Annotated in this window: 53 protein-coding genes and 1 tRNA gene (2 of these 54 cut by a window edge); 36 read left to right on the forward strand and 18 right to left on the reverse strand. The window is 59.7% G+C overall.

Translation table 11 applies throughout. The features are described from left to right. Positions 1-771 carry the 5' portion of a methionine ABC transporter ATP-binding protein gene (locus ISP19_RS18945; RefSeq protein WP_204683979.1) on the reverse strand. It extends 240 nt beyond the left edge of the window, so the window shows 771 of its 1,011 coding nt (coding positions 1-771); the start codon lies at positions 769-771; its stop codon lies off the left edge, out of view. A gap of 98 nt (positions 772-869) precedes the next feature. Here ISP19_RS18945 and ISP19_RS18950 point away from each other — a divergent pair, with 98 nt between their 5' ends. Further along, positions 870-1,349, forward strand: coding sequence for a glutathione peroxidase (locus tag ISP19_RS18950; RefSeq protein WP_204683980.1), 480 nt, complete (start codon positions 870-872; stop codon positions 1,347-1,349). A gap of 99 nt (positions 1,350-1,448) precedes the next feature. Here the strand turns inward: ISP19_RS18950 and dacB are convergent, their stop codons facing one another. Together dacB and ISP19_RS18960 are read right to left on the reverse strand one after the other, a co-directional pair. Beyond that, positions 1,449-2,999 (reverse strand): D-alanyl-D-alanine carboxypeptidase/D-alanyl-D-alanine endopeptidase, encoded by a 1,551-nt coding sequence (gene dacB / locus ISP19_RS18955; protein WP_204683981.1) that lies wholly within the window; start codon positions 2,997-2,999, stop codon positions 1,449-1,451. Positions 3,000-3,037: 38 nt separating this feature from the next. Then, complete coding sequence (locus ISP19_RS18960) at positions 3,038-4,375, reverse strand: MATE family efflux transporter (protein WP_204683982.1); 1,338 nt, start codon at positions 4,373-4,375, stop codon at positions 3,038-3,040. A 122-nt stretch (positions 4,376-4,497) separates the two neighbouring features. Here ISP19_RS18960 and ISP19_RS18965 point away from each other — a divergent pair, with 122 nt between their 5' ends. Both ISP19_RS18965 and ISP19_RS18970 read left to right on the forward strand, forming a co-directional pair. Then, positions 4,498-4,980, forward strand: a complete 483-nt coding sequence (locus ISP19_RS18965; RefSeq protein WP_204683983.1) for an FKBP-type peptidyl-prolyl cis-trans isomerase — start codon at positions 4,498-4,500, stop codon at positions 4,978-4,980. A gap of 80 nt (positions 4,981-5,060) precedes the next feature. Further along, a complete protein-coding gene (locus tag ISP19_RS18970) occupies positions 5,061-6,233 on the forward strand; it encodes an FAD-dependent oxidoreductase (RefSeq protein ID WP_204683984.1) in 1,173 nt (390 codons plus the stop codon). A gap of 86 nt (positions 6,234-6,319) precedes the next feature. On the opposite strand, the gene ISP19_RS18975 is transcribed toward ISP19_RS18970, so the two are convergent. Next, positions 6,320-7,411: a phospholipase A gene (locus ISP19_RS18975; RefSeq protein ID WP_204683985.1), complete on the reverse strand. Its 1,092-nt coding sequence runs from the start codon at positions 7,409-7,411 to the stop codon at positions 6,320-6,322. 140 nt (positions 7,412-7,551) lie between these two features. Beyond that, positions 7,552-7,908, reverse strand: a complete 357-nt coding sequence (locus ISP19_RS18980; protein ID WP_204683986.1) for a hypothetical protein — start codon at positions 7,906-7,908, stop codon at positions 7,552-7,554. 217 nt (positions 7,909-8,125) lie between these two features. Here ISP19_RS18980 and ISP19_RS18985 point away from each other — a divergent pair, with 217 nt between their 5' ends. Further along, a complete protein-coding gene (locus ISP19_RS18985) occupies positions 8,126-9,334 on the forward strand; it encodes a winged helix-turn-helix domain-containing protein (RefSeq protein WP_204683987.1) in 1,209 nt (402 codons plus the stop codon). On the opposite strand, the gene ISP19_RS18990 is transcribed toward ISP19_RS18985, so the two are convergent. Further along, the gene (locus ISP19_RS18990) at positions 9,305-9,742 is read right to left on the reverse strand and encodes a hypothetical protein (protein ID WP_204683988.1); all 438 of its coding nucleotides are present in this window, start codon (positions 9,740-9,742) and stop codon (positions 9,305-9,307) included. The two genes, ISP19_RS18985 and ISP19_RS18990, sit on opposite strands and share 30 nt — an antisense overlap. 278 nt (positions 9,743-10,020) lie before the next feature. Between ISP19_RS18990 and ISP19_RS18995 the strand changes: the two genes are divergently transcribed. The 7 genes from ISP19_RS18995 (at position 10,021) to ISP19_RS19025 (ending at position 15,954) form a co-directional block, all read left to right on the forward strand. Continuing rightward, the gene (locus tag ISP19_RS18995; RefSeq protein ID WP_204683989.1) at positions 10,021-10,230 is read left to right on the forward strand and encodes a cold-shock protein; all 210 of its coding nucleotides are present in this window, start codon (positions 10,021-10,023) and stop codon (positions 10,228-10,230) included. Between the two features lie 287 nt (positions 10,231-10,517). Further along, positions 10,518-10,730, forward strand: a complete 213-nt coding sequence (locus ISP19_RS19000) for a cold-shock protein (protein WP_204683990.1) — start codon at positions 10,518-10,520, stop codon at positions 10,728-10,730. A 127-nt stretch (positions 10,731-10,857) separates the two neighbouring features. Further along, positions 10,858-11,727 (forward strand): alpha/beta hydrolase family protein, encoded by an 870-nt coding sequence (locus ISP19_RS19005; protein ID WP_239556945.1) that lies wholly within the window; start codon positions 10,858-10,860, stop codon positions 11,725-11,727. 52 nt (positions 11,728-11,779) lie between these two features. After that, the gene (locus ISP19_RS19010; RefSeq protein WP_204683992.1) at positions 11,780-12,838 is read left to right on the forward strand and encodes an NADH:flavin oxidoreductase/NADH oxidase; all 1,059 of its coding nucleotides are present in this window, start codon (positions 11,780-11,782) and stop codon (positions 12,836-12,838) included. Further along, complete coding sequence (locus ISP19_RS19015) at positions 12,839-13,732, forward strand: pirin family protein (RefSeq protein WP_379945764.1); 894 nt, start codon at positions 12,839-12,841, stop codon at positions 13,730-13,732. It begins immediately after the preceding gene. Between the two features lie 88 nt (positions 13,733-13,820). Next, on the forward strand, positions 13,821-14,123 hold the full coding sequence (locus ISP19_RS19020; protein WP_204683994.1) for an Mpo1-like protein: 303 nt from the start codon (positions 13,821-13,823) through the stop codon (positions 14,121-14,123). Between the two features lie 286 nt (positions 14,124-14,409). Further along, positions 14,410-15,954 carry a glycosyltransferase family 39 protein gene (locus ISP19_RS19025; protein ID WP_204683995.1) on the forward strand — a complete coding sequence of 515 codons (1,545 nt, stop codon included), beginning with the start codon at positions 14,410-14,412 and terminating at the stop codon, positions 15,952-15,954. A 19-nt stretch (positions 15,955-15,973) separates the two neighbouring features. Here ISP19_RS19025 and ISP19_RS19030 read toward each other — a convergent pair whose 3' ends face one another. Continuing rightward, positions 15,974-16,363 (reverse strand): cytochrome c, encoded by a 390-nt coding sequence (locus ISP19_RS19030; protein ID WP_204683996.1) that lies wholly within the window; start codon positions 16,361-16,363, stop codon positions 15,974-15,976. Positions 16,364-16,509: 146 nt separating this feature from the next. Here ISP19_RS19030 and ISP19_RS19035 point away from each other — a divergent pair, with 146 nt between their 5' ends. Next, positions 16,510-17,295, forward strand: a complete 786-nt coding sequence (locus ISP19_RS19035) for a tRNA threonylcarbamoyladenosine dehydratase (RefSeq protein ID WP_204683997.1) — start codon at positions 16,510-16,512, stop codon at positions 17,293-17,295. 49 nt (positions 17,296-17,344) lie between these two features. Here ISP19_RS19035 and phbB read toward each other — a convergent pair whose 3' ends face one another. Both phbB and gluQRS read right to left on the reverse strand, forming a co-directional pair. Further along, positions 17,345-18,085, reverse strand: a complete 741-nt coding sequence (phbB, locus tag ISP19_RS19040) for an acetoacetyl-CoA reductase (RefSeq protein ID WP_204683998.1) — start codon at positions 18,083-18,085, stop codon at positions 17,345-17,347. A 143-nt stretch (positions 18,086-18,228) separates the two neighbouring features. After that, the gene (gene gluQRS / locus ISP19_RS19045; RefSeq protein ID WP_204683999.1) at positions 18,229-19,095 is read right to left on the reverse strand and encodes a tRNA glutamyl-Q(34) synthetase GluQRS; all 867 of its coding nucleotides are present in this window, start codon (positions 19,093-19,095) and stop codon (positions 18,229-18,231) included. Between the two features lie 142 nt (positions 19,096-19,237). Here gluQRS and htpX point away from each other — a divergent pair, with 142 nt between their 5' ends. The 3 genes from htpX (at position 19,238) to ISP19_RS19060 (ending at position 23,166) form a co-directional block, all read left to right on the forward strand. Beyond that, positions 19,238-20,131 carry a protease HtpX gene (gene htpX, locus ISP19_RS19050; RefSeq protein ID WP_204684000.1) on the forward strand — a complete coding sequence of 298 codons (894 nt, stop codon included), beginning with the start codon at positions 19,238-19,240 and terminating at the stop codon, positions 20,129-20,131. A gap of 190 nt (positions 20,132-20,321) precedes the next feature. Beyond that, positions 20,322-22,193, forward strand: a complete 1,872-nt coding sequence (htpG, locus tag ISP19_RS19055; protein WP_204684001.1) for a molecular chaperone HtpG — start codon at positions 20,322-20,324, stop codon at positions 22,191-22,193. A gap of 67 nt (positions 22,194-22,260) precedes the next feature. After that, positions 22,261-23,166, forward strand: a complete 906-nt coding sequence (locus ISP19_RS19060) for an AEC family transporter (protein ID WP_204684002.1) — start codon at positions 22,261-22,263, stop codon at positions 23,164-23,166. Between the two features lie 3 nt (positions 23,167-23,169). Here ISP19_RS19060 and ISP19_RS19065 read toward each other — a convergent pair whose 3' ends face one another. Beyond that, on the reverse strand, positions 23,170-23,781 hold the full coding sequence (locus ISP19_RS19065; RefSeq protein ID WP_204684003.1) for a trimeric intracellular cation channel family protein: 612 nt from the start codon (positions 23,779-23,781) through the stop codon (positions 23,170-23,172). A 59-nt stretch (positions 23,782-23,840) separates the two neighbouring features. Between ISP19_RS19065 and ISP19_RS19070 the strand changes: the two genes are divergently transcribed. Beyond that, positions 23,841-24,245, forward strand: a complete 405-nt coding sequence (locus ISP19_RS19070; RefSeq protein ID WP_204684004.1) for an RNA-binding S4 domain-containing protein — start codon at positions 23,841-23,843, stop codon at positions 24,243-24,245. A 110-nt stretch (positions 24,246-24,355) separates the two neighbouring features. Next, positions 24,356-24,916 (forward strand): response regulator, encoded by a 561-nt coding sequence (locus ISP19_RS19075; protein WP_204684005.1) that lies wholly within the window; start codon positions 24,356-24,358, stop codon positions 24,914-24,916. 193 nt (positions 24,917-25,109) lie between these two features. Here the strand turns inward: ISP19_RS19075 and katG are convergent, their stop codons facing one another. The 3 genes from katG to ISP19_RS19090 all read right to left on the reverse strand — a co-directional run bounded on the left by katG (position 25,110) and on the right by ISP19_RS19090 (position 31,214). After that, the gene (katG, locus tag ISP19_RS19080; protein WP_204684006.1) at positions 25,110-27,287 is read right to left on the reverse strand and encodes a catalase/peroxidase HPI; all 2,178 of its coding nucleotides are present in this window, start codon (positions 27,285-27,287) and stop codon (positions 25,110-25,112) included. A 631-nt stretch (positions 27,288-27,918) separates the two neighbouring features. Then, complete coding sequence (gene mutS / locus ISP19_RS19085) at positions 27,919-30,489, reverse strand: DNA mismatch repair protein MutS (RefSeq protein ID WP_204684007.1); 2,571 nt, start codon at positions 30,487-30,489, stop codon at positions 27,919-27,921. Positions 30,490-30,530: 41 nt separating this feature from the next. Further along, positions 30,531-31,214, reverse strand: coding sequence for a class I SAM-dependent methyltransferase (locus ISP19_RS19090; RefSeq protein ID WP_204684008.1), 684 nt, complete (start codon positions 31,212-31,214; stop codon positions 30,531-30,533). A gap of 667 nt (positions 31,215-31,881) precedes the next feature. Between ISP19_RS19090 and ISP19_RS19095 the strand changes: the two genes are divergently transcribed. Continuing rightward, complete coding sequence (locus ISP19_RS19095; RefSeq protein WP_204684009.1) at positions 31,882-34,353, forward strand: N,N-dimethylformamidase beta subunit family domain-containing protein; 2,472 nt, start codon at positions 31,882-31,884, stop codon at positions 34,351-34,353. A 53-nt stretch (positions 34,354-34,406) separates the two neighbouring features. Here the strand turns inward: ISP19_RS19095 and ISP19_RS19100 are convergent, their stop codons facing one another. Both ISP19_RS19100 and ISP19_RS19105 read right to left on the reverse strand, forming a co-directional pair. Next, positions 34,407-34,763, reverse strand: a complete 357-nt coding sequence (locus ISP19_RS19100) for an EamA family transporter (RefSeq protein WP_204684010.1) — start codon at positions 34,761-34,763, stop codon at positions 34,407-34,409. A 6-nt stretch (positions 34,764-34,769) separates the two neighbouring features. After that, positions 34,770-35,774: a glycosyltransferase family 2 protein gene (locus ISP19_RS19105; RefSeq protein ID WP_204684011.1), complete on the reverse strand. Its 1,005-nt coding sequence runs from the start codon at positions 35,772-35,774 to the stop codon at positions 34,770-34,772. 313 nt (positions 35,775-36,087) lie between these two features. On the opposite strand from ISP19_RS19105, the gene ISP19_RS19110 reads away from it, so the two are divergent. From ISP19_RS19110 to ISP19_RS19140, 7 genes are all read left to right on the forward strand, one after another. Next, on the forward strand, positions 36,088-36,597 hold the full coding sequence (locus ISP19_RS19110) for a CinA family protein (protein ID WP_204684012.1): 510 nt from the start codon (positions 36,088-36,090) through the stop codon (positions 36,595-36,597). Positions 36,598-36,722: 125 nt separating this feature from the next. After that, the gene (gene recA / locus ISP19_RS19115; RefSeq protein WP_204684384.1) at positions 36,723-37,757 is read left to right on the forward strand and encodes a recombinase RecA; all 1,035 of its coding nucleotides are present in this window, start codon (positions 36,723-36,725) and stop codon (positions 37,755-37,757) included. Positions 37,758-37,774: 17 nt separating this feature from the next. Beyond that, entirely contained in the window at positions 37,775-38,389 is a 615-nt protein-coding gene (locus tag ISP19_RS19120) for a short chain dehydrogenase (protein ID WP_204684385.1), read from the forward strand. Positions 38,390-38,471: 82 nt separating this feature from the next. Continuing rightward, a complete protein-coding gene (locus ISP19_RS19125; protein WP_239556946.1) occupies positions 38,472-38,969 on the forward strand; it encodes a regulatory protein RecX in 498 nt (165 codons plus the stop codon). 83 nt (positions 38,970-39,052) lie between these two features. Then, positions 39,053-41,689, forward strand: coding sequence for an alanine--tRNA ligase (gene alaS / locus ISP19_RS19130; RefSeq protein ID WP_204684013.1), 2,637 nt, complete (start codon positions 39,053-39,055; stop codon positions 41,687-41,689). 270 nt (positions 41,690-41,959) lie between these two features. Then, a complete protein-coding gene (csrA, locus tag ISP19_RS19135) occupies positions 41,960-42,166 on the forward strand; it encodes a carbon storage regulator CsrA (RefSeq protein ID WP_204684014.1) in 207 nt (68 codons plus the stop codon). Positions 42,167-42,235: 69 nt separating this feature from the next. Then, a tRNA-Ser gene (locus ISP19_RS19140) sits at positions 42,236-42,328 on the forward strand. A 513-nt stretch (positions 42,329-42,841) separates the two neighbouring features. Here the strand turns inward: ISP19_RS19140 and ISP19_RS19145 are convergent. Then, complete coding sequence (locus ISP19_RS19145) at positions 42,842-44,059, reverse strand: citrate synthase family protein (RefSeq protein ID WP_204684015.1); 1,218 nt, start codon at positions 44,057-44,059, stop codon at positions 42,842-42,844. Between the two features lie 87 nt (positions 44,060-44,146). Between ISP19_RS19145 and ISP19_RS19150 the strand changes: the two genes are divergently transcribed. The 9 genes from ISP19_RS19150 to ISP19_RS19190 all read left to right on the forward strand — a co-directional run bounded on the left by ISP19_RS19150 (position 44,147) and on the right by ISP19_RS19190 (position 52,171). Next, complete coding sequence (locus tag ISP19_RS19150; RefSeq protein WP_204684016.1) at positions 44,147-45,283, forward strand: DUF2332 domain-containing protein; 1,137 nt, start codon at positions 44,147-44,149, stop codon at positions 45,281-45,283. Beyond that, positions 45,280-46,167, forward strand: a complete 888-nt coding sequence (prpB, locus tag ISP19_RS19155) for a methylisocitrate lyase (protein WP_204684017.1) — start codon at positions 45,280-45,282, stop codon at positions 46,165-46,167. The genes ISP19_RS19150 and prpB overlap by 4 nt, the downstream gene beginning before the upstream one ends. A 45-nt stretch (positions 46,168-46,212) precedes the next feature. Next, positions 46,213-47,361 (forward strand): bifunctional 2-methylcitrate synthase/citrate synthase, encoded by a 1,149-nt coding sequence (gene prpC, locus ISP19_RS19160; protein WP_204684018.1) that lies wholly within the window; start codon positions 46,213-46,215, stop codon positions 47,359-47,361. A gap of 407 nt (positions 47,362-47,768) precedes the next feature. Further along, entirely contained in the window at positions 47,769-48,746 is a 978-nt protein-coding gene (locus ISP19_RS19165; RefSeq protein ID WP_204684019.1) for a hypothetical protein, read from the forward strand. Positions 48,747-48,873: 127 nt separating this feature from the next. Continuing rightward, positions 48,874-49,278 carry a hypothetical protein gene (locus ISP19_RS21370; RefSeq protein WP_239556947.1) on the forward strand — a complete coding sequence of 135 codons (405 nt, stop codon included), beginning with the start codon at positions 48,874-48,876 and terminating at the stop codon, positions 49,276-49,278. Position 49,279: 1 nt separating this feature from the next. Beyond that, positions 49,280-49,975: a C39 family peptidase gene (locus ISP19_RS19175; RefSeq protein ID WP_239556948.1), complete on the forward strand. Its 696-nt coding sequence runs from the start codon at positions 49,280-49,282 to the stop codon at positions 49,973-49,975. Next, complete coding sequence (locus ISP19_RS19180; protein WP_204684020.1) at positions 49,972-50,502, forward strand: hypothetical protein; 531 nt, start codon at positions 49,972-49,974, stop codon at positions 50,500-50,502. Before ISP19_RS19175 ends, ISP19_RS19180 begins: the two co-directional genes overlap by 4 nt. Positions 50,503-50,629: 127 nt before the next feature. After that, positions 50,630-51,937 carry an acetate kinase gene (locus ISP19_RS19185; RefSeq protein ID WP_284384962.1) on the forward strand — a complete coding sequence of 436 codons (1,308 nt, stop codon included), beginning with the start codon at positions 50,630-50,632 and terminating at the stop codon, positions 51,935-51,937. A gap of 42 nt (positions 51,938-51,979) precedes the next feature. Next, entirely contained in the window at positions 51,980-52,171 is a 192-nt protein-coding gene (locus tag ISP19_RS19190; RefSeq protein WP_204684022.1) for a hypothetical protein, read from the forward strand. A gap of 112 nt (positions 52,172-52,283) precedes the next feature. Here the strand turns inward: ISP19_RS19190 and ISP19_RS19195 are convergent, their stop codons facing one another. Both ISP19_RS19195 and ISP19_RS19200 read right to left on the reverse strand, forming a co-directional pair. Further along, positions 52,284-52,895: a glutathione S-transferase N-terminal domain-containing protein gene (locus ISP19_RS19195; RefSeq protein ID WP_204684023.1), complete on the reverse strand. Its 612-nt coding sequence runs from the start codon at positions 52,893-52,895 to the stop codon at positions 52,284-52,286. A 58-nt stretch (positions 52,896-52,953) separates the two neighbouring features. Continuing rightward, on the reverse strand, positions 52,954-53,640 hold the full coding sequence (locus ISP19_RS19200; RefSeq protein ID WP_204684024.1) for a TerC family protein: 687 nt from the start codon (positions 53,638-53,640) through the stop codon (positions 52,954-52,956). A gap of 296 nt (positions 53,641-53,936) precedes the next feature. Here ISP19_RS19200 and ISP19_RS19205 point away from each other — a divergent pair, with 296 nt between their 5' ends. Next, positions 53,937-55,388 carry a bifunctional 2-methylcitrate dehydratase/aconitate hydratase gene (locus ISP19_RS19205; protein WP_204684025.1) on the forward strand — a complete coding sequence of 484 codons (1,452 nt, stop codon included), beginning with the start codon at positions 53,937-53,939 and terminating at the stop codon, positions 55,386-55,388. 320 nt (positions 55,389-55,708) lie between these two features. Continuing rightward, positions 55,709-56,711: the 5' portion of an OmpA family protein gene (locus ISP19_RS19210; protein WP_204684026.1), read on the forward strand. The gene runs 140 nt beyond the window's last position; only the first 1,003 of its 1,143 coding nucleotides appear in the window; its start codon is at positions 55,709-55,711; its stop codon lies beyond the right edge, outside the window.

The following is a 56,711-nucleotide window of genomic DNA, read 5'->3' on the forward strand; positions in this document are numbered from 1 at the left end:
GTAAGGCACGTGCTCACCCGCGGCTTCCTCCGGCAATGCCTCGTTGACGAAGCGGCGCGTGGTGGCGTGTTGTGGATGCAGGAATACGTCGGCGACGGCGCCGTGTTCCACGATGCGGCCCGCGTCCAGCACCGCTACCCGATCGCAAACCCGGCGCACTACATCCATCTCATGAGTGATCAGCACGATGGTGAGTTTCAGCTCGCGGTTGATCTCGGCCAGCAGTTCCAGCACGGAGGCGGTGGTTTGCGGATCCAGCGCACTGGTGGCTTCATCGCAAAGCAGGATGGAAGGCTGATTGGCCAGCGCGCGTGCAATACCGACGCGTTGTTTCTGACCGCCAGAGAGCTGTGACGGGAATTTGTTGGCGTGGTCGGCAAGGCCCACCCGTTGCAGCAATTCCTCTACGCGCTGTCGAATCGCTGTCGAATCCTTGCCGCCAGCAATGCGCATTGGAAAGGCAATGTTTTCGGCCACGGTCTGCGACGAGAGCAGGTTGAAGTGCTGGAAGATCATGCCGATTCGTTGCCGCGCAGCACGCAAGGCGGGATCGGGCAGGGCGGTGATGTCCGTGTCCTCGATCAGGATGCGTCCGCCGCTGGGGCGTTCCAGCAGATTGATCAGACGGATAAGCGTCGACTTGCCAGCCCCGGAATGCCCGATGATGCCGAACACTTCGCCGTCGGCGATCTCGAGGTTGAACGGCTCGAGCGCGGGGATATCCCTGCCGGCAACGCGGTAGGACTTGTGGACATCGACAAATCGGATCACGGCCAAGCCTGAAAAGGGATCGGAACCGGCATTCTATGCCACCGGGCGTCATGAGAGCTGGAGTAGACTTCCATATCGATATGACCGGAGCGACCACCATGACCACTGTCTACGACTTCAACGCGCGTGACATCGACGGCCACGACCAGTCGCTGGCCTCCTGGCGCGGCAAGACCATGTTGATCGTCAACGTCGCCTCCAAATGCGGGTTCACTCCGCAGTACAAGGGGCTGGAAGAGTTGTGGCGCAGCCAGCGGGACAAGGGGCTGGTAGTGCTGGGTTTCCCTTGTGACCAGTTCGGCCATCAGGAGCCGGGCGACGAGGCCGAGATCAAGAATTTCTGCTCTACCAGCTACGACGTGACCTTTCCGATGTTCGCCAAGATCGACGTGAACGGCGATAACACGCATCCGCTGTATCAGTGGATGAAGAAGCAGGCTAAGGGTTTGCTGGGCAGCGAGTCGATCAAGTGGAACTTCACCAAGTTCCTGATTGATGCCGATGGCAATATGGTGAAGCGTTACGCGCCCAACGATACGCCGGAGAAGATCGGGAAGGATTTGCAGAAACGAGCGTGATTCGTCGTGCCTGCTGGTTCGTGATAGCTGATCGGGCCGCACGTCATGCCGGTGCGGCCGGTTGCACGTCGGCAAGAGCTGCGGGTGCTTGCACCTGTTTCAGCTATGCCCCTGAAACGCCGCCAGCAGCTCGACGATCGCATCGAGGTTGCGGCTGGGGCTGGGATCATCGCCTTCTTGAACAAAGTTGTTGAGCATGATGGCAAAAGCCAGCCGCTCGCCGGATGCCGTCGTTACATAGCCGACCAGGCAGCGCACATAGTTCATGCTGCCGGTCTTGGCACGCACATTATCCATGGCGGGCGTATTGCGCATGCGCCATTCCAACGTGCCATCCACGCCCGCGTCGGGTAGCGCTTGGCGCAGCTGGGCGCCATAAGGCTGGCTGGCGAGATAGGTGAGCAGGCGGACCATCGCATTGGGTGTGGTCAGGTCCTGGCGCGACAGTCCGCTGCCTTCCTCGATCTGACTGTCGCTCGGCGTTATGCCGATACGGTCCAGCAGTTCGCGCATGGCGCGGATGCCCCATGCTTCGGAACTGAGGAAGCCCGACGCCGGATCGCCATTCTGCTCGGCGGTTGATTGCGCTTTCACACCGGCGATCTGCAGCAGGTTTTGCAGGTAGAGATTCTGTGAACGCTTCAGTCCGCGGGTCAGCACTTCCATTAAGGGCGGTGACAGCACCTGCGCAACGACGATGGCTTTGTCGAGCCCGATGTTGTTTTGTTCCGGCCAGTGCAGCGTGCGCAGCTGACCCTCGATGCGAATGCCATGCCGCATCAGGGCCTCGCGCAGCAGGTTGCCGGCAAACCATGCCGGATCGGCCATGGCGAGTTTGAAGGTTTGCGGCTCGCTTCGCGCGGCGACATTGCCGAACGCGTGAAGCGTGCTATCGCCGGGCGCGCGATAGAGGTTGATGTCACTGCGCGTATGCGGCGCGCTGGTGGTCATGGTGTTGATGACGCGTGTGATCGCTCCGGGTGGATCGAGCATCAGCGACACCGGACCGTCGGCTGACGCCGAGGGTGTCAGCGTGAGATCGACCACGTTTTCCTGCACGCTCAGTGCCGACGAGGGCACCGCGAACCAGCTTTGCAGGTCACGTGCTTCCCAGCCGGAACCTATCGCCGGACCGCTGAAATAACTGTCATCCGCGATCAGGTCGCCTCGCACTTCGCGTACGCCGTTGGCGGCCAACTGTGTGGCGAGCTGATCGGCCCAGTCGCCGTTGGTGTCGGGTGTGCCGAGTGTAGGATCGCCCATGCCATGCAGAATCAGCGGGCCTTCCAGCTGACCATTCGCGATCGGATGGGTGGCGAGCAACTGAGTAGGAATGCGGTAATCGGTGCCGAGCGTGTCCAGCACCAGCGCCGCGGTATACAGCTTGGCGGTCGATGCGGGTTGCAGCAGGCGGTCGGCATCGTGCGCATACAGCGTGTGGCCGGTGTCAAGCGAAGTGACGGCGATGCCCCAGCTCGACGACGCGAAACGCGGCGCATCGATTTGCGCATCGATCGCTGCGCCGAGTTGCTCCAAGGTAGTGGTGCCGGCGGGCGTGCTGGATGAGCCCGCCTGTGCATGGGCGAGCGCACCCCACAGCATGCATGCCGTGCCGATCCATCGCAGATATCGCTTTGAGACAACGTTCATGGGCTTAGTATTGCCGAAGCCGCGTTCGCCTCGGTAGGTCACATCACCCATGCACGGCGTTGGCGGATACGCAGGCCGAGCCACGCCAGGCTCAGGCCGCGCATCGCCATGAACGCGATGAATGCCAGCCACAAGCCGTGATTACCCAGGCCGCGGGTGAGCCAGAGCAGCAGTCCATAGAACATCACCGACACCAGCATGCCGTCACGCATCTCGCGCGCCCGCGTGGCGCCGATAAAGAGGCCATCCAGTAGATAGCTCCACACGCCGATGACCGGCAGCGCGGTGAGCCAGGGCAGGTAGCTATAGGCCACTTCGCGTACTTCGGGCAGGTTGGTCTGCAGGTTGATGAAAAGGTGGCCGCCCAGTCCGAATAGCAGCGCATAGGCCAGGCTGCCGATCAGCGCCCATCCGCCGGCAACCACCAGTGCGCGACGCAGTGCCTGCTGATCGCCGGCACCGATGGCGTGTCCGCACAGGGCCTCCACCGCGTTGGCAAAGCCATCCAGGCAGAAGGCGGTGAGCATCAGGCCGTTGAACAGCAAGGCGTTGGCCGAAACGGTCGCGTCACCGAGCCGTGCACCGAGCAGCGACAGGCTGAAGAAAACCGCCTCCAGCGCGATCGTTCGCAAAAAAATATCGCGATTGACCATCAATAGCGGACGCCAGTGATCCCAGCCGCGCATCGCTTGCCAGTCGATATGTCCATCCAGATGGCGCACGACCTGCTGTGTGCGCCAAAGTCCGTAGATCGCGCCGCACCATTCACCCGCCACCGATGCCAGCGCAATGCCGGGCACGCCCCAGCCGAAGCCCAGTACGAACAGCAGATTGAGCGTGATGTTCACGATGTTCGTGACCAGCAGCAAGGTCAGGGTAGTGCGCGCACGCTGGGCACCAATAAACCAGCCGGCCAGTGCATAGTTGAGCAGGGCGGCGGGCAGTCCGAGCAGGCGCAGGTGCAGATAATCCAATGCGCGGCCAGTCATCAGCGGGGTCGAATGCATCTGGCCGACCAGCCATGGCAGAACCGGCACCATCAGCGCACCGATCAGCACACCGAGCACGGCCGCTAGCAGCAATGCCTGCGCCTGCACGGTACGCAGGGCCGAGTTGTCGCCCGACCCCATGGCTTGTGCAGCAAAACCCGTCGTGCCCATGCGCAGGAAGCCCAGGCTCCATACCGGCAAGGCATACACGGCGCTGCCGACGGTCACGGCGCCCAGGTCCTGGGTCTGTGGCAGATGGCCAGCCACGGTGCTGTCCACCAAGGCCACCAAGGGCACGGTGAGGTTGGACAGCATCATCGGCATGGCCAGCGACCACACTTGCCGATGCGTCGGGCGATGGCGCCAGGCTTCGAGAAAGCTTGTCATCGTCATGAGATGGGGTGGGTTTGGCAGGCGATTCTGACAGGTCCCCGGCGCGAGGCATGTGCGGGTGGTAATCTTGCGCATCCGTCGGCTGAGGTCGACGCTTTCCCCTTAGCGAGACCCCCATGCAGATTGCCGATAACAGCGTTGTTTCCTTCCACTACACCCTGACCGACGACCAGGGGCAGACGATTGACAGCTCCGAAGGCCGCGAGCCGCTCACCTACATGCATGGCACTGGCCAGATCGTGCCAGGCCTGGAAAAGGTGATGACCGGCCGTGTGGCTGGCGATCAGTTCAAGGTGGATGTGGCGCCTGAGGAAGGTTACGGCGTGCATTATCCGGAACTGGTGCAGGAACTGCCGCGCGAAGCCTTCCAGGGCGTGCAGGATATCCAGCCCGGCATGCAGTTCCAGGGCCAGGGGCCGCAGGGGGTGATCAACGTGACGGTGACCAAGGTCGATGGCAGCACCGTGCATATCGACGGTAACCATCCGCTGGCCGGCCAGACCCTGCATTTCGATATTGAAGTGACCGAAGTGCGCGCTGCCACTGCGGAAGAGATTTCGCACGGCCACGTGCATGGTGCGGGCGGTCATCACCATTGATCTTTCCGCCGCGAACGCATGCGTTCGCGGCCTGATCGCTGGCCAGCGTACAGGGGCAATGGCCATAGATGCAGGGACGCTTGCGCATTGCGATTGTGGGCTACGGCACTGCCGGTCAGGCAGCTGCCGTCTTCCTGCATGCACAAGGGCACATGTTGAGTGTGTTTGAGCAAGCGCCCGAGCCGGGCCCGGTGGGTGCGGGTTTCCTTCTGCAGCCTACAGGACTTGGCGTACTGAGCGAATTGGGTGTGCGCGAACAGGTACTTGCGCATGGGCAACGCATCGAGCGTCTGCATGGCTGCAATCTGCGCGGACGTCGCGTGATGGACATGCGATATGTCGATCATGCGCCGGACTGTTTTGGTCTGGGCCTTACGCGTGGCAGCCTTTTCAAGGTATTGCGTGATGCCTATCCGGCGGCTACCGAGATTCGCACGGGCACCTGTATCGATCAGGTTATTGGGGATGGCCGGCATCTGATCGATCGAGCCGGAAACTCGTATGGACCTTTCGACCTCATCATTGCCGCAGACGGCGCCCATTCGCGCTTGCGCCGGGCCGCGCCACAGCAGATCAAGCGCGAGCGCCTCTATCCATGGGGTGCATTGTGGTGTCTGGTACCGGCTCACGAGTGGCCCCACGCTGATGAGTTGCGGCAACGCTATGCAGGCACGCGCGAGATGATCGGCATGTTGCCGGTCGGCCACCGCGCGGGGCATCCAGGGCGATGGCTGACATTCTATTTCAGTCTGCCGGGCGACCAGGTCGATCGTTTCGATACCGACGCTTTTGAGCGCATGCGCCAACGAGTTGCCGTGCTGTGGCCGGAAGTATCGTTACCACTGGCGTATATCGAATCGGCACAGCACATGAATCGGGCTCGCTATCGCGACGTGGTGATGCGCAGCCCGGTCGAGGGCCGCGTGGTTTTCCTCGGCGATGCGGCCCACGCGATGAGTCCGCAACTGGGGCAGGGCGTCAACATGGCTTTGCTGGATGCGCAGGCCTTGGCGGACGCCTTGGCCGCGAATGCCGATGTTGATGCTGCGCTGGACCTCTATCGCCGTAGTCGCCACGGACACCTCGCGGTGTATCAACGCTTGAGTCGCTGGCTGACACCATTATTCCAGTCCGAGCGCACGCTGCTCGCCGGTATGCGTGATCTTGCCTTCGGTCCGCTTGGACGCATGCCGGTAGCGCGCGGGCAGATGTTGAAAATACTTACAGGTACCAAGCGCGGATGGTTTTCTTGAAATTCACGTAGCTTTGATTCGAGTGTTTACATATTCCACGCGCTGCGGGCGGCAAAGGTCATCTGCGCATGTAAACGAAGAACACCCTAGTACCAATCCAGCAGCGAGATACCTATGCCGAGATAGGTCGCGTTGTGGTTGTAGTCGATGATGCTTTCACCGTATCCCTTGAACAGTTCCATGTAGCCGCGCAGGTTGCCGACTAGCGGGAAGCTCCAGGTCAGGCGTCCGGCGCCATGCTGCTCACTACCGCCGCGTAGCGAGTCGCGCAGCATCAGGCCGAATTCCTGCCCGTTCCATTCGTGAATGATCTGCATGTCGGCCCGGCCCATGTAATTGCTGATATCCGGATTGTTGTCGTCCACCGCCTGCTCCGGGATACGCCACCAGGGGCGGAACATCACGGTCCAGTCGTCGCGTTCGAACCCGATCTGCCCCATCACTCGATTCCAGCTACGTGACAGTGGATCGGACTGGCCATTGGATTGATGGTCGACGCCGATGCTGAGCAGGCGTCCATCCCAGCCGAAGAGCTGATAATTGGTGTTGAACACCAGCAACGCTTCGGGCTCGTAATCGGTTTCGCGAAATGGCCGCGACAGTTTCGCGTTGTAGACCTGCCAATACGAATCTTGGGTATAGCCGACCCATAGATCCCCCGCATCGCCAAACACGCCCTGCCAGATCTTGGTTTTCAGGCTGAGCTGGAACTTACCTTCGACATCCTGCATGCCCAATGGCGTGTGCTCGGCATTGACCGGATTCGGGCTGTAGGGAAGGTTGTTCTGGTTGCTGGTAGCGAATACCGGCAGCACATAGATCGGTTTATAGCCGCGTAGGTTGAAGGTGCCCAGCTTGCTTTCCGGCGACAGCTCCCAGCGACTGTCGAGCAGTGAAAGCGGTGCCGGTGTGTTGCTGTTGCTGGGTGCGTTGGCCGTTGCGCTTTGCTCGTGAGAGAACACGTTGGAGCTCGGGGCGGCCACGGGCTCGGTGCGCTTTTGCGCCGCCGGTAGCTGGTTGCGCCCGGTGGCCTTGTCATAGCAGGCCAGCCGTTGCGAATCGCTTTCGATCGCAGTACAGGCCCGGATATCCGCGGGATTCACGTTCTGGGCACGGACGGGCGACAGGGCCAGACAAGCCCCGGCGCAGGCCATTGCATAACCAAGGCTGGGTTTCATGGCGAATCCCCCAAGGCGCCGCTCCTCGGCGCATTTGCCGCCAAGTCTAGCTATGTTGCGTGTAGGAAATAAAAAAGCCGGCCGTCAAACGGTGACGGCCGGCGTGAATGACGCCTTTGAGAACGCGTCCTTGCTGTCGCTCAGTTCAGATTTTGCAGCCAGCGCTCGTACTGCGCCTTGGAGATGCTGTTGCCGCCATTGGCGGCGTATTCAAAGTCATTGGCCAGCGGCGGATAGGCGCTCGCTTCGTCTTTGCTGATGACTTTCTGGCCACCGGAAAGTTGTTCAAACGACGGTGGCGATGCAGTGGAAGGTGTCTGGCCCATCGTAGAGTTGATGGTGACCTGGCCTTTGGCGGAGTTGAAGGTGGTGCTGGTAGTCGTGCTGGTGCTCTCGGTGCCCGTGGGGGACGGCATCGACTGCTGTGCGAAGGCTGCGCCGGTAACAAGCAAGCTGGCGCTGATCAGGGAAGCAAAGAGTGGGGTTCGATATTTCATCTTCGTAGCTCCATGCAAAAATGCTCGATATGTGAGACTGCTTCCAATGCCAGGAGTTCGTGGCCGAAAATAGTCTCGGCATGTCAAGCTCGTGAATCACGTTAGCAATAGTGTGGTAAATGCAGGCCCAACAAGGCAGTAATGATTTCGTAAAGGCGATCATCCGTTGAGCGTATCTTCATCTGATGCAAAACCCATCGCGCTCGCGCAGGCGCGTATGTTGCACCTTGCAGCACAAGGTCTGCTGCAGCCACCGCGACGACGCGCACAGCGCGACGACATGTTGGCAACCATTCAGCGCATGCGCCTTTTGCAGATAGATAGCATTCATGTCGTGGCGCGCAGCCCTTACCTGGTGTTACACGCCCGCCTTGGTGAATATCCGCAGATATGGCTGGAAGAGGCGTTGGAAGCCGGCCGCATTGCGGAGTGCTGGGCGCACGAAGCCTGTTTCGTGACAGCATCCGATATAAGCCTGCATCGCGCATGGCGTGCACAATACGAAAGCAATCATTGGGCGGACAGGCACGCCGCGCGCGCCAGGGATGCCAACCTCAAGGAAATGCATGCGCTGCTGGAACGCGTGCGCGCCTCGGGCCCAGTGCGCGCGTCGGATTTCGAGCGTACCGACCGCGGCGTTTCCGGCTGGTGGGAATGGAAACCTGAAAAGCGCTGGCTGGAAGCGTGGTTTGCATCCGGCGAGCTGATGGTCACCAGACGTGAGCGTTTCCAGCGCGTCTACGATCTTGCCGAAAGAGTGCTGGCCAAGCTTGATCCACCGTTCGATGAAGCAGTCATGGCATGGCCGCAAGCGGATCTGCGCAAGCGATTCATTCTTGATAGCGTCCGTGCGCTCGGTATTACACAGGCACGCTGGATCGCCGACTACTTTCGCTTGAAGCCCTCGGTGGATGAGCGCGAGCTGGCGCCGTTGCTTGCCGATGGCGATTTGCTGCGCGTGCAGGTTGTTGGCTGGGATCAACCCGCCTATGTCCATCGCGATCACCAGGCACTGATTGATAAAGCGCGTGAAGGCCGTTTGCGGGCCACGCGTACCACCTTGCTGTCACCGTTCGATCCGTTGGTCTGGGATCGAGCACGCCTACGCGAGATGTTTGGTTTCGATTACAGCATCGAGTGTTATGTGCCCGCAGCGAAGCGCAAGTTTGGTTACTACGTGTTGCCCATCCTGCATCGAGGACGATTGATCGGGCGGCTCGATGCCAAGGCGCATCGCGCAGAAGGCGTGTTTGAAGTGAAGGCGCTTTTTCTGGAAGAGGATGTAAAAACCTCTGAGCGCATGCTCGCAGAATTGGCGGCGGCGGTAGCCGCTACCGCCGCGTGGCACGGCACGCCCAAGGTCCGGCTGGGGCGTTGCCGGCCGGCAACGATTGCGTCAGTGTTGCGTGCGTATTGGCGTGGTTGATGCCGGAGCAGGTTGGGATGTTGCATCAGCATTCGTGGCCGGTGCTGTGCAGGAGCGGCCTTGCAGCGCGGCGTTGAGCTGTTGCCTCAGGTCGACGCAGCGGCCGGCCAGATAAGGGCGTACCCGCGGATCGGCGGCACTTTGCTGCAAGCTCAACAGCATGGCCTGGTAGTGGCTCTCCAGCGTATCGGCCGGAAAGATGTGCGCGGCCCGGTGGCAGGCCAGATAGCTGTATAGGTAGGCATTGCAGGCAGGGATGCCTATATCGACGGTCTGAGGACTAGGCGTACTGGGGGGTGTTGGCTTGCGGGTAGCATGGCTGCAGCCGCCCAGCAGGGCTAAAGCTAGCCAAAAGACTGGCCGCACGTCAGTCCGGCGAAAGAAATCCGCCTTGTTGCCCGGTTCCATGGATGCATTCTCGTTCACGGATTGATGCCATCAAGCATACCGCGTTGAGCAAATCGTCCTTCCAAGCTGAACGACTGTTCGCCTTGACTGCACATTTGCGGTTATGATGGTCGGACTGTGTTTGCCGGGGTCACCAGAGTCACGTGACCCGATGCAGCCGATTACGATCTGCCTCATCGCTCACCCCCTAGGGTCTTCCTTAGCACACCAGTAAGCCGGCCCCCTCGGAGGGGTCGAGTCTCTTTGTTATTGAAAAACCTAGTTTTGGAGTGTGTTTCATGTCTGATCGTCAGATCGGTACCGTCAAGTGGTTCAACGATGCCAAGGGTTTCGGCTTCATCAGCCGCGACAATGGCCCGGATGTTTTCGTGCATTTCCGCGCGATCCAGGGCAATGGCTTCAAGAGCCTGCAGGAAGGCCAGAAGGTCAGCTTCAAGGTGGTGCAGGGCCAGAAGGGTCTGCAGGCCGATGAAGTAATGCCGGCCTAATCGGCAAATAAGATCGATTTAAAAAGCCGGGCTTAATGCCCGGCTTTTTTTATTTCCCGAGTATTTTGTCGCCGGTTTTCATAGTGATTCCAAACGTGAATTTTTCATCACATATTCTTTTACAAAAATCACTATGCTGTATTCACTGTGTCTGCTCGGTAATGCGCGTGTCCGCAATGCGGTCCCTGTCCGCAACGCTCCACTCGATCTAGGCAAACCCAGTAAGCCGTCGGCTCGGGTGGGTCGACTGGTCTCAGAGTCAAACGCTTTAACCGATGGAGTGAGTCATGTCGGATCAACGTGAAAACGGCACAGTCAAATGGTTCAATGATGCCAAGGGCTTCGGTTTTATCAGCCGCGAAAATGGCCCTGATGTCTTTGTGCATTTTCGTGCAATCCAGGGTAATGGTTTCAAGAGCCTGAAAGAGGGGCAGAAGGTGAGTTTCAAGGTGGTGCAGGGACAGAAAGGCCTGCAGGCTGACGAAGTCACTCCAGCTTGAATTACCTGTGATCAAATACTTAAAAAGGCCGGCGAATGCCGGCCTTTTTGTATCTGTCTTATGCATTGGCTAATCTGCGCCGATGTCTGCATCCCTTACATCACCCACGACGAACGCGATCGCCAGCATGGTCGTACCTGTCGTTTCGCGCGACGGTGCGCGCAGTGAACTGATTCTTGTGCAACCTGCCGATTATCCGCGGCATGTGCTGTATTGGTTGCCTGCGATGGGCGTGCCTGCCAAGCACTATCTGCCGTTGGCTGAAGCCTTTGCGGCGCACGGCATTGCCCTGGTGCTGCACGAATGGCGAGGTATCGGTTCCAGTGATCGTCGCGCGGGAAGACGTTGCGACTGGGGTTACCGTGAATTGCTCCAGGCCGACGTGCCCGCCGGTGTTGAAGAGGCCAGAACTCGTTGGCCGCATGCCAAGCTCTGGCTCGGTGGTCACAGTCTGGGCGGTCAGCTGTCTTGCCTTTACGCCAGTCTCCACCCGGACGTCTTTACCGGTCTTGTGTTGATTGCCAGTGGCGCACCTTATTGGCGGCGTTTTCCGCGTGGTGCGTCGATTCTTCCGGCATTTCTGCTTGCCTCGCCGCTCGCACGATTGTTGGGGTATTTGCCGGGACGAAGAATCGGCTTTGGTGGCAATGAAGCGCGCGGAGTCATTGCTGATTGGTCGCGCAGCGGACGCACCGGGCGGTATGCTGCAAAGGGCATGCAGGCGGATTTTGATCAGCAACTGGCTGCATTGCGCTTGCCTGTGATGGCTTTGCGTTTGAGCAATGACTGGCTGGTGCCATCCGGCTCATTGGAATGGCTGTTGGGCCTCATGCCTGAAGCACCCAGGCAGGTTGGCCTGGTGACTTCCGGGCAACTGGCGGGACAACGTGCCGATCATTTCACTTGGATGAAAGTGCCCGATTCGCTTGCGGGGCAGCTGGCCGAATGGATGGATCATTCTGTAGTCATTCGTCCCCATCATAGGGAGCCGGCTTGATCATCGGCGGTTCGCCGCCATGTGTCTGGTCTTACACGGATTGCAGCGTCCCATGAAACTGTTCGAACCCTACCAGCAACGCAGCCTTACCTTGCGCAATCGCATTATCGTGTCACCGATGTGCCAGTACTCGGCCACCGACGGTGTGCCGGACCATTGGCACCTCGTGCATCTAGGCAGCCGCGCGGTGGGTGGGGCGGCTGCGGTGATCGCGGAAGCGACTGCCGTCTCAGCCGAAGGGCGCATTTCCGCGCACGACACCGGTATCTGGAACGATGCGCAGGTCGAAGCGTGGCGGCCGATCACCGCATTCATCGCGGCGCAAGGCGCCGTTGCGGGTGTACAGCTTGCGCATGCGGGCCGCAAAGCCAGCGTGTGGCGTCCGTGGGAGGGCGGTGCTTCCTTGCCGGCTGATCAGGGCGCATGGCAGACCGTCGCTCCTTCGGCTATTCCGTTCGACCATGACTGGCACGTCCCAAAGGCGCTGGATGCCGCTGGCATTCGCAAGGTGATCGAGGATTTTCGCGCGGCAGCCGTGCGTGCGCGGCAGGCGGGATTCAGCTTGATCGAGCTGCATGGCGCACACGGTTATCTGTTGCATCAGTTTATGTCGCCGTTGAGCAATCATCGCAGCGATGAGTACGGTGGCAGTTTCGAAAATCGCACTCGTCTGGTGCGTGAAGTCATCTCTGCCGTGCGTGAAGTATGGCCGGACGATTTGCCTCTGTGGCTGCGCATTTCTGCGACCGACTGGGCTGATGGTGGCTGGAGCATTGACGAAAGCGTGCGCCTGGCTGGCGAGCTCCGTGCATGGGGTGTGGATCTGGTCGACGTTTCCAGCGGTGGTCTGGTACCGCACGTAAAGATTCCTATCGCCCCCGGTTACCAAGTGCCCTTCGCCGCGCGTATCCGGCAGGAAACCGGCATTGCTACCGGCGCGGTCGGTTTGATCACGGAGCCGACGCAGGCGGACGGCATCGTTGCGGGCGGCGCAGCCGATCTTGTGCTGATTGCCCGGGCGAGTTTGCGTGATCCGTATTTCCCGCGTCGTGCTGCGCAGGAACTAGGTGCAACCATCGTTCCACCAGAGCAATATCAACGAGCCTGGTAAATGGCAGGAGATCCGAACGTGCAGCAGCGTCCCACCTTGATCGAGAATGCCCGCCTGCACGATCTGGGCGATGGTTTCATCGTGCGGCGCATGTTGCCGGTCTTGCTGGCCCGTCATGTCGGTCCGTTTGTGTTCTACGACCACATGGGCCCGGCTGAATTCGAGCCGGGCAGAGGCATGGACGTGCGGCCGCATCCGCATATCGGACTGGCCACAGTGACCTGGCTGTTCGAAGGCACTATTCGTCATCGCGATAGCCTGGGCAGCTTGGCTGACATCACGCCCGGTGCGGTGAACTGGATGACGGCCGGGCAAGGCATCGTGCATTCCGAGCGCACGCCACCGGACGCGCGCCGCGACGGGCAGCGCATGCATGGCATCCAGGTGTGGGTGGCTTTGCCGCGCGCGGATGAAGAGGTTCCGCCGGAATTTCATCATCACGATGCCGAAAGCCTGCCGCATATCCGTCAGAACGGCGCGGAACTGGTGTTGATCGCCGGTACCGCCTATGGCGAAGCTTCGCCGGTGAAAGTGTTCGCGCCGATGTTCTTTATCGAAGCCCGTTTGGAAGCCGGTGCCGAACTCGCCTTGCCACAAGAGCATGTCGAGCGTGGTGTGCATGTGATCGAAGGCGAGCTTGGCTGGGGCGATGTAACGCTAGCGGTGGCGCAGATGGCGGTGCAGGCCGGAGAATCAGCACCGGTTCTGCGTGCAAAAACAGCCAGCCGCGTGATGCTGTTTGGGGGCGCACCACTGGATGGTGAACGCCACCTGTGGTGGAACTTCGTATCCAGTTCGCGCGAACGTATCGAGCAGGCCAAGGCGGACTGGGCTGCCCAACGTTTCGGCAAAGTGGCAGGGGACGAACAGGAATTCATCCCGCTGCCGGGTTAAGCACCAGGCAGCGGGCGTCGCGGCAGGTCGGGCACGGTGGCTGTATTGGGATTAAGCTGATCATATTCGTCCAGCGGGAGGTGCGTTGATGTCCGCTTTCGCCAGCTTTCATGACTTCTATCCCTATTATCTGAACGAACATCGCGATCGCCGTTGCCGCCGTCTGCATTTCATCGGCAGCTCGCTGGTATTGCTGATTGTGCTGTGCGCGCTGTTTTCGGGCCGGTTGGCGTGGCTATGGCTGGCGCCGGTTGCCGGTTATGGCTTTGCCTGGATTGGTCATTTTGTTTTCGAGAAGAATCGGCCGGCGACGTTTCAGCATCCGCTTTACAGCCTGATGGGCGATTGGGTGATGTATTGGGAAGTGCTGCGCGGGCGAGTCAAGATCTGATGGTGTAGGCTTCACGCAAGGTCGTAAAGATTCTGTGTGGTGGTGCAGCGATCGCGGACCCTTTTTTTGCATAGGTCGCAAGTCACGGTGAAAACATGCGACTGAACGCCCACCAACTTGTCATAATTAGCTGACAACCGATACGTATCGTTCGCGTTAGATTCCACATCCCCTGCCGAGACCGATCGCTGGACGGTTATGTCCGTGAATCACTCCACCCTCCCTGCGGCACCTGTAAGTGGTGGCGTCGCTATGATCAACATGATCGCCACCGCCTGAGTGCCTTATGGCGATCGATCGCAAACGTTCCCCCTTGAACAAAGCCTGGCCTGCGGGCGATATCGCCTGGATGCTGGGGATCCTCGTGCTTGGCTTGTTGTTGCGCCTGTTCCGTATCGATCACCAGCCGTTCTGGCTTGACGAAGCGTTAACATCTCAGCGCATCCATCTTGGGGTGAATGGTCTGATTGCCGACAGCTTCACCAATCGGCACATGCCCACGTATTTCCTGTTGCTGCAATTGCTTTCCCAGTTCGGCCAAGGCAACGATGCCTGGTTACGCATTCCCTCGGCCCTGTTCGGCGCTATGTCGGCTGGTGTGGTGTTCGCCATCGCGCGTCGTATTGGCGGTCGCGGTGCGGGCATCGTTGCCGGATTGCTGATGGCGCTGTCGCCGTTGCAGGTGCAGTACGGGCAGGAAGCACGTTCCTACACACTGGTTACCTTGCTGATTGCGATTGCACTGTGGGGCTTGTTGCGGCTGGCTCAGGACCCGGTGAGCGCTTCGCTGGATATCCGTCGTGCCGATGCGGAACGATGGGGTTGGGCCACGTATGTATTGGGTAGCATCGCCGCACTGGATGTGATCGGGGATGCGGCGCCGTGGTTGCTCGCTTCCAATCTTTCGCTGCTCCTGATCTGGCGCGGCCTGTATTCGGAGCCTTCGACAGACTTGCGTCATGGTTTCCTGCGCAATTGGCTGCTGAGCGTGGGCGCGATCATTGTCTGCTGCGTGCCTTTTTATGCGGCGATCCTGGCCGCTAGTGATGGCCACATGTTGCAGAACTTCAACTGGATTCCCGAGCTGAGCTTGAAGCATCTGTGGGTGGTGGCAGGCAGCGTCTATTTGATGCGCATGACCGCCGTCGTGAAGTTTGGTCTGCTGCATACGGCCGTGCCCGTGCTTGGCGCCATGGTGGCACTGGCCGGATGTGTGGGTATGTTGCGTATGCGCAGCCGATTGGAAGGGCGTGTGCTGCTGCTGAGCGTGATCGTGTTGCCACTGCTGATATTGGCGATCTCGCTGTTCAAGTCGATGCTGCTGCCACGCTACATTCTGTGGAGCGCGGTGCCGTTCTTTGTGTTGGTGGGGGTGGGCGTCGCAGCCTTGCCGCGTCGCGCCTTGCCGGTGGCTGTGACGGCTTTGTTCCTGATGGGGGCGGTGAATCTCGGTCCGGTTTACCGGGTGGAAACCAAGCCACGTTGGGATATGGCAGCCGCTACGCTGGCCGCCAATGTGCGCCCGGGTGATACGGTCTTCACTTCCGATCCGAATGCGCCCACCATGCTCACCGTGTTACAGCCCAAGAACGGCACACCGATCGAGGCCAATGCGCTGGTCACATCCCAGCTCGATCAGGCCGTGGCGCGCTGGAAGCAGGGTGGGCGCATCTGGGCCGTAAACGGCCGCTCTGCCTTGGGCAAGCGCGAAGAGCTAACCGCCTTCAAGACCCGCATGGCAGCCCTCGGCACGCCGGCCGTGGAGATTCCTCAAGGCAAGGAAATCACCATCCTGATGTTCCCTGCGCCTGATGAGCCCGCGCCGAATTGAGCATGAGCGGCAACTGCATTCAACGAAATTGCTGATGGCATTCCTTGCAGACGCCGTCCACCGGTTTGAGTGCGGCGGTCATTGCGGGACAGTCCGCAGGCGCTGACTGTGCGGCGGTCTGCAAAGCCGAGCGCAGATGGCTGGCCAGATCCTGAAACTGCTGTGGAGCATCGAGGAAGGCGGCTGGAATATCGCCAGCGATCATCTGCATGTGCTGCAACTGCGCCAGGTTCGCGGTGGCGTCGCAGTGCTGTCCCTTCAGCGCTTCCTGCAACTGGTGGCGATGGAAGCCCATGGTCACCATTACCGCATGCGGCAACGGATTGCGTTCATCGAGCGCCCGCATGGTGAATACGGTGCCGATGATGCCGATGGCCAGTCCAAGCACGATCAGGAGAGCTGCACGCATTGCCATACCTATCCTGGAGACGATGAGTGGCGGAGCATAGCGCAGTCCATATGGCAGGGAATGCACGGTTAAAATACCCCGGTGTTCCTTGATCCGGGTATCAGCGTGAATTTTTGCGTCCCTGAAGTGGCCGCCGGCGGCGTGGCATGAGTGGCGTCACCTTTCCAAGCGAGCGCTTCGATGGTGTAGAGCGTTTGTATGGCTTGGGCAGCGTTGCCCGCCTGGCACAGGCGCACGTGTGCGTGATCGGCATCGGCGGTGTGGGTTCGTGGGCCGCCGAAGCCTTGGCTCGCAGCGGCGTGGGCCGCTTGACCCTGATCGACGCCGATGAGGTGTGCGTCTCCAACACCAATCGCCAGCTGCATGCGCTGGATGGCGAGTATGGCAAGCCTAAAGTAGGGGTGATCGCGGCGCGTGCGCAGGCGATCAATCCGGCGATCCGCCTGGAAGCGATCGAGCGCTTTCTTACTCCTTCAACGCTCGACGAACTGCTCGATCGCGGTTACGACGTTGTGCTGGATGCCTGCGATGCATTTCGTGTGAAGCTGGAAGCCATTGCATGGTGCCGCCGTCGCAAATTGCCGATGGTGACTGTAGGTTCGGCGGGCGGTCGTACGGATCCCACGCAGATTCGCGTACGCGATCTTTCGCGTACGGAACACGATGCGATGTTCAGCCTGATCCGCAAGAAGCTTCGTCAGGATTTCGGCTTTCCGCGCAATCCGGATCGCTACTTCGGTGTATCGGCGGTCTACTCGTTACAGAACGTGCAGTATCCGCAGCCCGACGGAACCGTCTGCGGCACGCGCCCGCCTGGAGGGGATGCGATGAACCTTGCCTGCGGTGGCGGCCTGGGGGCCGCCACGCACGTGACCGGGGCTTTTGCCTTCGCGGCGGTCGGCAAGGTGCTGGAGAAAGTGCTGGCGCCTTAGGAGCCAGCACTCGTCGCTTACCGGCACCGTCCTTTGCCACCCCCGTCTTTTACCACCCCATGTAGTGGCCACCGTTGATCGACAGGTTCGCGCCGGTGATCCAGCCGGCTTCGTTGGTGGTGAAGAAAGCCACTGCATGGGCGATTTCTTCCGGCGTGCCAAGACGGCCAACCGGAATCTGTGCGACGATCTTCTCGCGTACTTCTTCCGGCACCGCCATCACCATGTCGGTGGCTACATAGCCGGGCGAAACGGTATTCACCGTAATGCCGAAGCGTGCGTTTTCCTGGGCCAGCGAAATGGTGAAGCCATGCATGCCGGCCTTGGCCGCCGCGTAGTTGGCTTGGCCGTACTGCCCCTTCTGGCCGTTGATCGAACTGATCTGCACGATGCGGCCCCACTTGCGGGTGCGCATGTCCTCGATCACCGGGCGGGTAACGTTGAAGCAGGCGTTGAGGTTGGTGTTCACCACGTCCATCCACTGCTGGTAGGTCATCTTGTGGAAGGTGGTGTCGCGGGTAATGCCGGCGTTGTTGACCAGGATGTCGACTGGGCCGCATTTGTGATGGACCCCGTTGATCATGTCTTCGCATGACTGCGGATCGGCGACGTCGCCCATCACCATGCAGACGTCGATACCTTCCGCTGACATTGCCTTGCGCCAGGCGTCAGCCTTGGCCTCGTCGCGGTAATTGGTGGCGACGCGGTGCCCCTGCTTGACCAGATAGCGCACGATCGCGGTGCCGATACCGCCGGTGCCGCCTGTAACCAATGCCGTACGCTGTGTCATGACTGATCTCCTTGATTGTCTGCGAGGGAAAGTTGCCGCGTGCTGTGTGCGGACAACATGGGGTTATACGCAGACATCGTGAAAGATTATCGGTTCTCGCCATCACGAACATATTTCGACTGCGCACAGATCTTTATACCGGGTTATGTGACGTGATGATCGCTGCATTGCGGCAAATTGCGCGGATTGAAATGTGCGAGTGCCGCATGGAGCAGTCCGGATACGTCGCACGCGTTTTCATCGGGTTTTATGCCAAGGAATGACAGTGCGCGGCGAAGGCTCGGCAGCGGGGCAGCGGGGTCGACCTCCCGCGAGCGCTCGGACTTCGACAATTTGCGACCTTGGCTGTCCAGTACCAGCGGCAAATGCAGGTAACGCGGTGTAGGGAAACCCAGACAGCGTTGCAGCCAAATCTGACGCGGCGTGGAATCAAGCAAATCGCTGCCACGGACTACATCGGTAATGCCTTGCCAGGCATCGTCCACCACGCAGGCCAGTTGATAGGAGTAGAAACCCTCAACCCGGCGGATGACAAAGTCTCCGACGGCCTCCCGCAGGCGCTGGCTTTGCAGACCTTGCAGGGCATCGACAAAATGGATGTCTTCGTCCGGTACGCGGATGCGCCACGCCGGCGCCCGACCCAAATCGGCCGGCGCGATACAGCGCCCGTCGCGATGCAGGCCATCGGCGGCGGCCAGGTCGCTCCGGCTGCACCAGCAAGGAAAGACCCGGCTGGCCCGGCGCAACTGCTCAAAGGCGGCATCGTAGGCGGCGATCCGCGACGACTGGTAAATCACGGGCGCATCTGCGACCAGTCCAAAGGCGGGCAGGGCGGCCAGGATGGATGCCGCCGAGCCCGATACCTCACGCGGCGGGTCGATATCTTCCATGCGCAGCAGCCACTGCCCTCCGGCATGGCGGGCGCACAGCCAACTGCCCACGGCAGCAACCAGGGAGCCTGCATGCAACCGGCCGGTGGGAGAGGGGGCGAAGCGTCCGCGATAGCTCATCGGCTCATTTTACGGAACCTGACTGACCTGCCTACGGCATGCCAGCGACATTCGCTTAAGTCTTGAAAAGCCAAGTTTTTGCCCGAATCTCTCGCACCGGATTACCATTGTTCTCTTTTAGTGTGACGACCTAGGGATAGTTATGCGCCGCATCGCACTCTTTCTTCTTACCAATATCGCCGTCCTGTTCTTGCTAAGCATCGTCTGCCACCTGTTTGGCATCGATCAGTGGGCGGCCGCGCGTGGCTATGGCGGCATGGAAGGGCTGCTTATTTATGCCGCGGTGTTCGGCATGGGTGGTGCTTTCATCTCACTGGCCATGTCCAAGTGGATGGCCAAGATGTCCACCGGCGCCCGGGTGATCGAACAGCCGCAGAACGAGGGCGAGCGCTGGCTGCTGGACACGGTACGCCGTCACGCCCAGAACGCCGGTATCGGCATGCCTGAGGTGGCCATCTACGACGCTCCGGAAATGAACGCCTTTGCCACCGGCATGACCAAAAACAGCTCGCTGGTGGCGGTAAGTACGGGCTTGCTGCAACAGATGGACCGTGAGCAGATCGCCGCGGTGCTCGGCCATGAAATCGGCCACGTTGCCAATGGCGACATGGTGACCCTGACCTTGATCCAGGGCGTGGTGAACACCCTGGTGATTGTGGCGGCGCGCATCGTCGGCCGTCTGGTCGACAGCTGGCTTTCCGGCGGACGCGACAACCGCGAAGGTTATGGCATCGGCTACTTCGTCTCGGTGATGGTGCTGCAACTCGTGTTCGGCCTGTTCGCCTCCATGATCGTGATGGCCTTCTCGCGCTGGCGCGAATTCCGTGCCGATGCGGCGGGCGCCAAGCTCGCGGGACGCAACGCGATGATCTCCGCCTTGCAGCGTCTGCAACTGAATCATGGCGAGAGCACCCTGCCCAAGACGATGGCTGCTTTCGGCATCTCCGGGCCGCTGGCGCAAGGCCTGCAACGCCTGTTCATGAGCCATCCGCCACTGGATGAGCGGATCGCGGCGTTGCAAAAGCAGATGATGTAATGCTGGATGTATGCCCTCTCCCCATGGAGAGGGAGGAGGGTGAGGGGCCAACTTCGCGGGGTAGCGAGGTTCGGAGCACAGCTTTGCAGATGTCCTGGGCAAGTCTTGTCCCTCTCACCCCGCCCCTCATTCCGAAACGGAAGAGGGTTAAGAATCTTTTTCCTGTTTCCCACAAACTTTCGACGACATCATGACTACTACCACCGCCGAAACCCGCAAATTCGAAGCCGAAGTCGCCCAGGTGCTGCACCTGGTGACGCACTCGCTGTATTCGCACAAGGAAATCTTCCTGCGCGAGCTGATCTCCAACGCTTCTGATGCTTGCGACAAGCTGCGCTTTGAATCCATCGCCAAGCCTGAGCTGCTTGCCGGCGATGCTGAATTACACATCGATGTGAGCTGGGATCCACAGGCCCGCACCATCACCGTACGTGACAACGGCGTGGGCATGAGCCGCGATGAAGTGGTCGCCAATATCGGCACCATTGCCAGTTCAGGCACGCGCCGCTTCCTGGAGGCGATGAGCACGGAGCAGAAGAGCGATGCGCGCCTGATCGGCCAGTTCGGTGTGGGTTTCTATTCGGCGTTCGTCGTGGCGGACAAGGTGACGGTACTGAGCCGCCGCGCAGGTGCTCCCGCCAATGAAGGCGTGAAATGGGAAAGCGATGGCAAGGGCGAATACTCGCTTGAGCAGGTCGAGCTGCCTCAGCGCGGCACGGCCGTGGTGTTGCACTTGAAGGCGGATGAAGACGAATTTCTCAAGCGCTGGGAACTGCGTTCGCTGATTACGCGCTATTCCGACCATGTCGCCTTTCCGATCCGCATGCCGGTCGAGAAGGACGACAAGCCCACCGATGAATGGGAAACCGTCAACGCTGCGTCTGCGTTGTGGACCAAGCCCAAGAGCGAGATCAGCGACGAGGACTACCAGAGCTTCTACAAGTCGCTCGGCCACGATTTCAACGATGCCCTCGCCTGGACCCACAATCGCGTGGAAGGCAGCCAGAGCTTCACCACCTTGCTCTATCTTCCCTCGCAGCCGCCGTTCGAGCTGATGATGGGCGGCCGTGACGAGCGCAAAGGCCTCAAGCTGTACATCAAGCGCGTCTTCATCATGGATGCGGCCGAAGAGCTGCTGCCGAACTATCTGCGCTTCGTGCGTGGTGTGGTCGATGCGGACGATCTGCCGTTGAATGTAAGCCGCGAAATCCTGCAGCAGAATCGCCAGCTTGAGCGCATCAAGTCGGCTTGCGTGAAGCGCGTGCTCGACCTGATCGAAAAACTGGCCAAGGACGATCCGGAGAAATTCGATACTTTCTATAAAGCCTTCGGCAACACGCTCAAGGAAGGTATCGCCGAAGACCACGCCAATCGTGAGCGCATCGCCAAGCTTTTGCGCTTCGCCTCCACCAAGGGGGAAGGTAGTGCGCAGAAGGTATCGCTGGATGATTACATCGGTCGCATGGCGGTGGGGCAGGATGCCATCTGGTACATCACTGCCGACAGCTACGCGGCTGCCCTCGGCAGCCCGCAGTTGGAAGCCTTCAAGGCCAAAGGTATCGAAGTGCTGTTGATGTCCGACCGCATTGACGAGTGGATGATCGGCAGCCTTACCGAGTACGCCGGCAAGAAGCTGCGCAATGTCGCCAAGGGCGAACTGCCTTTGGATGAAGAGGGCAAGAAGCAGCAGGAAGAAGCCAGCAAGGTGGCCGAGCCGCTGTTGAGGAAGCTGAAGGATCTGCTCGGTGATCGCGTGGCCGATGTGAAGGTGTCGGCACGTCTTACCGACTCGCCCTCCTGCCTGGCTTTGTCGGATTACGAAATGGCGCCGCACCTGGCACGGCTGTTGCGCGAAGCAGGCCACGACATGCCATCGAGCAAGCCCACGCTGGAGATCAACCCGCAGCATGCTTTGCTCAAGCGCGTCGAGGCAGAAAGCAATGAGGCGAAGGCCAAGGATCTCGCCGGTCTGTTGCTTGAGCAGGCCGAGATTGCAGCTGGTGCGCAGCTGTCCGATCCGGCTGCCTTTGTGCAGCGTTTGAATCGCGTGCTGCTGGGCTGATTTGCACAGGTCAGCGAGGTACAAGGCGACCGCTATACTGCGGTCGCCTTCGTTTTGAACGGACCCGATGACCGCGCTGCTCCTATTGTTCGCCTGCCTCGCATTGGGCATCGTGGTGGCGCGACGGGCAAATCCGCCTGTCGGCATCGTGCCGGGGATCAACTGGTGGGTGATTTACGTCGCCCTGCCAGCGTTGGTGCTGGACCTGATCCCGCACGTGGCCTTCAACGCACAGTTATGGTTTCCCGTCGTGGCGATGGCCATCGTGTTCGCCGGTGCCTGGCTGCTGTTCGGCCTGCTCGGACCGCGCCTGGGATGGTCGCGAGGGCGCATCGGCGCTTTGATCCTGGTGTGCGGTCTGGGCAACACCTCGTTCATGGGCTATCCGATGATGCAAGCTTTGCATGGACAGCCGGGCCTATCCGTAGCCGTGGTGGCCGATCAGTTGGGCACCTTTCCGCTGCTTGCTTCCGCAGGCATCGTGGTGGCTTCCATTTACGCTGGCCGCAGTCCGAACGCCGGCCAGATTGTGCGCCGCATTCTCACCTTTCCTTCCTTTGTGGCCTTGGTCATCGGTATCGCGGTGGGGCGGCTGGGCGGTTGGCCTGATCCTGTGCATGGCGTACTTGCGCCGGTTGGCGCGACGCTAAGTCCGCTGGCGCTTTTTTCGGTGGGCATGCAGTTCCAGTTTCGGCTTGGCCAAGGACATGCCGGCGGGTTGGCCTGGGGCCTGGGCTGGAAGCTGCTGCTGGCGCCGCTGCTCTGCTGGTTGCTGGGCCGGACGCTGGGTGTCGGTGGTCTGGTGCTTACCGTCGGCGTGTTGCAGGCAGCGATGGCGCCAATGATTTCGGCGGCGATCCTCGCTGATGAATACAAACTCGATCCGCCGCTTGCCAATGCCGTGCTTGGCGCGGGCATCGTGCTTTCGCTGCTGACCATTCCATTGGGCAATCTGCTGCTGCCCTCGAACTAGCTTCTACGACATCGCAGCATGCAGGCGCGGCAGATGCGCGCCCCAGACCACGGCGAGCACGCGCATGCCAAGAATCACCAGCACCCCCATGCTGATGGCAAACGTACGTGGCGCGCTCAGTTTCTGCAGCACCAGATACACCACGATGCCGGCGATCGCCGCCGTAGCGTAGAGGTCCTGCTGAAAGATCAATGGCACGCGCGCGCTCATTACGTCACGCAGCATGCCGCCAGCAGTGCCGGTCATCGTGCCCATCAGCACCACAATCAAGGGCGAATGCCGGGTCGACTCGGCGACCTGAGCACCACTGATGGCAAACAGCGCCAGCCCCAGCGCGTCGGCGATCAACAGGCTATACCCCGGTGGCGGCAGGAAGCTGATGTAGATCATGGTCAACGTGGCAGCGATCAGAATCACGATCAGGTACCGCACATCCCGAATCCAGAAGATGGGATGCCGATTGAGCAGCACATCGCGCAGCGTGCCGCCGCCGATGGCGGTGAGTGCCGCCAGGGCGAAGCCACCGAGCAGATCCATGCCGGAACGGGCAGCAACCAGTACGCCGCTCACCGCGAAGACAGCCACACCGATGAGGTCCAGCAGGTACAGAATCATTCCCATCCCCTGTGCTTTGCATCTGCCATGTATGGGCGGTTGATCCGATAATGCCACCGATGAATCACGCGACACACGAAGTCCCCTCCGAAGTCCGTGCCGATGTCTGGCTCTGGGCGGCCCGCATGTACAAGACCCGCAGCCTGGCCAAGCAGGCCATCGATGGCGGCAAGGTCGACGTGAATGGGATGGGCTGCAAGCCGGCCAAGGTCCTGCATGTGGGTGACACGGTTCGGCTGACCCGGGGAGAGGAACGGCTGGAACTGGAGATTCTTGCGCTGGCCGAGCAGCGCGGCCCGGCCAGTGTCGCCCAGCTCCTTTACCGGGAAACCGACGCCAGCCGCACCGCGCGCGAACAGGCACGCGAACTGCGGCGCTTGAGTGGGGCGGGCTTGAACCGGCCTCCCACGCGTCCAAACAAACAGGAACGTCGAGAATTGCGACGGCTTAAGGATTCTTCATGAGTAGCGCATCTCAGAAATTCGCATGAATCTGCGTGAACATCTTTCCATAAGGGCGGCCGTGAATGAGTCGTCCATGAAAGTAGACGCAGTAGCGGACTTAGGGGTATGCCATGAATGGGATCGAATTCTTCAAGCGCCTGCTTGGTAACCACGCGCCGGAAGCTGTCCATCATGGGCAGCCGCTCCAGGCGGCATCCGGCGCCAAGATGCTGGTAGTGGACGACTCGCCGACCATTCGCGCGGTGCTGGGCAAGATGCTGGGGCAGGAAGGCTATTCGGTGCAGAAGGCAGTCGATGGCGAAAGCGCGCTCGAACTGGCCAAGACCGACCAGCCGGACATGATCTTCCTGGATATCGTCCTGCCGGGCATCAACGGCTTCGCGGTGCTTCGCGCGCTGCGTCATGATCCACTTACGCAGCATATTCCGATCGTGATGATCAGCGGTAACCAGCAGGCGACCGAGCAGTTCTATGTGCAGCGCTTCGGCGCCGATGATTTCATCAAGAAGCCGTTCGGCCTGCGCGAAGTGCAGCAGAGCATTCAGCGGCTGGTACATGCCGGGCGCTTGCCTGCGCGTCTGCCGACCATGGCGCCCGCAAGCACACTTCCGAATGCTTCGGTCAGTCCTTACAAAAGCATCAGCGATACGGTGTCGGGCATGGCTGCCTGAGAGGCTGTTTGCCCGATGAGCTAAAAGGCAGCGATCTAGGCCATGTTTCCTCGCCTGGGAGTGAGGGAATGAGGATGCTGCGCAATTCAATTTCACGGCTCATCTGTAACTTTCTTCGCTTCGCAAAAACAAAAACGCCGCAGCGCATAAGCGTTGCGGCGTTTTTGCGTGCCCGGCGTCCTAATTGTCGGCGTTATGCAAGATCGAAGCGGTCAAGGTTCATCACCTTGCTCCATGCCTCGACAAAGTCATGTGCAAACCTTTCCTTGGCATCCGCACTTCCATAGACCTCAGCCAGAGCACGAAGCTGCGAGTTAGAGCCGAAGATGAGATCTGCACGGGTACCGGTCCACTTGAGTTCGCCTGTCTTGCGATCGTGTCCTTCGAACACATCCCGCTTGTCAGAGGTGGGTTTCCACTCCGTGCCCATGTCCAGCAGGTTGACGAAAAAGTCGTTGGTCAGCACCCCTGGTTGCTTGGTGAAGACCCCATGCTTGGACTGTTTGTGGTTGGCGTTCAGGACGCGCAGCCCCCCTACCAATGCCGTCATCTCGGGCGCGGTAAGCGTGAGCAATTGCGCCTTGTCGACCAGCAATGCCTCGGCAGGCACGGCGTATTCACCCTTCAGGTAATTGCGGAAGCCATCGGCGAGCGGTTCGAGCACGGTGAACGATTCCACGTCGGTCTGTTCATGGGTGGCGTCGTTGCGACCTGGTTTGAATGGCACCGTCACGTTGACGCCAGCGTCCTTCGCCGCCTTCTCGACGCCAGCGTTGCCGGCCAACACGATCAGGTCGGCCAGCGACACTTTCTTGCCGCTGGTGGCCGCTGCATTGAAGTCGGCCTGGATGCCTTCGAGCGTCTTGAGCACCTTGGCCAGTTGGGCCGGCTGGTTGGCCTCCCAATCCTTCTGCGGGGCAAGGCGGATGCGTGCGCCGTTGGCGCCGCCGCGCTTGTCGGTGCCACGGAAAGTGGAGGCCGAGGCCCAGGCGGTCCCGACCAATTCGGCGACGCTGAGGCCCGAGGCCAGCACCTTGGCCTTGAGCGCGGCCACGTCCGCATCATCGATCAGCTTGTAATTGACTGCCGGAATCGGATCCTGCCAGATCAGCTCTTCCTTGGGCACTTCCGGGCCGAGGTAGCGTGCGCGCGGGCCCATGTCGCGGTGGGTCAGCTTGAACCAGGCGCGAGCGAAGGCCTCGGCGAGCGCCTGCGGGTTGTCCAGGAAGCGGCGCGAAATCTTCTCGTAGGCGGGGTCGAAGCGCAGCGAGAGGTCGGTGGTCAGCATGGTCGGCAGGCGCTTCTTCGACTTGTCGAACGGATCCGGGATGATCGCCTCGGCATCCTTGGCCACCCACTGATGGGCGCCGCCTGGCGACTTGGTCAGCTCCCACTCGTACTTGAACAGGTTTTCGAGGAAGTTGTTGCCCCATTGGGCCGGCGTGGTGGTCCAAATCACCTCCAGGCCACTGCCGACCGCATCGCCGGCTTTGCCGCTGCGGAAGTCGCTCTTCCAGCCAAGGCCCTGCTGTTCGATCGGGGCTCCCTCTGGCTCGGGTCCCTTGTGTGACTCCGGCGCGGCGCCATGGGTCTTGCCAAAGCTGTGGCCGCCCGCGATCAGCGCGACGGTCTCCTCATCGTTCATCGCCATGCGGCCGAAGGTTGTGCGGATCTCCTTGGCAGCAGCAAGCGGATCCGGCTTGCCGCCTGGGCCTTCTGGGTTGACGTAGATCAAACCGAGTTCGTTGGCGCCGAACGGTTGGGGTAATTCGTTGGTTTGTGGATCACGGCGATCGCCCAGCCATTTTTTCTGGACATCCCCCCAATTGACGTCCTGATCCGGTTCCCAGGTGTCCTCGCGGCCGCCACCGAAACCGAACGTACGGAAGCCCATCGTCTCCAGCGCGACGTTGCCGGTGAGAATCAGCAAATCTGCCCAGGAAATCTTCTGGCCGTACTTCTGCTTGATCGGCCACAGCAGGCGACGTGACTTGTCGATGTTGACGTTATCCGGCCAACTGTTGAGCGGCGCAAAACGCTGCTGGCCACGACCGGCGCCGCCACGGCCATCGGCGATGCGGTAGGTGCCGGCAGCGTGCCAGGACATACGGATGAACTGCGGGCCGTAATGGCCGAAGTCGGCCGGCCACCAATCCTGAGAGTCGGTCATCAGCGCGCGCAGGTCCTTTTTCAGCGCCTCAAAGTCCAGCTTCTTAAACTCTTCGGCGTAGTTGAACTTCTTGCCGAGGGGGCTGGATTTGGCCGAGTGTTGATGCAGGATGTCCAAACGCAACTGGTTCGGCCACCAGTCCGTGTTGGTCGCGCCGCCGCCGGCGACGTGGTTGAACGGGCACTTTGCTACGGTTGACATGTTCACCACCTCTGGTTGTTTGCTTCCAGCTATTTGGGTCGGTTTGGAATCCAGGGTTCGATAATTGAAATGACTCCTGCCTATGACAGCTTGTGATGCGTTAGCCCCCTGATGGGCCGGCAATCCAGCACCGGCGACGGGCTAGCGGAGAGGCGAGTGTGGTTATCCGTGACGGGAAGCCGCGGGTTGAAAGGCCTACAGTCGTTGCTCATCGCGTGTTCCTTTCTACGAGTAGGTCAGTGGCTCGCATAAGCTCGCTGCCGCTCGAATGTAGCCGCCGGGTTCGCGCCTGTGAATTCGATTTTTCCAATCTTCTCCATAGTCCACGGCTATGACGTCTTTGCGTCAGGATGGCCGAGCCCGCTTGCGGCGCCGCACCATAAACCTCCAAATGTTTTGCCGCGGTGAAAAATTCGCTGACGAGCGGGAGGCGATGCCATGCATCAGTTTGGATGGCAACCTTAAAGGCGCCCTGGGGACGCAATAGTCCACCCTAAAGAGTGGCTGCTGAGAATGGCAGGCCATATCCCGCGTCCTAGGGATAGATGACGAAAAATTCCCTCTCCAACTGTGGGAGAGGGGCGTGGGCATCATTCTTGTCCCGGGATACGGTTTCCGGCGGCGCGGCTTTTTAGGAAAGCGACTTCAGGCGGTAAAGCGCCTCAAGTGCCTCACGCGGCGTCATCGCATCCAGATCCATGCTTTCAAGTGCGCGCTCGACGACGGACGGTGCGGCAGCGAACAGGCCAAGCTGCGGCGATGCCGGTGTCGTTGCGGCCGGTGCTGCGACATGAGCATGCATGCCGCGTTCCAATTCCGCCAGCGTGCGGCGCGCATCCGCGATGACCGATTTCGGCAGCCCGGCCAGCGCAGCGACTTGCAAACCGAAGCTGCGATTGGCTGGTCCGTCCTTTACCGCATGCATGAACACTAATTGCTCGCCGTACTCGACGGCGTCGAGGTGGACGTTGGCGATGGTGGTGTATTCGGAGGCCAGTTCGGTCAGCTCGAAATAATGCGTGGCAAACAGCGTGTACGCCCGGCTGGTTGCTGCCAGATGCACGGCCGCAGCGCGGGCCAGTGCAAGTCCGTCATACGTGCTGGTGCCGCGTCCGACTTCGTCCATCAGCACCAGACTTTGCGGCGTGGCGTTGTGCAGGATGTTGGCGGTTTCGCTCATCTCCACCATGAAGGTGGACTGGCCGCGCGAAAGATCATCACCTGCGCCGATACGCGTGAAGATGCGGTCGATCGGACCGATCGTTGCACGCTTGGCCGGCACATAGCTGCCGATATGCGCAAGCAGCACGATCAACGCGTTCTGCCGCATGTAGGTGGATTTGCCGCCCATGTTCGGACCGGTAATCACCAGCATGCGGCGATGGTCATCCAGCATGAGGTCGTTGGGCTCGAAGGGTTCTGCGCGAACCTTTTCCACCACCGGATGACGGCCGCGCTCGATGGCTATGCCGGCGACATCGGTCAGTTCGGGTTCGCTCCAGTCCAGCGCTTCGGATCGTTCGGCGAGCGTGCAAAGTACATCGAGTTCAGCCATGGCGGCCGCCGCATGCTTGAGCGATTCAAGCTGTTCGGTCAGTGCATCCAGTAGCGCTTCGTACAGTGCGCGTTCGCGCATCAGCGAGCGTTCCTTGGCCGAAAGGACTTTATCCTCGAAGGTTTTCAGCTCTTCGGTGATATAGCGCTCGGCATTCTTGGTGGTCTGGCGGCGCGTGTAATGGGTCGGCGCCTTGTCCGCCTGGCCCTTGCTGATCTCGATGTAGTAGCCGTGTACGCGGTTATAGCCAACCTTCAGCGTGGGGATTCCGCTGGCGGCCTTCTCGCGTTCCTCGAGTTCGACCAGGTATTGATCGGCATGCGTGGCGAGACGGCGCAATTCGTCCAGCTCGGCGTCGTAACCGTCGGCAATGATGCCGCCGTCGCGCAGCAGCACTGGCGGCTGTTCGACGATCGCGCGCTTTAGCAGTTCCGCCGTGGCCGCGTGATCGCCGATGCCGTCGACCAGTGCGTGGAGCAGTGGGCTATCCCATGTTGCAATCGATTCACGCAGCACGGGCGCGGCAGCAAGGCCATCGCGCAAGGTGGACAGATCGCGCGGACGGGCCGAACGAAGTGCAACGCGGGCCAGGATGCGTTCCAGATCGCCGATGCCGCGCAACTGCTCGCGCAGCCCGTCATAACCGCGCGTCTCGATCAATGTGCCGATCGCCTGGTGGCGACGGCGCAATATTTCACGCGAACGAAGCGGGCGATTCAGCCAGCGCCGCATCAGGCGTGCGCCCATCGGCGTTACCGTTTCATCGAGCACCCCAAGCAGGGTGTGCTCGGTACGTCCGCTGGGATGCGTGTCCAATTCCAGATTGCGGCGTGTGGCGGCATCCAGTGCAATCGTTTCACTGGCACTTTCCACCGCCATGCCGGAAAGATGCGGCAACGCGCTTTTCTGTGTCTCTTCCACATAACCGAGCAAACAACCCGCTGCGGCAATCGCCAGCGGCATGTTGTCGACGCCGAAACCACCCAGGTCGCGCGTACCGAAGAAGCGGTTGAGTTCGCGTCGCGCCGCATCGCTGTCGAAATGCCACGGCGGACGCTTGCGCAGGCCGGGCAGGGCGCTGACCAGTTTCGGCCACACCACGTCCTCGCCGACCAATGTTTCGGCAGGTTGCAAACGTGCCAGCTCGGCGGCAAGCGCTTCTGCATTCGACACTTCACTCAGTAGAAAACGGCCACTGGATAGATCGACCCAGGCCATGCCATAACTGCCGTGCGCGCCGGTTGCGATCGCCAGCAGCAGATTATCGCGGCGTTCCTCCAGCAACGCGGCATCGGTCACCGTGCCTGGCGTCACGATGCGCACCACCTTGCGCTCGACCGGCCCCTTGGCTAGCGCTGGATCGCCAATCTGCTCGCAAATCGCCACCGACTCACCGAGCCGCACCAGCTTGGCCAGGTAATTCTCCACCGCGTGATAAGGCACGCCCGCCATCGGAATCGGCTGCCCCGCCGACTGCCCACGTTGCGTCAGCGTGATATCCAGCAAACGCGCCGCCTTGCGTGCGTCGTCATAGAACAGCTCGTAGAAGTCGCCCATGCGGAAGAACAGCAGCACATCAGGATGGGCTGCCTTGGCCGCGAGATATTGGCGCATTAAAGGGGTGTGCTCGTTGCTAATCTCAGCCATCTTTTTTTGGTCTGTGTAAGTGTTGTTTTTGACGGCGTGAATCACGTACGGATATGTACAATGTAAAAGAGATTCAAATCGCTTGAAGGAACGCGCAATGGCCACCAGCTTTCCCGGCTTTCTGGATAGTAATAGCGTATGAAGGCTAAAAGATTGGTGATGGCGTTTATATGCTCTCGAGCCATCCAGTAGTCATAGTCAATTCCCAATGCCTCGAATTTACGCCTTGGGCCGAAGTGGCGCCCGACACGCCATGCCAAACCTGGATCGCAAGGTAGAACTATCGACATCACACCACCTGGTTTAACTACGCGATTCCATTCGCGTAATACATGGTGGGGCTGGGGCAGGTGCTCCAGCACATGAGTGGCGATAAGTCGATCGAAACTGTGATCTGCAAAGGTCAGGCGTGTTGCGTCTTCTGGTTGCACACGTACCTTGCCCTTCTTGTTTTCGTTTTCAAAACGGATCTGGTCGAGCATGGGTGGGTTCAGATCCGTCATAACGTATTCGTCAAAGGTGTGACGCACTTTGCTCAGGTGAATGCCGGTCCCCGCACCAACCTCGAGTACTTTGGAAAAGTGTTGATCCGGCCCAAAGGCTCGCTCACACCAGACATGACTTTGCGTCAGTAAGCGAGCAGCGAGGCCCTGATTGTAATTTGCGGTTTCGTAGGCCCGGGTCCAACGGTCCATGTATTCGTCGTAGCTGGGGTCGGGCTTCATGTCTGGTTGACTCCTCCGGGGTGGCTATCCCTGGTCTGCAAAGAGAAAAGAGGGGAGTCAGGATACCGACAGCAATGGGGTGATCTCAAATGCCGTGATCGAGCCGAATGATCATTGAATGGGTCACCGGGTCCCCAGCGGGAATAGGAAGGACAAGGAGATTTCGGTTGGTGTGCATTCCTTCGCGTCATTTTTTTGACGCGATTTGTAATGCTATTCCGATTGCTCTAGGGCCTTTTGTAAGGTTGAAGAAAAATACGGTCAGGCAACCGTAACTTTGATCGGTGAAAATATTGCGATCGGGATTTCTGCATTTTCGAATTTATTGAGAATGGCTGCTAGTTGAATGCATGCCTTTTCAGGTAGTGGATTTATGTCCGTGCCGGATTTTCCTGATCGGCGGTGACATTGCATTCAACAGAAGATTGCAAGGGTCCTCTCAGTTTCGTCATTTTCAATCATGAGCGCCTTTACCGGCATTTTTCACCTGCCGCCAAGGCCGGTGCATAGTGCTAGGGAAGTCTGAGCCAGGGAATTTATGGATTATACCCGTCGTTCTATACTTAAAGGGGTGGCTGGACTTGCCTCATATGTAACGGCTTCACGATACGTGGCACTTGCCTCGACCGTCGCGGCGTTAGGCGAGCTTGGTTGGAGCCGCGATGCCATGGCGGATTCCGGAGTTAGTGGCGTTGCTGTAGAAAACGCACTGCCTGGCACATCAGATTGGAAGTTGGGCGCTCTGGTCAATGGCATCCAATATCTGAGAAGTGATGATGAGAGCAATCAGATTGCTGGGTATGCGTCTTATACCAGTGTCTTGCCAGGTGGTTCGCTTGACCTGCATATAAGCGTCAATGCATCTTCCTCTGATTATCTCATTGAGGTTTTCCGGCTTGGCTATTACCAAGGGCTGGGGGCGAGGCTGATACAGACGATCAGTAAGTCAGATGGTGTTCGGCAAATTCGCGATGACCATTCCAACCTTGTCGTTGATAAAACGTCGGGCTGTGTTCAATGTGGATGGAAAGTAAGTCATACGCTCCAGATATCTTCAGATTGGCCTAGTGGGATATACCTGGCTAGGTTGACGAGTGCTGATCGGTACCAATGCCACATCGTATTTTGTGTACGAAGTGCAGGCCAGGCTTCAGCCTTGCTTTATGTGCAGCCTACGTTGACATATCAGGCATATAACGGCTATCCGTTTGTTTCATCATCGAGTTTTCCTTATCCGCGTGTTGGTCGTAGCCTTTATCCGGTTTCAAGTATTAGTTGCGCCTCCACACCCAACCCGATTAGCGGCGGCCCTGCGGCAGTTACTGTCTCGTACGATCGCCCTTATACGATGTGCGAGAGCTATGTTGGCAACGTAGGTAATGGCGTTTCTTTCGATGCCTATACCTACGAGCCATTTTTTATCCGCTGGGCCGAACAAAATGGCTACCAGTTGGACTACGTCACTGACTTGGATGTGGATGCGCTAGGCATTTCACTTCTTCAGCAATATCGGGGGGTCGTTTTTCCAGGCCATTTTGAGTATTTCACAAAGAACATCAGAGATTCGTTGGAGAAGGCGAAAAACCAGTCGGTTCATTTGGCGTTTCTTGGTGCGAATCCTGCGTATTACCAAGTTCGTCTGGAGAGTTCGCCAAACGTAGCGGGTAAATCAGTGGTTTGCTACAAGGGGGCTACGGGAGATCCTCAAGCAAACACCTTGTTCGGTTCGACGTTGTACTCAAGCATTGGACGCAATGATTGCCTGCTGGCTGGCGTTAGTCATGCCATTTGCGGCGCGGGTAATCAGATTTTACCGGTGCAAGTCGCTGGTGCTGATCACTGGGTCTGGGATGGGGCTGGAGTTCTCAACGGCACCTTGCTTCCAGGTTTGCTGGGTTATGAGGTGGATGTGCAAAACCTTCGTCCGTTCAGTCGGACTGGTACCTACACTCTTCTATCCCAATCCAGCTATCTTGGGTGGCAGTCCAACTCGTCGATTTACCAGACTGACGGTGGCGCATGGGTTTTCGCGGCAGGAACGATGTCTTGGACATGGGGGTTATCGGAGTCGATTACATTCGACGGCAAGCCGCTGACATTCTTCGGCAATCCTGTTCCTGAAGGTACCAATTCGGCGGCAATACAGCAGGCTACTGCTAATTTGTTGAACCGCTTTCTTGCGGATACGTCTGATCACAGCCAGCGCAGTGATGTCGCTTTTATGCTCGCAGATCAGTCGATCTGGGTTCGTGAGTTCAATAACGGGGCGTGGTCGGAGCCTCTCGCGCTTAATGGGGCTACTGTTTCGCGCCCCGGCATTTCCAGTCGTACTAATGGGGATGCTGATGTGTTTGCGCTCAGCGAGCTCGGGGTGCTCTGGGTGAAAAGTCGGCGCAATGCTAATTGGGATTCTTGGCAGGCATTGACGGGTGATAATTCTGCTATTGGCTCCCCTGCGGTTTCCACTGCCCCAGGTGGTGGCGTTGAGGTTTATGTCCTTAATCAGGTGGGGAATTATTGGAAAAGATCATACATGGACTCTGCCTGGGGGGCATGGGAGCTTATTGGTGAAAACTTCCTGTCCAGCCCCACAGTGGTGAACTGTGGCGATATCAATGAAGTATTCGGCGTTGGCAAGAAAGGGGACTTGCAGACGACAACCGTTGTTAACGGCGTATCCGCACTCGGTTGGACGAGTCTGGGTGGCAAAGTGGGCGTTGGTGGATGTGGTGCAGCTACCAATTCCTTTGGTGAACTGCTCGCTGCCGTGGTGGGGATGACCGGGGCGCTCTGGATACGCGAGAGGTCTCCGAGCACCGGAATCTGGGGGGGCTGGATCAATCTGGGTGGGGAGCTGGCTACAACGCCAGTAGTGCTTGGCACAGGACTAGGGCGTTTTGACATCGTAGTTAAGTGGCGCGATGGTAGCGTTGCGACGATTAGCCGCATAAATGGGCAGTGGACTGAATGGGTGAATCAAGGCGGGAGCATATCGGACGATCCATACGCAGTCGTCGCCGGAGAAGCGATTGTTGTGCATGGACTTGGGACGGGTGCTGGCGCACCGCTCTTGTCGTTGACCATTCCAGTTGCGGCGTCGACACCACTTTCTCACGGTGTCTGGACAAGAGTGACATAATAATGAATGCCTTGAGCGACGACGGCTGCATGTAAATAGTTACATGTAATGTGTCAATGCGAAGTTGCCGACAAGGTAATCAACAGTCCGCAAATGATCAGTGCCATGCCGATCCAATATCTCGCGCTGATGTGCTCTCCGAGTACCAGTACGCAGAGAAGCGGAACGAACACGAAACTCAACGCCATGAAGGGGTATGCTCGGCTGAGTTCCAGTTTGGTAAGCAACCAGATCCAAGCCAGAGTCATGGTGCCGTAAAGTGCGATGCCGATAAGCAGGTAGGGCGAAAGTAGCGCAGCCAACAAGCTGGTACTACTTTGTGACGACTTGGCCGCAAGCTTAAAAAGCACTTGGCCGCACGCTATGCCTGTAACGCAGAGGATTAGTCCAAGATAAGTCAGGAATTTCATGACTTGTCAGCGCGATTTGATCATGTCGTGAATTTCTGCGCCCATGGGCTCGCGAAGCACTAATTGCAATGGTACTTTCGGAACTGAAGCAATATCAAAGCTGAGGAAGGCGAGCAATAGCTGAATTCCTGCCAATAATGGAAGGGCTGCAAGCATGACGGTGCCGGCTGAGGCGGTTTTGCTTGCCGCCGAGGCGTGCATCCAGGAAGCGCTGCCAAAAATTATGCCGAATAATGTCAATATAATTCCAAAAGTGAGCTCGAAAGATGCTATTGACATATCGCGTAGGTAGTAATTGTAAAAAATTCTTTTTATGAAGTTGCGCGCGTGCTTGACGGGGAATTCAATAAGTACGCGTGAAATTTTCAAGTTGCTCTTTTCATTTCCATAATTGGCCGGCATGGGAATGTCAACAACTACGGCCCGAATCAAATTTAAGCGGAACAATATGTCGGTTTCAAAAAAGTAACGATTGCTGATCTTGTCGAAAGGCAGGTTACGTGCCGTCGTGGCGTCGATGGCAGTAAAGCCGTTGGTTGGATCAAACAAATTCCAGTACCCGCAAGATAGCTTGGAGAGCAGCGACAATGCCGCATTGCCAAAGATTCGCAGTGGAGGCATCGCCTGTAGCCCATCAAGATCGAAAAAGCGATTCCCCTTGCTATAGTCTGCCAAGCCTGAGGCTATTGGTCGTATAAGGCGAGGCAACATCTTTGGATCCATTTGGCCATCACCATCCAATTTCACGATGATGTCTGCGCCATCCGTGATGGCTTGACGATAGCCTGTCATGGTGGCTCCGCCTACCCCGAGGTTTGTTTGGTGAGTTAATACGGTTACTCGAGGATCTGTTACTTCGGTTCGAACGAGTTGGCCAGTAGCTTCCGGACAGGCGTCATCCACCACATAGATGCCATGAATTTCCGGACCAATACCGGCGATGACTTCTAGGATGTGTTTCCTTACACGAAAGCAAGGGATAACGACGGCAATTTTGGGGAGGGAGGGCATGAGTTCGAATGCCGTGCAGTTCAAGGTGTTGAATCGTTGGTGGTCATTCGTCGATAGAAAATCATAACAGTCTTTTTCTGGTGACTTATGCGCGATGGCGCTTCCCTTTTGCTGTATTGAACTCAGACGCTTGGCTTGCGAAGGTCAAGGTAGCCTATGCCTCGTAAACCAAGGCCGCTGGGTGGGCCGGGAGCGCAGGAACCCCAATTACGTCATGCTATGGATACCGTGCCAGGTATCACGTCGCTGTGTGTGTATGGAGTCGATGGGCAGGTCCCTTGCTCGGGACGACTGAGGTTACGTGGAGTTTCGCATGGAGTTGTCATCTGTTCCTACCGACGTCGAGCTGGCGGCATGGGCTGCACAGGTTGCGTCGGATATGCAGCAGCGCCGACTGGTCCTGGTCACCGCCGAGTCGTGCAGCGGCGGCTGGATCGCCAAGGCGCTGACTGATCTATCCGGCAGTTCCGCCTGGTTCGATGGGGGCGTGGTCAGTTACAGCAACGAGGCCAAACAGTCGCTGCTTGGTGTTCGCCGGGACACCCTTGAGCGTCATGGCGCAGTCAGCGGGGAAACGGTGCTGGAGATGGTGTCCGGGGTGCTGGATCGCTTTGACGCTGGCATGGCCGTAGCGGTGACCGGTATTGCCGGCCCTACCGGCGGCACGCCGGAGAAGCCCGTCGGCACGGTGTGGATTGGCTGGCGACGTCGTGGCGCTAAGGCCAGTGCCAAGCTGTTTCATTTCGGCGGCGACCGCGAAGCCGTACGCCGACAAACAGTGGCGGCGGCCCTCAGCGGCATTCATCAAATGCTGACAGATTGATTAGAAATTAGCCAACTGATTGGCTTGACCGATGTGGGATACTCAGGCTCTGCGTCGATCCCAACCCGTGAGACGGGAAAGGGGGAAGATGCATGCCACGACCACTTATGACCGGAATCAAGACGATGGATGACAACAAGCGCAAAGCGCTAGCTTCCGCCCTCGGCCAGATCGAGAAGCAATTCGGCAAAGGCGCGGTGATGCGCCTGGGCGACCGCACCGACGACAACATCGACACCATCTCGACCGGTTCATTGGGCCTGGATATCGCGCTGGGCGTTGGCGGTCTGCCGCGCGGCCGCGTCGTCGAGATTTACGGCCCTGAGTCCTCCGGCAAGACCACCTTGACCTTGCAGGTGATCGCCAACTGCCAGAAGAACGGTGGCACCGCTGCCTTCGTCGACGCCGAACATGCGCTCGACCCCACTTACGCCCAGAAGCTGGGCGTGAACGTGGACGACCTGCTGGTGTCGCAGCCCGACACCGGCGAACAGGCGCTGGAGATCGCCGACATGCTGGTGCGCTCCGGCGCGGTGGATATCGTGGTGGTCGACTCGGTCGCCGCCCTTACGCCGAAGGCGGAAATCGAGGGCGAAATGGGGGATTCCCACGTCGGCCTGCATGCCCGCCTGATGAGCCAGGCGCTGCGCAAGCTCACCGCCAATATCAAGAAGTCCAACTGCCTGGTGATCTTCATCAACCAGATCCGCATGAAGATCGGCGTGATGTTCGGCAACCCCGAAACCACCACCGGCGGTAACGCGTTGAAGTTCTACGCATCGGTGCGCCTGGATATCCGCCGCATCGGTGCGGTGAAGAAGGGTGAGGAAGTGATCGGTTCGGAAACTCGCGTGAAGGTGGTGAAGAACAAGGTGGCGCCGCCGTTCCGCCAAGCGGAGTTCGAGATCCTCTACGGCGAAGGCTCCTCGCGTGAAGGCGAGATCATCGAACTCGGTGTGAAGGAAAACCTGATCGACAAGTCCGGTGCCTGGTACAGCTACAAGGGCGAGCGCATCGGTCAGGGCAAGGAGAACGTGCGTCAGTTCCTCAGGGACAACGCCGCCATCGCCAACGAGATCGATCGCGAACTGCGCGCGCGCCTGCTGGTGAGCGGTGGCGGCGCCATGGCGTCCTCCGCTGAGGCGTTGGAAGAGGCCTGAGCATGAGCGAAAGGCGCCTGCGCATTTTGCTGGTCGGCGCTTCCGGCACGCTGGGGCGCGCGGTGGCGGCCGAATTGGGGCAGCGTCATGAAATCATCGCTGCCGGACGCAACTCCGGCAGCGTGAGGATCGATCTCACCGACGTTGACAGTATTCGCAACGGATTGCAGCACGCCGGTGAGCTGGATGCCGTGATCAGCGCGGCAGGCCAGGTCAACTTTGCGCCGCTGGCAGATTTCAAGGCGGCGCCGTTTGGCGAATCGCTGCACACCTTGGGCATCGCCGACAAACTGCTGGGGCAGGTGAATCTGGCTCTGGCGGCGCGCGATCATCTGCGCGATGGCGGCTCCATCACATTGACTACGGGCATCCTGTCCGAGCAGCCGATCGCGCTGGGCAGTTCCGCCAGCCTGGTCAATGGCGCGGTGGAGGCCTTTGCGCGCGCGGCGGCCGTCGAATTACCGCGTGGCCTGCGTATCAACGTGGTGAGCCCGACTGTGCTGGCTGAGGCGATGTCGTCCTACGCACCATTCTTCCGCGGTTTCGAGCCGGTAACAGCGGCGCGTGCGGCGCTTGCTTTCAGCCGTAGCGTGGAAGGGGCTCAGACGGGGCAGATCTACAAGGTGTTTTGATTCCTAGCCGTTGCTGGAGCCACAGGCAGCCCGTCATGTGTCCGTGTTCCCGTCCTCTTGGCGGAAGATGGGGCGAAAAACCATGAAGCGTAAACCCGGCGACAAAACAGAAAAATCCCAACCCAGCGCTTATAACAAGGCGCTGGGCATGCTTGCGCGCCGCGAACACTCTCGCCGCGAACTACGCCGGAAGCTGGACCGCAGCGGTTACGCCAGTGATGAAGCTGCCGAGGCGCTGGAGCGGTTGGGTGAGCAGCAGTATCAGGACGACGATCGCTTCGCCGAGGTGCTGATCCGCAGCCGCGTGGCGCAGGGGTACGGCCCCATGCGCCTGCGCGTCGAGCTCAAAACCCATGGTCTGCCGGATGCGCGCATCCGCAGCTTGCTGGATGAGGCCGGCATCGACTGGACTGATTCCGCGATGGCCCAATTACGTCGCCGCTACGGCGCTGTCGGTACGTCGGACCCGGCCGAACGCGCCCGTCGGGCGCAATTCCTCTTGCGTAGAGGCTTTCCGGCCGCCACAGTACGGGATGTAACCCACGCTGACGTGGGCGACGCCGCCGACGAGACGCCCTGAGGTCCAGGTTCCAGGAAGGATGGATGGGCCGGTTGGGGCGTCGGCGTAAGTCGCACCCTTTTCGCTTTTGCCCCCCCGATCTCATGAAAACCGCTGATATCCGCTCTGCTTTTCTCGATTATTTCCGCACCAAGGATCACACCATCGTGCCCTCCAGCTCGCTGGTGCCGGCCAGTGACCCGACCTTGCTGTTCACCAACTCCGGCATGGTGCAGTTCAAGAACGTATTTCTCGGTAGCGAGAAGCTGCCTTATGTGCGCGCGGCCGACGTACAGCGCTGCCTGCGCGCCGGCGGCAAGCACAACGACCTCGATTCGGTGGGCTACACGGCACGCCACCACACGTTCTTTGAGATGCTGGGCAACTGGTCGTTCGGTGATTACTTCAAGCGCGATGCCATCCGTTATGCCTGGGAATTGCTGACGGGCGTGTTCAAGCTGCCGGCGGACAAGCTGTGGGTGACCGTCTACCACACCGATGACGAGGCTTACGGCATCTGGAACAAGGAAATCGGTGTAGCCGCCGAGCGCATCGTGCGCATTGGCGACAACAAGGGGGCGCCGTACGCCTCGGACAATTTCTGGCAGATGGCCGATACCGGTCCTTGTGGTCCGTGTACCGAAATCTTTTACGACCACGGCCCGGAGATCGCTGGCGGTCCGCCCGGTTCGCCCGATGAAGACGGCGATCGCTATATCGAAATCTGGAATCTGGTGTTCATGCAGTTCGACCGTGCGCCCGATGGCACGCTGTCGCCGCTGCCGGCGCCGTGCGTGGATACCGGCATGGGCCTGGAGCGTCTCGCGGCGGTGTTGCAGCACGTGCACTCCAACTACGAGATCGATCTGTTCCAGCACCTGATCAAGGTCGCGGCGGAACTGACTAGCACCAAGGACCTTGCCAACAAGTCCCTGCGGGTCATTGCGGATCACATCCGCGCTTGTTCGTTCCTGATCGTCGATGGTGTATTGCCGTCGAATGAAGGGCGCGGCTACGTATTGCGTCGAATCATCCGCCGTGCCTTGCGTCATGGCTGGATGCTCGGCGTGCGTGGCGACTTTTTCTGGAAGATGGTGCAGCCGCTGGTCGAGGAGATGGGCGGTGCTTATCCGGAACTTGCCACCAAGCAATCCTTCGTGGAAGAGGCGCTGCGCACCGAAGAACAGCGCTTCGGCGAAACGCTGGAACATGGCATGCGCGTGTTCGATGAAGTGGCGACAAAGTCCGGTGAGATTATTCCCGGCGAAGACGCATTCCGCCTCTACGACACCTATGGATTCCCCGTCGACCTGACGGCCGATATCGCACGTGAGCGTGGCCTGAGCGTCGACATGGCCGGTTTTGAGCGGTCGATGGAGCAGCAGCGCGAACGCGCGCGCGCGGCAAGCCGCTTCGAAGCCAAGGGCCAGATGCCGGCGGAACTCGCCAGCCAGCTCAAGCCTACGGCGTTCCTCGGCTATGAAAGCTTGTCGAGCGAGGGCTGCAAGGTGGTGGGTATCGTGCGCGGCGGCAAGCAGATCGATCAGCTTGTTGCGGGCGAAGAAGGTCTGGTGATCCTTGATCGCACGCCGTTCTATGCCGAGTCGGGCGGGCAAGTGGGCGACACCGGTACGTTGTCGAACAATGCGGGATCGTTCGATGTCGCCGATACGCTCAAGATGGGCGGCGTGTTCTTCGGTCATGCAGGTCGCTGGCAGGGTGGCCTGCCGTTGCGTACCGGTGATCTGGTGGATGCCGCTGTCGATGCCTCGCGCCGTCAGGCGACGGTGCTCAACCATTCCGCCACGCATTTGCTGCACGCCGCGTTACGCGATGTGCTAGGTACGCATGTCACGCAGAAAGGCTCGTTGGTGGCCCCCGACCGTTTGCGTTTCGACTTCTCGCATTTCAAGCCGGTCAGCCGGGAAGAACTGGCGAGGATCGAAGCGCTGGTGAATGCCGAAGTACGCCGCAACGCAGAAGCCGAAGTGCGCCACATGGCGTATGACGATGCCATTGCGTTCGGCGCGATGGCGTTGTTCGGCGAGAAATACGGCGATGAAGTGCGCGTGTTGAAGATGGGTGATTTTTCCACCGAGCTGTGTGGCGGCACCCATGTTGGCCGAACCGGTGACATCGGGCTGTTCAAGATCGTCAGCGAAGCCGGGGTGGCTTCCGGCGTCCGGCGTATCGAGGCGGTTACCGGTACGGGAGCGCTCGCTTATGTGGCCGACGAAGAGCGTCGCCTGGGCGAGCTTTCACAGCTTCTTTCAAGCAATGGCGATGACGTTACCGAGAAGCTGCGTCAGTTGCTTGACCGTCAGAAAAAGCTGGAGCGTGAGCTCGAATCGCTGCGCGCCAAGGCTGCGGGTTCGATGACCGGTGATCTGGCCAGCTCGGCGAAAGACGTTGCCGGTATCAAGGTCGTCGCTGCACGTTTGGAAGGTCTGGATGCCAAGGCGTTGCGCGATGGTGTTGATCAGCTCAAGCAGCAGCTTGCCGATTGCGTGGTGGTGTTGGCTGGGGCCGCAGATGGCCGCGTTTCACTGGTGGCTGGTGTGCACGGCAAGGCCGCGGGGCGTATCAAGGCGGGTGATGTCGTTGCACATGTCGCTGGGCAAATCGATGGCAAAGGCGGTGGCCGTCCGGACATGGCGCAAGGTGGCGGCTTCGACAAACCACAATTACCAGACATCTTGACAGGTACAGTGGAGTGGGTAGGACAGCAGCTTGCGGGTTGATGCGCCGCATATGGACCCAGTGTAAAGATTGTGTGTAGATTGCACGTGGCGCTTGCGCTCAGCTAGTATCGGTCAGATAACGGTGCTGCTGGTTGCGGATAGTGCCGTGAAGGCAAGCTGTCTTTCGAGGCAACTTGGTTTTTGGAGCCGGGGAAGGCGGTGAGGCCTTTGACGGACAAGAACGTCAGAACTGCGTGATGACTGTGCTCAGGGGTGAGGCAACAACATGCAGATGGCCTGTGACCACAAGCATTAAATGGAGTAGCAGCTATGTTGATTCTGACCCGTAGGGTCGGTGAAACCCTGATGATCGGCGACGAGGTGACCGTTACCGTTCTCGGCGTGAAAGGCAACCAGGTCCGCATTGGCATCAATGCGCCTAAAAACGTGGCCGTGCACCGCGAAGAGATCTACCAGCGTATCAAAGGCGAGAACGAACACGATGGTGGCGCTTCGGGGGAGTCAGGCGGGCATTGATCGCCTCTTTACCTTGAGGGCTGTGGCCGGTATGCTTTCCGGCTCCGCGGCGACGCGGAAACAAAACACGGAGAGATGCCCGAGAGGCCGAAGGGGCTCCCCTGCTAAGGGAGTATAGGGTCAAAAGCCTTATCGAGGGTTCGAATCCCTCTCTCTCCGCCATATACGCAAAAAGCCCCCCTGTGGGGCTTTTTGCGTATATGGCGGAGAGAGAGGCTTTGATGAGAACCCTTTCGGTTCGACAAATTCGTCCGGAACGAATTTGGACAGCCGTAGGCTGGCCCCTCCGCGTAGACGCGGAGGGGTTCGGCCCAAGGATGGGCCGAACAATCCCTCGCTACGCCGCGAGAATTTTCAGCGATCGCGGGGCTTTTTGCGTATATGGCGGAGAGAGGCTTTGATGAGAACCCTTTCGGTTCGACAAATTCGTCCGGAACGAATTTGGACAGCCGCAGGCTGGCCCCTCCGCGTAGACGCGGAGGGGTTCGGCCCAAGGATGGGCCGAACAATCCCTCGCTACGTCGCGAGAATCTTCAGCGATCGCGGGGCTTTTTGCGTATGCGGCGGAGATGACCTTGCGGACGAATGTTTCGGCGCTGCAGTGGTGACCGCGCGGATTTTCTTGAACTGGCCGCACCGCCATTCAGGCGTCTGCACCGAACAACTGATCACTATTCATTCTTCCCTTGCCGGCATTCTTCCTACATAACTCGCCCGCGGACGTATCAGGCTACCGTTCTCCTGCTGCTCCAATGCGTGCGCCAACCAGCCAGCCATCCGGCCGGCGGCGAAGATCGCCATGGCTGCGTCGACGCCGAGTTCATAAGCCGATGCAATGGCCGCCAGGGCGAAGTCCAGATTCGGCCGGCGGCCACACAGGTTTTGTGTCACCTCGGCAAGCTGCAGAACGCGTGCAAGCTTGGCGGGATGGGGATGTATCGCGCGCAACGCGTTCAATAGCGTTGTGGCGCGAGGATCGTCATCGGCATATAGCGGATGGCCCAGACCCGGTACCGTGTCACCGCGATGCAGGCGTTCGCGGACACGATCAGCGGGCCGCCGTTCGGGCAGCATGTCCTGAATAAACGCATACGCGCGTGCAGTTGCACCGCCGTGATGCGGACCGGACAAGGTGGCCAAACCTGCGCCAACGGCAGCATGCAGGCTGGCGCCCGTCGACGCAGCCACACGCGTGGCAAAGGCCGATGCATTGAGTTCGTGATCGGCGCATAGCACGAGGGCGCAACGCACCAATTCCGGCAATCCTGGTGCCTCGATCTGCCAGTTCGCGGCTATCCGTTGGTGGATCGGGTGTGCATCCGGACGCGTTCCGCATAGCAGTGCTGCAGTTTCCCGCAGCAGTTGCGCTGCGTAATCGCGGCGATGGTGCGGATCGCTGCTGTGTGAATGCCGGGCATCGAGTGCAAGCAAGGGCAGCGCCGCGGCCGTGCGTGCCAAGGGTGGCAAGCTGCGTTGACGAAGCAGGGATGAAACAGTTTCCGGCCAGCGCTGTGAGAATGCGGCGGTAAACGGATCATGGTCACCGCAATCCCACAGCAGGCGTGCGGCGTCTTCCAGCGTGGCTCCCGATTCGGCCAGGGCAATCGCGGATTGGCCCCGGTAATAGTGTCCATGCGGACGGATCAAGGAAATCCGTGTTTCCAGTACCGGCAGGCCCCAGGCAAGACTGTGCGCGGCGGCTTGCACCGCGCCACGCCCGGCCTGTCGGCGTTCGATCAATTGCTCGATATCGCCAGCACTGTACTCGCGGCTACGTCCGTCGGTGCCCGGGCGCGAATCAATGCGACCACGGCTCACGTAGGCATAAAGCGTGGCAAGGCTTACACCGAGTCGAGAGGCGGCGTCCTGGGCAGAGAGATAGTCGGCTCGCATGAACGATATATTGATCCTATTAATCAAGATTGATCAATATATTTTGGCGTGACACAGTGACGGCCCCGGATTGATCAGGCTATCCCCATGGCCACTTTCCAAACGGTGTGCGAAGCCTTTGCCAGGCAGGCGGACTACTGCGACGAACACGGTTCGCCGTTCACCGCCAGGCTGTTGCGCGGGCTGGTGCGTGCCATGTGCGATGGGGCGCCAATATTGCAGGCCATCGCATCGTGGGAAGGCGAACCGATGCCAGATGCGCTGCCGCTGCGCGTGGCCGGCGCGCTGCATGCATTGGTGCTGGATGGGCGCGAAGCGGAACTGGCCCGTTACTATCCTGGTGGCGATGGCGAGGCTGACGATGCCGCACTCCAGCGGATTGCTGTCGCAGCATTGCAGGCACATCCCGAGGTATTGGCGGATTATCTTGCTTCGCCCCCGCAGACCAAAGAAGTGGGGCGCTCAGCCGTGTTGCTTGGTGGATTCATGACCATCGCGGCACATACCGGCTTGCCGCTGCGTTTGTTCGAACTCGGTGCCAGCGCTGGTTTGAACATGAATTGGGATCGCTATCGTTACCGGTTTGGCGACTGCGTGCTGGGCGATACATCCAGTCGGTTGGAGCTTGTCCCCGCGTGGCATGGTGAATTGCCGCCTATGGCGTCGATCGATGTTGTTGCGCGCATGGCCTGCGATCGATCGCCGGTCAACGTCGCAGAGGCCAGGCGACGGCAGCGCCTGCGCGCCTATGTCTGGGCGGATCAAGATTCCCGTTTGCGGCAACTGGATGCGGCGTTGAGTGCTGCGGCCGAACACCCCGTGCAGGTCGAGCATGCCGATGCGGCTGAGTGGATCGAGCGTGTGCTCGCGGCACCGCTGCCCGATGGCGCGGCGACGGTGGTCTATCACACGATTTTCTGGGCCTACCTCTCAGCGGATGCCAAGGCGCGGATCGAGTCGGCGATCCGCAGTGCCGGGCAATCCGCCACGGCGGAATCGCCGCTGGCCTGGCTGCGCTTCGAGATTGGGGATTTCAGTCGACATCCGCGCCTGCTGCTGAGTCTTTGGCCGGGGCCGCAGGATCTGCACTTGGCCGACGCCCAGGCGCATGGCAGCGAGATTTTCTGGTATGCCGCCGCGCTGGCAAATCCCGCGCGTACTGCGCCGCGGCATCGCAGCCCCGGCACATCACTTACAATTTGTCGTTTCGGAGAATCACGATGACCCAGCTCAACTCTGCCGGCGCCCGTTTCCGCGCCGCACTCGCTGCCGAACAGCCGCTCCAGGTGATCGGCGCCATCAACGCCAATCACGCCTTGCTGGCCAAGCGCGCAGGCTATCGCGCGATCTACCTTTCAGGCGGTGGCGTGGCGGCCGGCTCGCTGGGCCTGCCCGATCTGGGCATCAATACCCTGGATGACGTGCTGACCGATGTGCGGCGTATCACCGATGTCTGCGATCTGCCGTTGCTGGTGGACATCGATACCGGCTTCGGTCCCAGCGCCTTCAATATCGCGCGCACCGTGAAAAGCCTGATCAAGTTCGGTGCGGCGGCCTGCCACATCGAGGATCAGGTGGGTGCCAAGCGCTGCGGTCATCGTCCTGGTAAGGAAATCGTACCCGCCGGCGAAATGGCAGACCGCGTCAAGGCGGCTGTCGATGCCAAGACCGATCCGAACTTCTTCCTGATTGCGCGCACCGATGCGATTGCAGTGGAAGGCGTCGATGCGGCGATCGAGCGCGCCATAGCCTGCGTTGAAGCCGGCGCTGACGGCATCTTTGCCGAGGCCGCGTATGACATCCCCACCTACAAGCGCTTCACCGATGCGGTAAAGGTGCCGGTACTGGCCAATATCACCGAGTTCGGCCAGACCCCGTTGTTCAGCGTGGATGAATTGCGCACGGCGGGCGTTGGCATCGTGCTTTATCCGCTATCGGCGTTCCGCGCGATGAACAAGGCGGCGGAAACCGTTTATCAAGCCATTCGCCGTGACGGTCATCAGCGCAATGTGGTGGACATGATGCAGACCCGCGAAGAGCTTTATGACCGCATCGGCTATCACGATTACGAGAACAAGCTCGACGAGCTGTTCGCGAATAAAAAATGAACACAGCATCCGTACGTTCAAGTACCGCACCAGGAGCATGATCCGATGAGCGAGCAATCCACCGCCCCCAAGCCGAAGAAATCCGTTGCGCTGTCCGGCGTGGCGGCGGGCAACACCGCGCTGTGCACCGTTGGCCGTAGCGGCAACGACCTGCACTATCGTGGTTACGACATCCACGACCTGGCCGCCAAGGGCTGCTTCGAAGAAGTGGCCTACCTGCTGGTGCACGGCGTGCTGCCGAAATGGGCTGAGTTGAACGCCTACAAGGCCAAGCTGAAGCGTCTGCGCGGCCTGCCGGCGCCGGTGAAGCAAGCGCTGGAATTGCTGCCGGCTGCGACGCACCCGATGGATGTCATGCGCACCGGTTGCTCGGTGCTGGGCACCGTGCTGCCGGAGAAGGAAGACCACAATGTCACCGGCGCGCGCGATATCGCCGACCGCCTGATGGCCAGCTTCGGCTCCATGCTGCTGTACTGGTACCACTTCAGCCACAACGGCAAGCGCATCGAGACCGAAACCGACGACGAATCGATCGCCGCACACTTCCTGCACCTGCTGCATGGCAAGAAGCCGAGCGAGTTGCATGCCAATTCGTTGGACAAGTCGCTGGTGCTTTACGCCGAACATGAGTTCAACGCCTCGACCTTCACTGCGCGCGTGATTGCGGGCACCGGCTCGGACATGTATTCCGCGATCACCGGCGCCATCGGCGCGCTGCGCGGTCCCAAGCATGGCGGCGCCAACGAAGTGGCGATGGAGATCATCGCCCGCTATCGCAACGCGGCCGATGCGGAAGCCGATATCCGCGCGCGCGTGGAGCGCAAGGAAATCATCATCGGCTTCGGTCACCCGGTCTACACGGTGTCCGATCCGCGCAACGAGATCATCAAGGAGATTTCGCGCAAGCTGTGCACGGAGTGCGGCAATCCCAACCTGTTCGACGTTTCCGAGCGCATCGAGAAGCTGATGTGGGAACTGAAGAAGATGTTTCCCAATCTCGACTGGTACTCGGCCAGCGCTTACCACATGATGGGCGTGCCCACGGCCATGTTCACTCCGCTGTTTGTCATCGCCCGCACCTCCGGCTGGAGCGCGCATGTGATCGAACAGCGCGAGGATGGCAAGATCATTCGCCCGAGCGCCAACTACACCGGCCCGGAAGACCGCACCTACGTGCCGATCGAAAAGCGCTGATGGCTCATTTTTGATGTACGGAAAGAAGGGGGCTTCGGCCCCCTTTTTCTTTACATCGCATTGACGAAATGTTTTTGTTTGGGCGTGCCAGGGATGGATAAGCGGTGTTACATGCGTGATACATCAGGGCATGCACTCATGCATGACATAAGTGATTGTCATTGCAATACGTATCGTCGTGGCTGCGATGGAAAGTCGGCAGGCCGCGCGAAGTGGTGTTCCAGATCTGCATCATTTCATGACTCGATGGCGTTTTCGTGTTTTAGCAAGACGAACGTAATCGACTGATTCCTATACATCTTGATGCTTGCCTTGTAGGTACGTGCAACTGGCACGTGCTTTGCGACATGTTGAAGCTACACCAGCAAAACAGGGGGTCACCGCATCCATTCCCGGGAGGAATCAACATGCGCAGGACTCTTATCTACACGGCATTGATGCTTGGCTTGGGACTTGCCCTCCCGGTCATGGCAGACAATAACTCCAACCAGAACAACGGGAATTCAGGTTACCTTTCGAGCTCGAACACCAATTCGGGCACAAACACCAATTCGAGTACACACTCCAAGACCGTTAGCAAGGCGTGGGCCGAAAGCGGCAACGATAACTCAGTACAAAGCGACGGTATGGGAACCTCGGCCGCCAATAATGGTGGTACCGCGACATCTACTGTCAGCGATGCATTCAACACCAGCAATGCGATCGCCACCACCAACCTCAATGGAACCGTCACCAATGTCCAGGTGTGGGGCATCGGCAACAACGCGACCGATAATGGCAACGCGAATGGCGGAAAAGGCGGCAGTGGCGGTAAGGGCCTCGGCGGCATAGCGCTGGAAGGCGGTGGCGGATTGGGCGGCAGTGGCGGCGACGCCTATGCACATAGCGGCAAGGCCGGCGGTTCGTTCTCCAACAGCGGTGGCGCGTTTGCAGGAAGCGGCGCTGCGGGTGCTGGCGCCAAGGGTGACGGTGGCAGCGCCAATGCCAATGGTGGCTCATACGGTGGTAGTGGTGGCGCAGCGACTGGAGGTAGCGGATCGGGCACAGGTGGTGCGGCAACGGCTGGCGCAGCATCGGCGACGACCGGCAGCAGCACCTCGACCGGCGGAACCAGCGGAACGGTAGCCAGTGCTGGCGGTGACGGCGGCGCAGGCGGTGCCGGTGGTACGGCGACTGGTGGTGCAGGCACGGCCGGTGCAGGCGGTAGCGGCGGAGCAGGTGGAAGCACCTCGGCCGATGCCGGCAGCTTCGACATGTCCAACACCATGGATAGTGCCGCGGCAGCGGCAGCTGGCATCACGACGATTGCTCAGAACAGCGGCCAGGCTTCGCTGATCCAGCAGGGCGTGACAGTCCAAGCCAACCTGAACGTGGGCGGCCATTGAGTAACGACTGATCGGCAAAAGTGGAGCAAGCATCGCTCCACTTTTGCTATGCGGGCTGGCCGGTTGCTTTGCGCAGCCGGCCGGCAGACGGTCGTATTCGATGCGCCAACGCGATAGGAGTCGTGCCATGTCTCTCGCAAGAGTTGTAGCAGGTGTGATGCTGTCGTGTATGGCGGGATGGTCGGGCTTCGCGTTCGCAGGAGACCCACCCGGCAATTCCACTAGCGCTCAACAAGGAAGCCACCCACCGGCAGCCGCGAATGCGCAGCCGGTCTATGTCGATGGATTTGGGCAAGCAGTGAGCGCCACCACGCTGGGGCACTACAGCGGTGGTTCTACGGTTATTGCCGGCATCCAAACCATTACCGGCACCGTCTCCAACGACAGTGCCACGAATGTCACCACGGGAGCCAACTCGATCGCGGGGGGCTCGTTCTCTGACGCATCGGGCTTGCCGTCGGTGATTCAGAACACCGGCAATAACGTGCTGATCCAGAACGGCGTCATCGTTAATGTGCAAATGAAGCCATAACATGAAACGGACGCTGCCGACGTCGATGTTCATCCTTGTCCTGGCGATCGCATCGCCGGCGGGGGCGCGGGCAGCGACGATGGCGCTCAATGATAATGCCGGGCAGACCTATATCTTGCACATTGCCACGCTGAAGGAAGTCAAGTATCGCAACACGATCCATCAAAAATACGACTTCAGCTGCGGCTCGGCCGCGGTTGCCACGTTGTTGACCTACCAATACGACTACCCGGTCAACGAACAGATCGTGTTCGAGCAGATGTATGCGCATGGTGATCGCAGGAAGATCAACCGGGAAGGCTTCTCGCTATTGGATATCAAGTTTTATCTGGCGAGTATCGGTTTCGACGCCGACGGTTTCCACGCATCGCTGGATCAGCTGCAGAAAGCCGGCCTGCCGGCGATCGTGCTGATCGAGGATCGTGGTTATCACCATTTCGTGGTGATCAAGGGCATTCGCTATGGGCGCGTGCTGGTCGGGGATCCGGCACGCGGCACGCGCGCGATACCTCTGGATCGTTTCGACCAGTTGTGGAAGAACAAGCTGCTGTTTGTCATCCATAACCGGCGCGAGTTCGCGCATTTCAATACTGACAGTGATTGGCGCAGTGCGCCGCTCGCTCCTTTGGGCATCGGTATCGATCGGCGCGGGCTGGATACGATCACCATGTCCAAATACGGGCCGGGGGATATATGACGCGAGCCAAGCCCTGGATGCAGATATGCCTGCGCATGGCGCTGCTGGCGATATTGCTGGGGTGCGCCGTTATCGCGCACGCCCAGTCGGCACAGCCGCTGCGTCGTGTTGCTGGATTTGGCTTTCCCGTGCCGAACGAGCGGCTCGATGCCGTACGTGGTGGCTTTGACCTTGGTAACGGTCTTGAAGCATCGCTCGGTATCGAACGCGCGGTGTATATCAATGGCAACCTGGTTACCTATGCGAGCGTAAACATTCCTGACCTGGCCCACATCACCACGCAGCAAGCGATGGCATTGGCCTCGGCGCTCAGCACGGTGAATATCCAGAACGGTCCAGGCAATAGCTTTGATCCGTCCGCGCTTGGCAGTACCACGGCCGCGACGGTGATTCAGAACACGCTGAACAATCAGACCATTCGCAGCCTGACGACCTTGAACGTGTCGGTCAACACGCTCAACGCTTTCCGTGACGAAGGCTTGCAACAAGCCCTGCAGGCTGCACAGGTGCAGGCACTGGGACATTAATGCGGAAAGGAAGTCGTTCTCTCGGAGAACCATGATGAAGAAAAGGGATGGGGAGGCTCGGATGGAACGCAGGCGCAGAGCGTTGGCGCAGGCTGTGGGATGCGCCTGCTTCATGTTGGCGTGCGGGGTGGTCGTCGCTCAAGATGCACCTGCCTCCTCGTCGACCGTAGGCGATACGTCATCGCCGGCGATCCGTCAGCGGCTGGAACAGCAAGGCGCGCGCATCGAGGCCATGCGTGCGCAGATCGATACCTTGCAACATCAGTTGGCGCAGCAAGAGGCCGACTACAAGGCGTTGCGTCATGCTGTCGGCATGGATGAGCTGGACCAGACACGTGGCGGCAATATCGCCGCTGCTGGCGGTACCGCTACAGCGCTGCCGATGCCATCGGCGGAAGCATCGCCTGATCAACAAGCAGCTCAGCAGGCGCCAACTACGCCGTCTGAGCCCGTCGGCCAGGCACCGCCGCAGAATTCTCATCCTCCAGAAGTGGCGCCGATCTTCCAGCAGCCGGGCGTGCTGACACCGAAGGGCAAATTCGTGATCGAGCCGGCGTATCAGTTCGGCTACTCCACGGCAGACCGTGTTGCGTTGGTGGGCTATACCATCATCCCCGCGATTCTGATTGGCCTGATTGATGTGCGAGAAGTACGTGACACCACGCAGACGGCCATTCTCACCGGGCGCTACGGCATCACCAACCGTCTTGAACTGGAGGTGCGCATTCCGTATGTGGACACGCACGACGATACGGTCAGCCGCGCCGTGTTGACGGGTTCGGCCGAAGACAATGTGTTCAGCTCCAGTGGCAAAGGCTTGGGTGATATCGAAGCTACCGCGCGCTATCAGATCAATAATGGCGGGGCGGACAGCGCTTATTACATCGGCTGGTTCCGCTTCAAGTCACGCACCGGTACCGATCCCTTCCAGGTAGTTACCGATTGCGTGACTCGCTGTGTCGAGAACCTCACGGGTACCGGCCTGCCGGTGCAACAGCCAACCGGAACAGGCTTCTACACCTTGCAGCCAGGCGTGACGTGGTTGCTTCCTTCGGATCCGGTGGTGTTCTTTGGCAATCTTAGTTATCTCTACAACGTCGAACGTCATAACGTCTACGAACATATCCTGCTCGCCGGCACGCAATACCTGGGCAACGTAAAGATGGGCAACGAGGCGGATATCAGTATTGGCATGGGCATGGCGCTCAATGACAAGGCCTCACTGAGCATCGGTTACGATCAAACTTTTATCGGTACCACGTACGAGAGCGGGCAGAAATTGCCCGGTTCTACCAAGGTATGGCTGGGCTCGTTGTTGATAGGCGGTTCGTGGCGCTTCAATGAAAAGCGCACGTTGAATTTCACCTTGGGGGTTGGCGTAACACGTGATACGCCGGACGCTACCGTCACCATCCGCGTGCCGATGATGTATTGACAAGCCAGCAGCGACATTCTCCAACGACTCGGCTGCGAATTCATGCAGACGATGTTGGCGGCGTGTCGTCATCTGCGCACATCACTGAGACTACTGTTTGTTGCGCTGGTCCTGCACGGCGGTACGACTTTTGCGCAGAGTGCCGATGACACTCTTTCGTCGGGACTGGATCGCTTCAGCCTCCGGCTTGTTGTCTATTACCGGATAGCAGCACAACGCTTGGTGCTGGCTTGAATGGCCCGACGGCATTCTTGCGTTTGCGCTTCTGAATTCGAAACGCCGTAATGACTTGCCCATTTCCCCTGCCGCGCCGGATTCTATTGGGCGGCAGGGGGAGTTCGACAGCTCAGATGCCTTCGGCCTGCATGGCCGCTTGCACGCCGGCATCGGCATGCATGCGCTTACCGAAGGCTTCGAGATGATCCAGTCCACTGAGATCAACCTGCTTGCCCTTGGCCCAGCGCAGCACGACGAACAGGTAAGCATCAGCCGCCGAGCGATGACCCGTAAGCCATTCGCGATCGGTCAATTGCTTATTGATCCGTTCGAAGTGACCGCGCAGTCGCTGGCGTGCCGCATCATGCAACGCAGCGTGCTGTGTCTCGTCGCTGATGAAGCGCTGTGCGGCGAACAGTGGCCTAAACGCCGTATGTACGTCTGAATTGAGGAAAGCCAGCCAGCGATTCACGTCGGCGCGTTCGCGCGGAGAGCCTTCGCCATCGAGGTTGGCCTCAGGAAAGCGATCCATCAGATAGTTGAGGATGGCGACGTTTTCGGTGAGTACCCAGCCATCCTCATCGACCAGCGCAGGTACTTGGCCGCTCGGATTGATGTTGAGGTAGTCCGGCGAGCGAAGCGCATCGCGCGTCACGGCTTCGGCCTGATAAGGCTTGCCGATCCATTCCAGCACGATGTGATCGGCCATCGAGCAGGCGCCGGGCAGGTAGTACAGCTTCATGACAACTCCATGTTGACGACGGGACAGCGGCACAGTGTCCTGTGCCTCGATCCACGGCTCAAGTACGACGTGCGTTTTGGACAGCGGTGCGGCGATTGAATAACCAGCGACCACCGCAGACGCCAATCACCAGGCCTGTTTCGAGCACATGTTTCATCCAACCATGGGCGTCGAACCAATCCAGCCACAGTTTTTCGTGACTGATCATGCGACCTGCCGTCCACGCAATCGCTGCAGCGCCTGCATAGACGATGATCGGGAAGCGCTCGATCAGTTTCAGGATCAGGGTCGAGCCCCACACCACGAGTGGGATGCTGATCAGCAAACCCGCAACCACCAGACCGGTATGACCTTTCGCCGCACCAGCAATGGCCAATACGTTGTCCAGCCCCATCAGCGCATCTGCAACCACGATCATGCGCAATGCGGACCAGAAGTTTGCAGCGGGAGCAAGTTCGTGCGTGTTGTCATGATCCGGCTTCAGCAGTTTCCAGGCGATGGGCAGCAACAGCACGCCACCGACCAGCATCAGGCCGGGCCATTCGAGCAGATAGACCACCAGCACAGTCAGCACGATACGCACGGCGACGGCGCCGAAGGTGCCCCAGAACACCGCGCGCGTTTGCAGGTTGTGCGGCAGATTGCGAGCGGCGAGGGCGATGACGATAGCGTTGTCGCCAGCCAGCACCAGGTCCAGCAGGACGATGGTGAGCAGGTCGGACAGCAGGTGCGTGGGGAAAGTCATGCGGATTCCTTTACGCGCTGGACTCAAGCGACGACGGCGGACGCGCGCGGCCCGCTGTCATCGCAAAAGTCTCGTTCGTGGACCCACCGCGGTGCCCGGAGCGACGTTCCGCTCGTGATGACGACCACCGCGCAGGTACGGCTCGGCCGCACCCGGAACTACTCCCCTTTGGGATGATTCGCAGGGATTTTCGGCAAGGTAGGCGAGGGCGGTCAAGCAGGCCCCGGCGCCGATCCTTCGAGAAACGCCCCCCGCCCGCTACAATGGGCGTTTCCCTACCCCGCGAGACCCCTGCCATGAGCGCGCACGATATCCGTTCCGCCAAGCGTCCCGACCCCGATCAGCCGCTGGTCGACATCGCCAACTACGTTGCCGACTACAAGATCAACTCGACCGAGGCTTATGACACCGCGCGTTACATGCTGCTGGACTCGCTGGCTACGGCGATGATGGCGATGAAGTTTCCGGAGTGCGTGAAGCACCTCGGGCCGGTGGTGCCTGGCGCCACGCTGCCGGGCGGCGCGCGCGTGCCGGGCACCAGCCATGAGCTGGATCCGGTACAGGCCGCGTTTGCGATCGGCACCCAGATCCGCTGGCTGGATTTCAACGACACCTGGCTGGCTGCCGAATGGGGCCATCCGTCGGACAACCTCGGCGCCATCCTCGCCGTGGCCGACTACCTGAGCCGTCAGGCGGAGCGCGAAGGCGGCACGCCGCTGACCGTGCACGACGTGCTCAGCTACGCGATCAAGGCGCACGAAATCCAGGGTTGCTATGCGCTGCTCAATAGCTTCAATCGCGTCGGCCAGGACCACGTGATCCTCGTTCGCCTGGCTTCCACCGCCGTGGCCACGGCCATGCTGGGTGGCAACAAGGAACAGATCACCACCGCCGTCTCGCACAGCTGGATCGACAACGGTGCCTTGCGCACCTACCGCCATGCGCCGAACACCGGACCGCGCAAGAGCTGGGCTGCCGGTGATGCCTGCCGTCGCGCCGTCACCCACGCCATCAATGCCGTCTACCGCGGCGTGGTGGGTTATCCCTCGGCACTGAGCGCCAAGACCTGGGGCTATTACGACGTCGCCTTCAAGGGCAATGCGTTCCAGTTCGAGCGCCCGTTCGGCAGCTATGTGATGGAGAACGTGCTGTTCAAGATCAGCTTCCCGGCGGAATTCCATGCGCAGACCGCGGTGGAATGCGCGATGCAGCTGCACACCCAGGTGGCAGGCAAGCTCGATCAGATCGAGAAGGTGGTCATCGAGACGCAGGAAGCCGGCTGCCGCATCATCGACAAGACCGGTCCGCTGGCCAACTACGCCGACCGCGACCACTGCATCCAGTACATGGTGGCGGTGCCGCTGATCTTCGGTCGTCTCACGGCTGACGACTACAACGATGATGTGGCCGCCGATCAGCGCATCGATGCGCTGCGCGAGAAAATGGTGGTCACCGAGAATCCGCAGTTCACTAAGGACTACTTCGATCCCGAAAAGCGCTACATCGGTAACTCGGTGCAGGTGTTTTTCAAGGATGGCAGCAGCACTGAGAAGGTGTCCATCGATTACCCGATCGGTCACCGCAAGCGCCGCGCCGAAGGCATTCCGGTGCTGTTGAAGAAGTTCGAAACGGCCATGCGTGGCCACTTGCCCTCGCATCGCGTCAAGGCGATCCTTGAAGCCACCTCGGATCCGGCCAAGTTGGACGCGATGCCCATCCAGGCATTCCTGGGGCTCTTCACGCTGTAGTCTGGCCCGAGACGAGACCATAACAGGGGTTGAGAAAGTACTTTGCGGTGGTTTCTCAGCGGCCGCGCCCCGCACTGCCGTGGGCGCGGTTTTTATCGGTGGATCAATCTAAGTATCTGATTTACGTGAGGCTTTCGGGGGTTGCCTGAGGGTGATGGCGGTCGTTTTGCAATTCGTTTAGTTTTTGTTAAACTCGCCGCGCATGGTGCAAGGCCATCACGGGAATTCGTTATACCCATTCGTTTTGTGCGCTCATGAAGAAAGGCGGTTTTTGTTCTTGGCGGATCAATGCCCCAATCATTTAAGTGAGGAGACACCTGATGAATCGTAAGGGCCTGTATGTTCTGATCGCTCTTGCCCTGGGGGGTGTAGGTGCCGCCCATGCGCAGGACAACACAGCAGCAGCCGCCAGCAGCACCGCAGCTTCCGGTGCGCCGGCGTGGCCAAATGGCTTTGATGATCGTTGGTACGTTGCACCGACCGTGGGCGGCTACTTCAACGACACCGACCGCAACACCCATAGCCGCCAGATTTTCTACGGCCTGTCCGTGGGTAAGTTCATTAGTCCGAACGTTTCGGTCGAATTGTTCGCCGATCGCACCCAGCGTGACGCCGACACCGACGTGTTCGGTCAGGGCAACAAATGGTCGAACAACAACGCCGGTATATCGGTTCGCTATTTCTTCGGCGATTGGAACTCCTGGCGTCCGTACCTGATGGGCGGCGTGATGGGTAGCTATCACAACAATCCACTGAACGATGGCTGGGCGCCGGCTGCGCAGGCTGGCGTGGGTCTGTCCAAGACGATCACCGACAGCGTCGACTTCCGTGTCGAAGGTGCGTACCGCTACGACTGGGACGACAAGACCCAGCCGGTTCACAACGGTTACGGCGACTGGTACCTGGGCTTCAGCCTGGTGGCTCGCATCGGTCCGGTTCCCGCCGCTGCGGCGCCGGCGCCACCGCCGCAGCCTGCTGCGCCGGATTGCTCCAAGCAGTTCCGCAACGGCGTGAACCTGTGCGACAACAAGTGCCCGGATCTGCCGGAAGGCACGATCGTGGGTCCGGATGGTTGCCCGCAAAAGGTCGTTATCGATCTGAAGGGCGTGAACTTCAAGTTCGATCGCCCGAAGAAGGGCGAGACCAACATCGAACCGACGCTGGCCGTGCCGGCTTCCGATTCGATGGCGATCCTGGATCAGGCGGTGGATACACTGAAGCGCTATCCGCAGGTGCACGTGACGGTCGCCGGCTACACCGACAGCGTGGGTACTGCGGAGTACAACCAGGGCCTGTCGGAACGTCGTGCGAAGATCGTGTACG

This window comes from Dyella flava (genome assembly GCF_016904955.1).
GTDB lineage: Bacteria > Pseudomonadota > Gammaproteobacteria > Xanthomonadales > Rhodanobacteraceae > Dyella_B > Dyella_B flava.

Bases quoted from the DNA above. Each gene is read 5' to 3' on its own strand.
- ISP19_RS19100 (WP_204684010.1), bottom strand. From the start codon at position 34,763: ATGAAATTCCTGACTTATCTTGGACTAATCCTCTGCGTTACAGGCATA.
- dacB (WP_204683981.1), bottom strand. From the start codon at position 2,999: ATGAACGTTGTCTCAAAGCGATATCTGCGATGGATCGGCACGGCATGC.
- ISP19_RS19035 (WP_204683997.1), top strand. From the start codon at position 16,510: ATGAGTGGCGTCACCTTTCCAAGCGAGCGCTTCGATGGTGTAGAGCGT.
- recA (WP_204684384.1), top strand. From the start codon at position 36,723: ATGGATGACAACAAGCGCAAAGCGCTAGCTTCCGCCCTCGGCCAGATC.
- ISP19_RS19145 (WP_204684015.1), bottom strand. From the start codon at position 44,059: ATGCGAGCCGACTATCTCTCTGCCCAGGACGCCGCCTCTCGACTCGGT.
- ISP19_RS19070 (WP_204684004.1), top strand. From the start codon at position 23,841: ATGAATCACGCGACACACGAAGTCCCCTCCGAAGTCCGTGCCGATGTC.
- ISP19_RS19125 (WP_239556946.1), top strand. From the start codon at position 38,472: ATGAAGCGTAAACCCGGCGACAAAACAGAAAAATCCCAACCCAGCGCT.
- ISP19_RS19195 (WP_204684023.1), bottom strand. From the start codon at position 52,895: ATGAAGCTGTACTACCTGCCCGGCGCCTGCTCGATGGCCGATCACATC.
- gluQRS (WP_204683999.1), bottom strand. From the start codon at position 19,095: ATGAGCTATCGCGGACGCTTCGCCCCCTCTCCCACCGGCCGGTTGCAT.
- ISP19_RS19205 (WP_204684025.1), top strand. From the start codon at position 53,937: ATGAGCGCGCACGATATCCGTTCCGCCAAGCGTCCCGACCCCGATCAG.
- ISP19_RS19030 (WP_204683996.1), bottom strand. From the start codon at position 16,363: ATGCGTGCAGCTCTCCTGATCGTGCTTGGACTGGCCATCGGCATCATC.
- ISP19_RS19095 (WP_204684009.1), top strand. From the start codon at position 31,882: ATGGCGGATTCCGGAGTTAGTGGCGTTGCTGTAGAAAACGCACTGCCT.
- ISP19_RS19015 (WP_379945764.1), top strand. From the start codon at position 12,839: ATGGCAGGAGATCCGAACGTGCAGCAGCGTCCCACCTTGATCGAGAAT.
- ISP19_RS19105 (WP_204684011.1), bottom strand. From the start codon at position 35,774: ATGCCCTCCCTCCCCAAAATTGCCGTCGTTATCCCTTGCTTTCGTGTA.
- ISP19_RS18950 (WP_204683980.1), top strand. From the start codon at position 870: ATGACCACTGTCTACGACTTCAACGCGCGTGACATCGACGGCCACGAC.
- phbB (WP_204683998.1), bottom strand. From the start codon at position 18,085: ATGACACAGCGTACGGCATTGGTTACAGGCGGCACCGGCGGTATCGGC.
- ISP19_RS19005 (WP_239556945.1), top strand. From the start codon at position 10,858: ATGGTCGTACCTGTCGTTTCGCGCGACGGTGCGCGCAGTGAACTGATT.
- ISP19_RS19110 (WP_204684012.1), top strand. From the start codon at position 36,088: ATGGAGTTGTCATCTGTTCCTACCGACGTCGAGCTGGCGGCATGGGCT.
- ISP19_RS18980 (WP_204683986.1), bottom strand. From the start codon at position 7,908: ATGAAATATCGAACCCCACTCTTTGCTTCCCTGATCAGCGCCAGCTTG.
- htpX (WP_204684000.1), top strand. From the start codon at position 19,238: ATGCGCCGCATCGCACTCTTTCTTCTTACCAATATCGCCGTCCTGTTC.
- csrA (WP_204684014.1), top strand. From the start codon at position 41,960: ATGTTGATTCTGACCCGTAGGGTCGGTGAAACCCTGATGATCGGCGAC.
- mutS (WP_204684007.1), bottom strand. From the start codon at position 30,489: ATGGCTGAGATTAGCAACGAGCACACCCCTTTAATGCGCCAATATCTC.
- ISP19_RS19075 (WP_204684005.1), top strand. From the start codon at position 24,356: ATGAATGGGATCGAATTCTTCAAGCGCCTGCTTGGTAACCACGCGCCG.
- prpC (WP_204684018.1), top strand. From the start codon at position 46,213: ATGAGCGAGCAATCCACCGCCCCCAAGCCGAAGAAATCCGTTGCGCTG.
- ISP19_RS19090 (WP_204684008.1), bottom strand. From the start codon at position 31,214: ATGAAGCCCGACCCCAGCTACGACGAATACATGGACCGTTGGACCCGG.
- ISP19_RS19065 (WP_204684003.1), bottom strand. From the start codon at position 23,781: ATGATTCTGTACCTGCTGGACCTCATCGGTGTGGCTGTCTTCGCGGTG.
- ISP19_RS18985 (WP_204683987.1), top strand. From the start codon at position 8,126: ATGTTGCACCTTGCAGCACAAGGTCTGCTGCAGCCACCGCGACGACGC.
- katG (WP_204684006.1), bottom strand. From the start codon at position 27,287: ATGTCAACCGTAGCAAAGTGCCCGTTCAACCACGTCGCCGGCGGCGGC.
- ISP19_RS18965 (WP_204683983.1), top strand. From the start codon at position 4,498: ATGCAGATTGCCGATAACAGCGTTGTTTCCTTCCACTACACCCTGACC.
- ISP19_RS19180 (WP_204684020.1), top strand. From the start codon at position 49,972: ATGACGCGAGCCAAGCCCTGGATGCAGATATGCCTGCGCATGGCGCTG.
- htpG (WP_204684001.1), top strand. From the start codon at position 20,322: ATGACTACTACCACCGCCGAAACCCGCAAATTCGAAGCCGAAGTCGCC.
- prpB (WP_204684017.1), top strand. From the start codon at position 45,280: ATGACCCAGCTCAACTCTGCCGGCGCCCGTTTCCGCGCCGCACTCGCT.
- ISP19_RS19190 (WP_204684022.1), top strand. From the start codon at position 51,980: ATGCAGACGATGTTGGCGGCGTGTCGTCATCTGCGCACATCACTGAGA.
- ISP19_RS19060 (WP_204684002.1), top strand. From the start codon at position 22,261: ATGACCGCGCTGCTCCTATTGTTCGCCTGCCTCGCATTGGGCATCGTG.
- ISP19_RS18975 (WP_204683985.1), bottom strand. From the start codon at position 7,411: ATGAAACCCAGCCTTGGTTATGCAATGGCCTGCGCCGGGGCTTGTCTG.
- ISP19_RS19200 (WP_204684024.1), bottom strand. From the start codon at position 53,640: ATGACTTTCCCCACGCACCTGCTGTCCGACCTGCTCACCATCGTCCTG.
- ISP19_RS19150 (WP_204684016.1), top strand. From the start codon at position 44,147: ATGGCCACTTTCCAAACGGTGTGCGAAGCCTTTGCCAGGCAGGCGGAC.
- ISP19_RS21370 (WP_239556947.1), top strand. From the start codon at position 48,874: ATGTCTCTCGCAAGAGTTGTAGCAGGTGTGATGCTGTCGTGTATGGCG.
- ISP19_RS19020 (WP_204683994.1), top strand. From the start codon at position 13,821: ATGTCCGCTTTCGCCAGCTTTCATGACTTCTATCCCTATTATCTGAAC.
- ISP19_RS18960 (WP_204683982.1), bottom strand. From the start codon at position 4,375: ATGACAAGCTTTCTCGAAGCCTGGCGCCATCGCCCGACGCATCGGCAA.
- ISP19_RS19000 (WP_204683990.1), top strand. From the start codon at position 10,518: ATGTCGGATCAACGTGAAAACGGCACAGTCAAATGGTTCAATGATGCC.
- ISP19_RS19165 (WP_204684019.1), top strand. From the start codon at position 47,769: ATGCGCAGGACTCTTATCTACACGGCATTGATGCTTGGCTTGGGACTT.
- ISP19_RS18995 (WP_204683989.1), top strand. From the start codon at position 10,021: ATGTCTGATCGTCAGATCGGTACCGTCAAGTGGTTCAACGATGCCAAG.
- alaS (WP_204684013.1), top strand. From the start codon at position 39,053: ATGAAAACCGCTGATATCCGCTCTGCTTTTCTCGATTATTTCCGCACC.
- ISP19_RS19175 (WP_239556948.1), top strand. From the start codon at position 49,280: ATGAAACGGACGCTGCCGACGTCGATGTTCATCCTTGTCCTGGCGATC.
- ISP19_RS19025 (WP_204683995.1), top strand. From the start codon at position 14,410: ATGGCGATCGATCGCAAACGTTCCCCCTTGAACAAAGCCTGGCCTGCG.
- ISP19_RS19010 (WP_204683992.1), top strand. From the start codon at position 11,780: ATGAAACTGTTCGAACCCTACCAGCAACGCAGCCTTACCTTGCGCAAT.
- ISP19_RS18990 (WP_204683988.1), bottom strand. From the start codon at position 9,742: ATGGAACCGGGCAACAAGGCGGATTTCTTTCGCCGGACTGACGTGCGG.